The organism is Streptomyces sp. NPDC005402, assembly GCF_040606575.1.
Taxonomy (GTDB): domain Bacteria; phylum Actinomycetota; class Actinomycetes; order Streptomycetales; family Streptomycetaceae; genus Streptomyces.
The window spans coordinates 1-56,765 of sequence record NZ_JBEXFB010000031.1 but is presented as its reverse complement, the minus strand read 5'-3'; the positions used below and the strand labels follow the sequence as shown (position 1 = coordinate 56,765).

Sequence of the window (56,765 nt, the reverse complement as noted above, 5' to 3'; positions counted from 1 at the left end):
AGACAGCCCTCCACGCGCTGGGCACCGGCCAGCACGGCGAGTTCGGCGCAGGCGACGCCGGTGCCGCGGTCGTTGTGCGGGTGGATGGAGAGGATCACCGAGTCGCGGCGGGCCAGGTGGCGGTGGGCGTACTCGATCTGGTCGGCGTAGACGTTCGGGGTGGCGATCTCGACGGTGGCGGGCAGGTTGTGGGTGACCGGGCGGTCCGGGCTCGCGTCCCACAGCTCCGTCAGTCCGTCGCACAGCTCCAGGACGAAGTCGGGCTCGGTGAGGTTGAAGGTCTCGGGGGAGAACTGGAAGCGGACGGCCGTGCCCTGGAGGGTGTCGGCCCGCCGTGCCATGTGCTCGGCCGCCTCCCGCACGGTCCGCCACACCTGCTTCCGGTCCCGGCCCAGGACCACGTCACGCCACACCGGTGAGGTCGCGATGTACAGGTGGACGACGGCACGCGGCAGGCCGGCGATCGCGTCGAAGGTTCGGTCGATCAGGTCGGTGCGGGCCGGGGTGAAGACGACGGGAGTGACGTCCTCGGGGACGGCGCCGCTCGTCACCAGGTGCCGTACGAAGTCGAAGTCGGTGCGGCTCGCGGAGGGATAGCCGACCTCGATCTCCTTGAAGCCGGTGCGCAGCAGCAGGTCGAAGAAGCGGCTCTTGCGCGCGGTGTCCATGGGCTCGGCGAGGGCCTGGTTGCCGTCGCGCAGGTCGACGGGGACCCAGAGGGGGGCGCGCTCGATGCGGGCGGAGGGCCAGGCGCGGTCGGCGGCGGGGACGTGGACGCGGTCCTGGAAGGGGCGATAGCGGTGGAACGGCATGGGGCTCGGACGCTGGGGGTTCCAGACGGAGGTCACGGTGTGTGCGGTCCTTCGGCTCGGTCTGCGGACGGAGACCGGCAGCACGGCGTCCCGCGGCGGGGTGCCGGTCGCGTCAGGCCCCGCCGCGGCAGCCGAGAAGAAAGAGACCGCGGAAGATCACGGACGATAGGCTAGTCACTCCTCAGCTCCTCAGACAAGTGAGAATCGGCTGAGTGTCCTTTGTCCTCGCACGAGTTGGTGAACCGCAGATGCCTCTGGGCCCCGTCCGCCCCAGCCCGCTGGTCGAACAGGCAGCCGAGCGGCTGCGTGAGCAGATCACCGCCGGGCATTGGCCCGTCGGCACGAAACTGCCTGGTGAGACCACGCTCGCGAAGGAACTCGGCGTCGGCCGCTCCACGGTCCGTGAGGCGCTGCGGGCGCTGGCCGGGGCGGGGCTGGTGCAGCCGCGACAGGGCGCGGGGGTCTTCGTCACCGCGACGGAGACGGTGGAGGACTGGCCCACGCGTCTGCGCCGGGCCGCGGTCACGGACGTCTACGAAGTCCGCATGGCGGTGGAGGTCCATGCGACCCGCCTCGCCGCGCGCCGCCGTACCCCCGAGGACGTGGCGGCGATGGAACGCGCCCTGGAGGGCCGCCGGGCCGCCTCCACATCCTCCGACGCGACCTTCGTCGACGCGGACATCACCTTCCACGCGGCGGTGGTCGCGGCCGCGCACAACCCCGTACTCGCCGACCTGTTCAGGGAGTTCACCCCGGTCCTGCGCGAGGGCCTGGTCGAGCTGCTGGCCCTGACCGGCCTGCGCGACGACGACCCCGACATCGCGGACGAGGCCCACGCGGCACTGGTCCGCGCGGTGGCGGACGGGGACGCGGAGCGGGCCGCGGAGATTCTGCGGGCGGAACTGGAGGATCCGTTCCGCGGCTGAGCGCCGGGGCGCTTCACCGACCCCGCGGTCACACGATGTCGAGCGGCCGGTGCGGTCCGACCGGCGGCTCGACCACGACCGTGTCCCCGGGGCGCACCACACCTCCCGCCACGACGACACTCATGATCCCGGACCTGAACCGGGCGCCCCCGTCCGGACTCCGCCCGACGACCTCCTTGAGCAGGCCCTTTTGGAAGCCGTCGATCTGCGCACACGGATTCCGCAGTCCGGTCACCTCGACGACGGCCTCGTCGCCCAGGTGCAGCAGGGTTCCCACCGACAGCCCGAGCAGGTCGACCCCGCGCGTCGTCACGTTCTCCCCGAGCTCCCCGGCGCGCACCTCGAACCCGGCCGCACGAAGCTCCTCGAACAGCTCGGCGTGCATCAGGTGCACCTGCCGGAGATTCGGCTGCGAGGGGTCCTTCTTCATCCGGAAACGGTGCTTGACCGTTGACCCGCCATGGACATCCCCCTCCACCCCGAACCCGGCGACCAAGGTGATGCTCTCCCGGTTCGGCTTCGTGAAGGAGTACGTCCCGTTGCTGCTGACCGCAGTGATCTTCCCGCCCATGGGGCAAGCCTAATGAGCAGGGTCGGGGGTCACGCGTCGGCGGCCCATTCGCGCAGGGCCGCCTTGCTCGCGAAGTCGGCGACGTTCTTGTCCACGGGGTCGTCGGTGTACTGGTGGAAGCGCCACTTCGCCTTGATGCGGGGCTTGCCTGCCGTGACGTAGTCGGCGATCCAGAGTCCGTCGCCGGCGTACGACGTGGTGTCGACGTTCAACCAGTAGTGCCTGTTCGTGTAGAGAACGACCCGGTTGTTCGGGCGGAGTTGCCGCACCTTGCGGATGAAGGCGTCCTTCTCGGCATTGCTCGCGTGGGTGCCGTCGCCCGTGGTCTCCCAGTCGACCGCGAGGATGTCGCCCCCCTTCTCGGGGGCGTGTTTGACGAAGTACTCGGCCTGGGCGGTGAGGTTGCCGGGCCAGAGGAAATGGTAGAAGCCGACGACCAGCCCGGCGTCCCGGGCGTGCTTGGTCTGCGCCGAGAGCTTCGGGTTGGTGTAGGAGCGGCCCTCCGTCGCCTTGATGAAGACGAAGGACAGACCCTCCGTGCTGTAGCTGGAGGACTGGTAGGCGCTGACATCGATGCCGCGGAGCATGTGGGGGCTCCTTGAAGTGAGAGTGAAATGAGTGTGGGGGGACGGGAGTTGATGATGCCCCACAGACCCGCTGCGGGAACCCCGACCGCGCCCGTGTATCGCCGCGGGCGACCCGGCGGTCTGCGCCGACCTCCACCTCCGCGTGAGTGGCGACCGGGAAAGCGGTGGACACGCCGTACAGGTCAGCCATGCCCGAAGTGCAGAGAATTGTCGGCACGCCGAACGGGGGCGACCGGGACCTGCTGGCTCAGCGCTCTTGAGCAAGGGCGGGGTCGCGACCACGACGCTGACCGACACACTCGGCCGCACCACCGAGACCCGGCAGTACGACAACGGCACCCCGACCGGCTCCTACACCTCCATCAAGTACCACTACGACGCGAAGAGCCGGCTCAAGGAGGTCGTCGACGACGACGGCACCACCTGGTCCTACGGCTACGACCTGATGGGCCGCAAGATCACGTCGACGGACCCCGACACGGGGACGACGAAGACGACGTACACGGACCTGGACCAGGTCGCCACGACCACCACGGCGCTCGGCACGGCCGACGAGAAGACACTCAGCTACACGTACGACATTCTCGGCCGCAAGACCGACATGTACGACGGCACGACGAAGGGCGCGGCGCACGAACTGGCCAAACGGACCTACGACTCGGTGGCCAAGGGCCAGCCGACGTCGGCGATCCGGTACGTCGGCGGCTCGTCCGGCAGCGCGTACATCAGCCAGACGGCCAAGCCCAAGAGCGTGCCCACGCCTTCGAAGCGCGGAACCGCGACGCTCCGGTGGGATCCTGACATGGGCTCCACGGGCCACGCCACCATCCGCGTGAACGCGCCCGGCCAGCCGCCGCTGGAGACGGAACAGGTGATCAACGGCGTCCCCGACATCAACGGTTCCTTCAGCGGTCAGCCCACCACCGCGGACATCGCCGAGGAACTCGGCCCCAACACCATCGAGCGCACCTTCGACCTCCCGGACGCCGCCGCCGCGCGGCAGGCGCAGGAGGACTCCATCGACGCGGAACTGGGTCCGTACGATGGAATCACCAACAGCTGCGTGACCTACTGTGTCGACATTCTGCGGGCCGGTGGTGTCGATATTCCGGCGGGTGGCAGAGGAATGGTCAGGTTGCAGCGAATGCTGGACGAATAGTCGGAGCATCCCGAAATTGACGTCGAAAATGAATGCTGGAGTGAATTCTGGTGCCCGAAGAAGACGAAAACCCGAATCGGATCCTCGCGGACATCATCGTCAGTAAGAAGGTCGGCGGTCTGCACCTTCGTCGGGTGGGCGAGATTCTGATCGCACGCGAGGAGATGAATCACTGGTTGTATGCGACCGGGCATCGAGAGCTCTCCGCGGACGAGCTCAGCGAGATCGTCGAACAGGTTTCGGAGCTTGAGGAGGCCTACATCCGGGCGTGGCGTGAAGGCGAGAACGCGGAGCGGCAGTGGTGGCTCTCCACGGGTTTGCCCAGGCTGGACACCGCGCTGCGAGAGGCGGCCGAATACTTCTCTGAGATCGGACGAAGGCAGAAGAACTGATGGGGCAGAAAACAACCGCGGCACGGCGTTCCGCGGGTACGCAGACCGTGCTGGACGTGCTTTTGCGCTGGACATGGATCAGACGCCGCACGCCCGCGCAGGACATCGAGGACTACGAGAACGGCCAGACGCTGCGGGTCGTGGGTTTCACGAAGAACATCGGCGGCGTGGACACGCGCTCCGTCGGCAAGGGCAAGAGCATCGCCCGACTGCGGCAGGGGTACCTACGGCTCGCCCCCGCGGAGGCTCCGGTCTGGAGCGACCGGCGCGGCGACCGCACCGCGACCCTGCACCCGCCGTTCCAGCTGAGGCTCACGGCCGAAAAGGTGCCGTTGGCGCACAAGTTCGACCGCTACGAACTCGTGGCCGCCGACGGGACGTACGACCTGGTGGTGCCGAAGATGGACGGGAAGCTGATACGGCACGTGTTGCTCTCGGCAGAGGGCGGCTGACACCGAGGGGCCATGTGCCGACGGTCCTGGTGGTGCCCCTCAGCACTCGATGATGTTCACCGCCAGCCCGCCCCGCGCCGTCTCCTTGTACTTCACGCTCATGTCCGCCCCGGTGTCCTTCATCGTCTTGATGACCTTGTCGAGGGACACCATGTGCGAGCCGTCCCCCCGCAGTGCCATCTTCGCCGCCGTGACCGCCTTCACCGCGGCCATGCCGTTGCGCTCGATGCAGGGGATCTGGACCAGGCCGCCGACCGGGTCGCAGGTGAGGCCCAGGTTGTGCTCCATGCCGATCTCGGCGGCGTTCTCGACCTGTTCGGGGGAGCCGCCGAGGACCTCGGCGAGGGCGCCCGCGGCCATCGAGCAGGCCGAGCCGACCTCGCCCTGGCAGCCGACCTCGGCACCCGAGATGGACGCGTTCTCCTTGAAGAGCATGCCGATGGCGCCCGCGGCGAGCAGGAAGCGGACCACGCCGTCCTCGTCCGCGCCGGGAACGAAGTTCATGTAGTAGTGCAGGACCGCGGGGATGATGCCGGCCGCGCCGTTCGTCGGGGCCGTCACCACGCGGCCGCCGGCCGCGTTCTCCTCGTTGACCGCCATCGCGTACAGCGTGATCCACTCCATGGAATGGGCCAACGCGTCGCCCTCCGCCCGCAGTTGACGGGCCGTCATGGCGGCGCGTCGGCGCACCCGCAGACCGCCGGGCAGGATGCCCTCCTGGGACATGCCCCGGGACACACAGGACCGCATCACGCGCCAGATCTCCAGCAGCCCGGCCCGGATCTCTTCCTCCGTGCGCCAGGCGCGCTCGTTCTCCAGCATCAGGGAGGAGATCGACAGACCGGTCTCCTTGGTCAGGCGCAGCAGCTCGTCACCCGTGCGGAAGGGGTACTTCAGCACCGTGTCGTCGAGCTTGATGCGGTCCTCGCCGACCGCGTCCTCGTCCACGACGAAGCCGCCGCCGACCGAGTAGTAGGTCTTGGACAGCAGTTCCGCGCCCGAGGCGTCGTACGCCCACACCGTCATGCCGTTCGCGTGGTACGGGAGGGCTTTACGGCGGTGCAGGACCAGGTCGTCGTCGAAGGAGAACGGGATCTCGCGCTCACCGAGCAGCTTCAGGACCCCCGTGGCCTTGATGCCCGCCACCCGGTCGTCCGCGCTCTCCACGTCCACCGTGCGCGGGGACGCCCCCTCCAGGCCGAGCAGCACCGCCTTCGGGGTGCCGTGGCCGTGGCCGGTCGCGCCCAGGGAGCCGTAGAGCTCGCAGCGGACCGAGGCGACGGCCGGCAGCAGGCTTTCCTTGCGCAGGCGGCGGGCGAACATGCGGGCCGCGCGCATCGGGCCGACCGTGTGGGAGCTCGACGGGCCGATGCCGATCGAGAACAGGTCGAAGACCGAGATGGCCACGGGAACTCCTTCACAAAGGGTGGGGGCACACGTCGTCGGGTGCCCCCACCGCGGAACTACTTGTTCAGGCCGGCGTACAGCGGGTGCTTGTCGGCGAGGGCCTTGACCCTGGCCTTCAGCGCCTCCACGTCGTACGACGGCTTCAGTGCCGAAGCGATCACGTCCGCCACCTCGGCGAAGTCCTCGGCCGTGAAGCCGCGGGTGGCCAGGGCGGGCGTGCCGATCCTGAGGCCCGACGTCACCATCGGCGGGCGCGGGTCGTTCGGGACGGCGTTGCGGTTGACCGTGATGCCGACCTCGTGGAGACGGTCCTCGGCCTGCTTCCCGTCCAGCTCGGACTCGCGCAGGTCGACGAGGATGAGGTGCACGTCGGTGCCGCCGGAGAGCACGTTGACCCCGGCCTCCCGGGCGTCGTCGGCCGTCAGACGCTCGGCGAGGATGCGCGCACCGTCCACCGTACGCCGCTGGCGCTCCTTGAACTCCTCCGAGGCCGCGACCTTGAAGGACACGGCCTTCGCCGCGATCACGTGCTCCAGGGGACCGCCCTGGAAGCCCGGGAAGACGGAGGAGTTCAGCTTCTTCGCGAACTCCTGCTTGGCGAGGATGATCCCGCCGCGCGGTCCGCCCAGCGTCTTGTGGGTGGTGGAGGTGACCACGTCCGCGTGCTCGACGGGGTTCGGGTGCAGCCCCGCGGCCACCAGGCCGGCGAAGTGCGCCATGTCGACCCACAGATACGCCTCGACCTCGTCGGCGATCCGGCGGAACTCCGCGAAGTCCAGCTGCCGCGGGTAGGCGGACCAGCCGGCGATGATCACCTTGGGCCGGTGCTCCTTGGCGAGCTTCTCCAGCTCGGCCATGTCGACCAGACCGGTCGCCGGGTCCACGTGGTACGCGACCACGTTGAACTGCTTGCCGGAGAAGTTCAGCCGCATCCCGTGGGTCAGGTGACCGCCGTGGGCGAGGTCGAGCCCGAGGATGGTGTCGCCGGGCTGGGCCAGCGCGAACAGGGCGGCCTGGTTCGCGGAGGCACCGGAGTGGGGCTGCACGTTGGCGTACTCGGCGCCGAACAGCTCCTTGACCCGGTCGATGGCGATCTGCTCGGCCACGTCGACGTGCTCGCAGCCGCCGTAGTAGCGGCGGCCCGGGTAGCCCTCGGCGTACTTGTTGGTGAGGACCGAGCCCTGGGCCTCCATGACCGCGAGCGGAGCGAAGTTCTCCGACGCGATCATCTCGAGGGTGGACTGCTGACGGTCCAGCTCGGAGTCGACCGCGGCGGCGATCTCCGGGTCGAGTTCGTGCAGGGGGGTGTTCAGTGCGGACATCGGGTGCGGACTCCTCAGCCGGCGGAAAAGGCGGTGTACTCGTCGGCGGAGAGCAGGTCGGCCGGCTCCTCCGTGACGCGTACCTTGAACAGCCAGCCGCCCTCGAACGGGGCGGAGTTGACCAGCGCCGGGTCGCTCACGACGTCCTCGTTGACCTCGGTGACCTCACCGGAGACGGGGGAGTACAGGTCGCTGACCGACTTGGTCGACTCCAGCTCGCCGCAGGTCTCGCCCGCGGTCACCGTGTCACCGACCTCCGGGAGCTGGACGAAGACGACATCGCCGAGCGCGTTGGCCGCGTGCTCCGTGATGCCGACCGTCGAGACGCCGTCCTCGGCGCCCGACAGCCACTCGTGCTCCTTGCTGTAACGCAGCTGCTGGGGGTTGCTCATGGCCTGAATTCTCCTGTACGCGAGGGAGTGCTGGGTGAAGGGGGACTGCGAAAGGCGTGCGTGAGCAGCGGCTCTGTGCTCAGCATCACTTACGGCGGCTACTTCTGGCGCTTGTAGAACGGCAGCGCCACGACCTCGTACGGCTCGTGGCTGCCCCGGATGTCCACGGCGACACCCGTCGTGCCCGGCGCGGCGTACATGGCGTCGACGTACGCCATCGCGATCGGCTTGCCCAGCGTGGGCGAGGGGGCGCCGGAGGTGACCTCGCCGACCACCTTGCCCTCGGCGACGACGGCGTACCCGGCGCGGGGGACCCGGCGGCCCTCGGCGATCAGGCCGACCAGGACGGGCGGCTCGTGGTTCGCGTGCTCCGCGGCCTCACGCAGGGCCGCGCGGCCCACGAAGTCACCCTCCTTGTCGAACTTCACGACCCGCCCGAGCCCGGCGTCGAAGGGGGTCAGCTCGCGGGACAGCTCATGCCCGTAGAGCGGCATGCCCGCCTCCAGCCGCAGCGTGTCCCGGCAGGACAGCCCGCAGGGGACGAGTCCGACGCCCTCGCCCGCCTTGCTCAGCGCCTGCCACAGCTCGACCGCGTGCTCCGGCTTCACGAACAGCTCGAAGCCGTCCTCCCCGGTGTACCCGGTGCGCGCGATCAGCGCGGGGACCCCGGCGACCGTGCCCGGCAGGTCGGCGTAGTACTTGAGGCCGTCGAGGTCGGCGTCGGTCAGGGACGCGAGGATCCCGGGGGACTCCGGACCCTGTACGGCGATCAGCGCGTACGCGTCCCGGTCGTCCCGCACCTCGGCGTCGAAGCCGGCCGCGCGCTCGGTCAGCGCGTCGAGGACGACCTGGGCGTTGGAGGCGTTGGCGACGACCATGTACTCGGTCTCGCCCAGCCGGTAGACGATCAGGTCGTCCAGGATGCCGCCGTCGGCCCGGCAGATCATGGTGTAGCGGGCCCGGCCGACGCCCACGGAGGCGATGTTGCCGACGAGGGCGTAGTTCAGCAGCTGGGCGGCCTGCGGTCCGGTCACGGTGATCTCGCCCATGTGGGAGAGATCGAACAGTCCGGCCTTCGTGCGCACCGCGTTGTGCTCGTCGCGCTCGGAGCCGTAGCGCAGGGGCATGTCCCAGCCGGCGAAGTCGGTCATCGTGGCGCCGAGGGAGCGGTGCAGGGCGTCGAGCGCGGTGTGCCGGGGTGCAGAACTGGTCATCGGACGGTCGTCTCCAGAATCCAAGGCATGACAGGCGAGGGCGTTCCTCCCCATCTGTCATCGGAACCTGAGAGGTTCGCCCTGATCACGAAGTGACCTCGGGCTTGCACCGTGGGTGGGGCCACCGACGTCGGTGGCCCGCTTTTCAGATGTGCCTCGCCCGCGCGGTAACGGGGCCTGAGAGATTCAAGGGAGGGACTTGCTCCTTCGGCGCCCGGGTACACGTACCCGGGACTCTCCCGCGCGGATTCAAGCGGCCGGTATGCAGTTGGCGCGGCCATCATTGCATGCCCCGGACGCCGAGGGCAGGGCCGCATCCGGCTCCTCCCTTTGTAACTGCCTTGTGGCGGTACGCATACAGAAACGCGAGAGATCATCCATTACCTTCTCTTTACGCTCGGTGGGGAGGGGAACCCCGATCCCGGAGGAGGACGATGACGGTGAACAGGACCACGGCGTACGCGACGACCTCGGCCATCGCGCTGCCCGAGCAGCCCGCGGTCCCGGCCGTCGAGGCCCGCCCGGTCGTCCGTGACCTGCGCGACCGCGCGGGCCGCAGTCCACACGCCCTGCTCTTCGGCCCGGGGGACCTCGTCGTCATCACCGGCCTGCCCGGCAGCGGCAAGTCCACGCTGATGAAGCGTGCGGTCCAGGGCGTCCGGATCGACTCCCAGGACACCCGTGACCGCTGGGACGGCCGGCTGTCCCGCTTACTGCCCTACGCCGTCTACCGCCCCCTGGTCCGGCTCGCGCACTACGCCGGGCTGCGCCGCGCCCTGCGCTCCGGCGAGGGAGTCGTCGTGCACGACTGCGGGACGCAGGCCTGGGTGCGGGGCTGGCTGGCCCGCGCGGCCCGGCGCCGGGGCGGCACCCTGCATCTGCTGCTGCTCGACGTCACGGCGGACACCGCGCTGGAGGGCCAGCGCGAGCGCGGCCGGGGCGTCTCGCGGTACGCCTTCCTGCGGCACCGGGGGGCCGCCGCCCGGCTCATCCGCTCCGTGGAGCGCGGTGACCTGCCCCAGGGCTGCGGTTCGGCGGTGCTGATCGACCGGGACGCGGCGGCCGTGCTGCGGCGGATCGGGTTCACGGGCTGAGGCGGGCGGGTTTCCCGGGCTGAGCCACCTTTGCGTCGCACCCGCTAGCCTTCAGCCACATCAGTAGCGGTTCACAGCAGGCGGTCAGACAGATGGACTTCCCGGCGGATCTTCCCGCGGACTTTCCAGGGCAGGCGCACCCACACCCCCATCCGCACGGCGGATGGCCCGGCAACGAGCTGGAGGAGGTGCTCTCGGCCTCCCTCGGCATGCCCTCGGCGGGCGGCCGGATCATCGAGGTGCTCGGCCGCAGCTTCGTCTGGATCCCCCTGCCGAACGGCGGCGGTCCGCACAGCGGCCCCCTCGACCTGCCGACCCTGGAGATCGGGGGCCAGGCGTTCGTCCCGGTCTTCAGCTCCGAGGAGCAGTTCCGCCAGGTCGTCGGCAGCCATCTCTCGTACACCATCGCCCCGGCGGTCGAGTTCGCCCGGGGTCTGCCCCCGCACGTGGGCATCGCGGTGAACCCCGACGGCGTGGTCGGCGTCCCCCTCCCGCCCGCCGCCGTCGCCGACCTGTGCCGGGTGGGCCGCACTCCGCTGGACGGGCCGAACACCGGTGGCCGGGTCAAGCTCTACGAGCCGGACTGGCAGGACGACCCGGTCGACTTCCTGGCGGCCGCGTCCGCCGAGTTCGCGGCCACCGGAGTGGTCCTCACGGCCCGCCGCTGCCTGGCCGCCATCGAAACGGCCGAGCCGGTCATGTTCGTGGGCGTGGAACTCTCCCAGTGGGAGGGCGACCTGCGCACCCTGCCGATGGACGCCCTCGGCCGGGCCCTCGGGCACACCCCGGTGCGGTGGCCGGTCAACCTGGTCCTGCTGGACGTGGCGGACGACCCGGTGGGCCACTGGATGCGCGAGCAGGTCCGGCCCTTCTACCTGCACGGTCACTAGACCTGCTGTCAGGGGCGCCACACGCGCCCCGCACCGCCGACGGTCAACAAGCCCCGACCCGGTAGGCGCTTAAGCTGTTCCCATACCTGGGGCAACCTTCAAGAAGGGGCGGCACAACGTGAGCGGCGCCAGCGGAACCGGCACCACGACCGGCCAGGTCGAGCACATGCTGCGCCAGGTGACGCCCGGGCGCTACGACGCCTACGAGGCCTTGCTCAAGGCACTCGCCAGCCCCGGCTCCGGCCAGATCTGGATGCTCCTGTGGCACGGCCAGTCCGGCTCCCCGGACGCCCAGTACGGAAACATGGAGGTCGGCGGCTACGGCTACGCCCCCTGTGTGACCTCGGCCCAGGAGCTGAGCGCCAGTGGCTGGAACCGTTCGTACGAAGTGGTCGACGGCATCGACGTGGCCCGCACGCTCTATCCCGACCACTACGGTCTCTGGCTCAACCCGCACGCCCCCGGCGGCGGCGTCGGCATCCCCTGGCTCGACCTGCGCCGCATCGCCACCGGCCTGGAGCGCCAGCCCGCGGGGCCGCTCCGGCTCTCCGAACCCGGCATCGAGATCCCCCAGTTCTACGCCCTGCTGGTGCAGAACGCCCACCGCACCCCGGCGGTCCGTTCGCTGCGCCGCGCCTGGGTGCAGCCGGCGCTCGGGGCGCCGTATCTGGCCATCGGCCTGGACGTGTACGACACCAGCCCCTCGGCCGTGGACTCGGTGCGCGCGATGATGCAGCAGTCGATCGGCGCCGTCCCGGACGGGCTGCCGGTGTCGACCGTGGCGATGTCCGACGAGTACGACCCGGTGGCGCTGTGGATGCGCGCCGGCGCCCGTCCGTTCTACGACCGCGAGGCCCACGGATCGCCCGCCCAGTCGCCGGCAGCCGGGTACGGCTACCCACCGGCCCGCGGCGGCTACTGAGAGCAATGACAAGCGTTCGGCTCGTTTACATAACGGCCACATTTCTTCGCGCGTAGATAGCGGCGGATCGTCGCGAAGATCTCTTATTGTGCTGTTTTGTCCCAACTGGCATGCGTCCGGGGTGTGTTACCCGCTGTTCGGATAACGGAATCCCTCGTACTGCATCACGGTTACGCATACTTTCCTCGCCAGGCCTGGCGGGTGATCGCAGCGAAGCTGAAGACTCCCCAGGCAGACGCAGGATCAGACGTTCCTGCGAGCTGAGCAAGTCGACAAAGCCGTAATCCACGGCAGGTGTAGGCCGGTCACCACCGGCGAGAGGGGTCGGGTCACTGTGACCGCACCGATCGAGACCACCGGGGCGCAGGCCGAGGCGCAGCCGGAGGCTGTCCTCGTCGGCGTCGACAAGGGGCAGATCGAGGGCCGTTCCCTGGGGCAGATCGCCTGGTCCCGGTTCAAGAAGGACAAGGTGGCGGTCGCCGGTGGCGTGATCGTCATCCTGCTGATCCTGCTCGCGGTGCTCTCCCGGCCCATCCAGGCCATGTTCGGGCTGGACCCGAACGCCCTGCACCAGGATCTGATCGACCCGAACACCTCGCTGCCCAAGGGCGACTTCGGCGGCATGAGCTGGTCGCACCCGCTCGGTGTGGAGCCGAAGTTCGGCCGCGACATCGCGACCCGCATCCTCGAGGGCTCCTGGGTGTCGCTGGTCGTCGCCTTCGGCGCCACGATCCTGTCCAACACGATCGGCGCCGTGCTCGGCGTGGTCGCCGGCTACTACGGCGGACGGGTCGACACGATCATCAGCCGGCTGATGGACACCTTCCTGGCGTTCCCCCTCCTGCTGTTCGCCATCGCCATCTCGGCCACGCTCCAGGGCGGCGCCTTCGGCCTTGAGGGTCTGCCGCTGCACATCAGCGTGCTGATCTTCGTCATCGGCTTCTTCAACTGGCCCTACCTGGGCCGCATCGTGCGAGGCCAGACCCTGGCCCTGCGCGAGCGGGAGTTCGTCGACGCCTCGCGCGGGATGGGGGCCAGGGGGCCGTACATCCTCTTCCGGGAGCTGCTGCCGAACCTCGTCGGCCCGATCATCGTCTACTCGACGCTGCTCATCCCGACCAACATCCTCTTCGAGGCGTCGCTGAGCTTCCTCGGCGTCGGCATCCAGCCTCCCCAGGCCTCCTGGGGCGGCATGCTCAACCAGGCCGTCGACTTCTACCAGGTCGACCCGCAGTTCATGATCGTGCCTGGTCTGGCCATCTTCGTGACCGTCCTGGCGTTCAACCTGCTCGGCGACGGTCTCCGCGACGCTCTCGACCCGCGCAGCCGCTGACCCGCGACCGCGGTGAGAGTTCACAAGATTTCCGACAATTGAAGGGGAAGCAGACCATCATGCGAAGGTCAGCGCTGGCCGCAGTGGCGGCCATCGGCAGTGCGAGCCTGTTGCTCTCGGCTTGCAGCAAGGCCGATGACAACGGTGGAGACGGGAACAAGTCGGCTGGGGCCAACGCAGCGACCAAGGGTGTCGTCAACGCCTCCACCCAGAAGGGTGGGACGGTCACGTACGAGTACTCCGACGTCCCGGACTCCTTCGACCCCGGCAACACGTACTACGCCTACATGTACAACCTCAGCCGGCTGTACGCCCGCCCGCTGATGACCTTCAAGCCCGGTCCGGGCGAGGAGGGCAACACCCTGGTCCCGGACCTCGCCGAGAAGGCGGGCCAGCCGAGCGACGGCGGCAAGACCTGGACGTACAAGATCCGCTCCGGCCTGAAGTACCAGGACGGCACCGCGATCACCTCGAAGGACGTCAAGTACGCCGTCGAGCGCTCCAACTTCGCGCGTGACGTGCTCTCCCTCGGCCCGAACTACTTCCAGCAGTTCATGGAGGGTGGCAAGGCCTACAAGGGCCCGTACAAGGACAAGAGCGCCGAGGGCCTGAAGTCCATCGAGACGCCGGACGACACCACGATCGTCTTCAAGCTCAACCGTCCCTTCCAGGAGTTCGACTACCTGGTCGCGACGCCGCAGACGGCTCCGGTGCCGAAGGCCAAGGACACCGGCATCGACTACGTCAAGAGCATCGTGTCCTCGGGCTCGTACAAGTTCCAGAGCTACGACGAGGGCAAGCAGGCCGTCCTCGTCAAGAACGAGAACTGGGACCCGAAGACCGACCCGCTGCGCAAGCAGTACCCGGACAAGATCGTCGTCAAGCTCAAGGTCAACGCCGAGACGATCGACCAGGACGTCCAGGCCGGTGACGCGATCGACCTCGGCGGTACCGGTGTCCAGGCCGCGACCCAGGCGAAGGTCGTCAACGACGCCAACCTGAAGTCCAACACGGACAACACCTACGGTGGCCGTCTGGTCTACATGGCGATCAACAACCAGGTCGCGCCGTTCAACAAGGTCGAGTGCCGCAAGGCCGTCGAGTACGCCGTCGACAAGGTCTCCGTGCAGACCGCCGAGGGCGGCCCGATCCGCGGTGACATCGCCACCACCGTCCTGCCGCCCGACATCACCGGCTACGCGAAGGCCGACGTCTACGCGACCACCGGCAACAAGGGTGACGTCGCCAAGGCCAAGGAGCAGCTGAAGGCCTGCGGCAAGACGTCGATCAACACCAACATCTCGGCGCGCAGCGACCGCCCGCAGGAGATCGACGCGGCCACCGCGATCATCGCCTCGCTGAAGAAGGTCGGCATCAACGCCAGCCTGAAGCAGTACCCGTCGGGCAAGTACTTCACCGACTACGCGGGTGTGCCGACGTTCGACAAGAAGCAGAACATCGGCCTGCACATGATGCAGTGGGGTGCCGACTGGAACTCCGGTTACGGCTTCCTCCAGCAGATCCTGCACGGTGACGCGATCGGCGCGTCCGGCAACACCAACCTCTCGTATCTGAACGACAAGCAGATCAACGAGATGCTGGAGAAGGCCATCGCCACCGAGGACGACACCGCGCGCAACGCCCTGTACGGGCAGATCGACAAGCGTGCGATGGACCTCGCGGCGCTGGTCCCGCTGACCTACTTCAAGGTCCTGCTGTACCGTCCGGCGGGCTTCACCAACCTGGTGTCCACGGCGGCCTTCAGCGGTCAGTACGACTACCTCAACATCGGCACGACCAAGAAGTAGCCCCGGAAGGCAGGTGAAGGCATTGGTGCCCGTGGGCCTCGCGGCCCGCGGGCACCAGCGCCGGTCCCCGTGATCTCGTACATCCTCCGTCGGACGTTCGCGGCAGTGATCCTGCTGCTGGTCGTCACCGCGGTCACCTTCGCGATCTTCTTCCTGCTGCCGCGGATGGCCGGCCAGACCGCCGACCAGCTCGCGCAGCAGTACATCGGAAAGAGTCCGACGAAGGCCGACATCGCCGCGGTCAAGCAGAACCTCGGTCTGGACGAGCCCCTGTATGCCCAGTACTGGCACTTCATCAAGGGGATCGTGTCCGGCGCCACCTACAACCTGGGCCCCACGACGGCGCACTGTGACGCGCCGTGCTTCGGCTACTCCTTCAAGAACCACGTGGCGGTCTGGCCGCAGCTCACCTCACGCCTTCCGGTGACCGTCTCGCTGGCCGCCGGTGCGGCCGTGCTGTGGCTGGTCTCCGGTGTGGTGATCGGCGTGATCTCCGCCCTCAAGCCCCGCAGCTTCTTCGACCGCACCTTCATGGGTGTCGCGCTCGCCGGTGTCTCGCTGCCCATGTTCTTCACGGGCAACCTGGCACTGCTGCTCTTCACCTACCAGTGGCCGATCTTCGGGCGGACCTATGTGCCGTTCACCGAGAACCCGGCCCAGTGGGCCAACACGCTCTTCCCGGCCTGGTGCTCGCTCGCCCTGCTGTACTCCGCCATCTACGCGCGGCTGACCCGCTCGGGGATGATGGAGACGATGAACGAGGACTTCATCCGCACGGCCCGCGCCAAGGGCCTGCGGGAGCGCAACGTCGTGACCCGGCACGGGCTGCGGGCCGCGCTGACCCCGATCATCACCGTCTTCGGCATGGACCTCGGTCTGCTGCTCGGCGGCGCCGTGATCACCGAGACGGTGTTCTCGCTGCCCGGCATCGGCCAGTACGCGGTGCAGGGCATCACCGACAACGACCTGCCCCCGATCCTCGGCGTCACCCTGCTCGCCGCCTTCTTCGTCGTGATCGCAAATCTCCTGGTGGACCTGTTGTACGCCGCCGCCGACCCGCGGGTGAGGCTCTCGTGACCGAACTCTCCAAGACCGGTGCCGCCCTGGGCGAGCCGGCTCCGGGGAACGCCCCCGACGCCTTCCTCGCGGTCCGCGACCTCAAGGTGCACTTCCCGACCGACGACGGACTGGTCAAGTCCGTGGACGGGCTCAGCTTCCAGGTGGAGAAGGGCAAGACCCTCTGCATCGTGGGCGAGTCGGGCTCCGGCAAGTCGGTGACCTCGCTGGCCATCATGGGCCTGCACCGGCTCGGCGCGCGCGGCAAGAACGTCCAGATGTCCGGCGAGATCTGGCTGGACGGCAAGGAACTGGTCTCCGCCGACCCGGACGAGGTGCGCCGGCTGCGCGGCCGCGAGATGGCGATGATCTTCCAGGACCCGCTGTCCGCGATGCACCCGTACTACACGATCGGCAGCCAGATCGTGGAGGCGTACCGGGTCCACAACGACGTCAGTAAGAAGGTCGCGCGCAAGCGGGCCGTCGAGATGCTCGACCGGGTCGGTATCCCCGAGCCGGACAAGCGCGTCGACGGCTACCCGCACGAGTTCTCCGGCGGTATGCGCCAGCGCGCGATGATCGCCATGGCGCTGGTCAACAACCCCGAGCTGCTCATCGCGGACGAGCCGACGACCGCCCTCGACGTCACCGTCCAGGCGCAGATCCTCGACCTGATCCGGGATCTGCAGAAGGAGTTCGGCTCCGCGGTCGTCCTCATCACCCACGACCTGGGTGTGGTCGCCGAGATCGCCGACGACGTCCTGGTGATGTACGGCGGCCGGTGCGTGGAGCGCGGCAGCGTCGACGACGTCTTCGAGCGCCCGCAGCACCCGTACACCTGGGGCCTGCTGGGCTCGATGCCGCGCATCGACCGGGAGACCTCCGAGCGGCTCATCCCCGTCAAGGGCCAGCCGCCGAGCCTCATCAACGTCCCCTCGGGCTGCGCCTTCCACCCCCGCTGCCCGTACGCGGACATCCCCAAGGGCGATGTCACCCGTACCGTGCGCCCGGAGCTCCAGCAGGTCGGCGGCGGGCACTTCTCCGCCTGCCACCTCTCGCCGGAGGACCGCACGCGGATCTGGACCGAAGAGATTGCGCCGAAGCTGTGAGTGAGACGAAGAAGACGGATGCGGACGTGACGACCGCCCCCGCCGAGCGCGAGGTGCTGCTCAGGGTCGAGGGCCTCCAGAAGCACTTCCCGATCCGCAAGGGCGTCCTCCAGCGCCAGGTCGGCGCCGTCAAGGCGGTCGACGGCATCGACTTCGAGGTGCGCAAGGGCGAGACCCTCGGCGTGGTCGGTGAGTCGGGCTGCGGCAAGTCGACCATGGGCCGGGTCATCACCCGTCTCCAGGAACCGACCGGCGGCTCGATCCACTTCGAGGGCCAGGACATCACACGGCTGAACGCGGCCGGGATGCGCCCGCTGCGGCGGGACATCCAGATGATCTTCCAGGACCCGTACGGCTCTCTGAACCCCCGGCACACCATCGGCGGCATCGTCTCGGCGCCGTTCCGTCTCCAGGGCGTGGAGCCCGAGGGCGGGGTGAAGCGGGAGGTCCAGCGCCTGCTGGAGCTGGTGGGCCTCAGCCCCGAGCACTACAACCGCTACCCGCACGAGTTCTCGGGAGGCCAGCGCCAGCGCATCGGCATCGCGCGCGCACTGGCCCTGAAGCCGAAGCTGGTGGTCGCGGACGAGCCGGTCTCGGCCCTCGACGTGTCGATCCAGGCCCAGGTCGTGAACCTGATGGACGACCTCCAGGAGGAGCTCGGCCTCACGTACGTGATCATCGCGCACGACCTGTCCGTCGTACGGCACGTCTCGGACCGCATCGCGGTGATGTACCTCGGCAAGATCGTCGAACTCGCCGACCGCACCTCGCTGTACGAGGCGCCGATGCACCCGTACACCAAGGCCCTGATGTCGGCGGTCCCGGTGCCGGACCCCAAGCGCCGGGGCGCCAAGTCCGAGCGCATATTGCTGCGCGGCGACGTCCCGTCCCCGATCTCCCCGCCCTCCGGCTGCCGCTTCCACACGCGGTGCTGGAAGGCGACGGAGATCTGCAGGACGACGGAGCCGCAGCTCGTCGAGCTGCGTCCCGGTCAGCGCGTGGCCTGCCACCACCCCGAGAACTTCGCGGACCAGGCCCCGCAGGACACCGTGCTCCTGTCGGTCGCCAAGGAGGCGGCCGAACTGGTCGCCGAGGAGGTCCTGGCCGAGTCGGCGGAGACGTCGGCGGCGGTGGCGGCTCAGGTGGGGTCCGCGCAGGTGACCGATGCCGAGGCTGCCGCGGAAACGGCGGAGCAGCCGGAGCCGGAGGCCGCGGCGGACGTGGAGGCCACGGCTGCGAAGACGGGCCCGGGCGCCAGGACCGCTCCCACGGCACCGTTGAAGACCGGCGAGGCGACCACGGAACCGGAAGCCGACCGTCAGGAGTCAACCGACAAGTAACGCATGACGAGTTGGCAAAGTCATGCACATGCCCGAACGGGAGAGTGAAGAGTCGTCCGTGTCCGACTGATCGGCACACGCTCGAAAGGGACGGCTCATGAAACTCTCCCGTTCGGCACGCTTAGGAGCCACCGTCACCGCGGTGGCTTCCTTCTTTGTCATCGCGGCCGCCCCGGGCCCGAAACCCGGCGCCCCCGGCATCGGCGACCCCTACTTCCCGAATCTCGGCAACGGCGGCTTCGACGCCCGCCACTACACGCTCGACGTGGCGTACAACCCGGACACCGACCGTCTGGACGGCCGTACGACACTCACCGCCCGGGCCACCCAGAACCTCTCGTCCTTCGACCTGGACCTCCAGAAGTTGCAGGTCACCAGAGTCGAAGTGAACGGCAGACGCGCCCAGTTCACCCGCGACGGCGACGAGATACGCATCACCCCGCGCCAATCCCTGCGCAAGGGCCACGACTTCACGGTCGCCGTCACCTACGGCGGTGTCCCCGAACCCCTCAGCGGCCCCATCGTCTTCGGCTCCGACTACGGCTGGATGAAGACCCCCGACGGCGTCTTCGTCGCCTGTGAACCCAACGCCGCCTCCACCTGGTTCCCGTCCAGCGACCACCCTGCCGACAAGGCCACCTACGACATCCGCATCAGGACGCCGAAGGGCCTGACCGCGGTCTCCAACGGCCGGCTCGTGTCGACGTACGACAAGGGTGGCTCGACGTACACGCACTGGCGTGAGAAGAAGCCGATGGCGACCTACCTCGCGACCGCCACCATCGGGAAGTTCGACGTCCGCACCGGGAAGACCCCCGGCGGCATCCCCATCTACACGGCCATCGACCCCGTGCTGGAGAACAGCAACAACGTCGACGTGTACGGCGTGACGGCCGAGGCCACCGACTACTGGTCGCAGGTCTTCGGGCCGTACCCCTTCGAGGAGACCGGCGCGATCGTCGACGACATGCCGCAGGCGGGGTTCTCGCTGGAGGTGCAGTCGAAGCCCGTGTACTCGGCGGTGCGCAACGAGACGACGATCGTGCACGAGCTGGCCCACCAGTGGTTCGGGGACAGCGTCTCCGTCGCGCACTGGAAGGACATCTGGCTCAACGAGGGCTTCGCCACCTACGCCCAGTGGCTGTGGGCCGAGCACAAGGGCACCCGCAGCGCCCACGACTCGTTCCTCGCCGGCTACGACTCCCGCCCCGCCGACAACCCCTTCTGGCAGATCACCGTCGGTGACCCGCAGCGCGACACGATGTTCGCGTCCGCGGTCTACCAGCGCGGCGCGATGACCCTCCAGATGCTGCGCGAACGGATCGGCGACAAGGCGTTCTTCGAGCTGCTGCCGGCCTGGACGAAACTCCACCGCTACGGCAACGCCGACACCGCCGACTTCATCCGCCTCGCGGAGAAGGTCAGCGGACAGCAGCTGGACGACCTGTTCCGCACCTGGCTGTTCACGACGGGCAAACCCGCCCGGTAGCTGCCCCTGCGCAAGAATGCGGTGTGCTCCAGCAACTGTTCAGTCCCTCCGTCCAGCACACGCTCGACCTCGTCGGCATCTTCGTGTTCGCCATCTCCGGCGCGCTGCTGGCCGTCCGCAAGAACTTCGACGTCTTCGGCATAGCCGTCCTCGCCGAGGTCACCGCGCTGGGCGGAGGGCTGTTCCGGGACCTGATCATCGGCGCGGTACCGCCCGCCGCCTTCACGGACCTCGGCTACTTCATCACCCCGCTGCTCGCCGCCCTCCTGGTCTTCTTCCTGCATCCGCACGTGGAGCGCATCCAGGTCGGCGTGAACGTCTTCGACGCGGCAGGCCTCGGCCTGTTCTGCGTCGCCGGGACGACGAAGGCGTACGAGTACGGGCTCGGCCTCACCCAGTCCGCGACCCTGGGCCTGGCCACCGCCGTCGGCGGCGGCGTCCTCAGGGACGTGCTCGCCAACGAGGTGCCCTCGCTGCTGCGCTGGGACCGCGACCTGTACGCGGTCCCGGCGATCGTCGGCGCCACCATGGCCGCCCTGTGCATCCGCTACGACGTCCTCAGCCCGGTCACGAGCGGGCTGGCGGCTCTCACGGCTTTCGTACTGCGCCTGCTCGCGATGCGGTTCCACTGGCGAGCTCCGCGGGCGTGGAACCGACGGTCGACCGTGCGTGAGGAGTAGCGCCCGCCCGGCCGTGCAGCAGCCCCATCTCCTCGGTCAGCCAGCGGAACGCCGGGACCACCTGCGGCATCCACAGCTTCATGTTGTGGCCGCCGGCGCTCTTCGGGATGTAGACGACGTGCACGGTGGTCGGCGCCTTCGCGATCTGTCGGAGGCCCACGGCCGCCTCGTAGCCGTCACCGGGCTGACCGGACTCGTAGAGCGCGATCGCGGGCGGGGTGCGGGCCTCGCGCAGCAGCAGATAGGGATTGTTGGCGCGGCGCAGGGCGGGGGTCTCGGCGGCCAGTGAAGTGCGTTCGCCGATCGGGTCGTTGTAGCCGGACATGCTGACCGCGGCCCGGTAGCGGTCGGGGTGGGCGACGGCGAGCTTCGTCGCGCAGTGCCCGCCCGCCGAGTACCCGGCGGCGGCCCAGCCCGCCGGCCCGGACAGCGCGCGGAAGTTGTCCGTGACCATCTTCGGCACGTCGACGCTGAGCCAGGTGTCGGCGTTGACCGTGCCGGTGATGTTGGCGCACCCGGTGTCGACCCCGGCCAGCAGGTTCATGCGCGGGGCGACCAGGATGAACGGCGCCACGCTGCCGTCCCGCATCAGCGGCCGGAGCTGGTCGACCGCGTGCAGCGACCCGAACCAGGCCTTCGCCGAGCCCGGATAGCCCGACAGCAGCTCCACCACCGGGAACTTGTGGTGCCGGTAGGCGGGTTCGCCGTACTGCGGCGGCAGCCAGACGTAGACCTCGGCGTTCACTCCCGAGACCCGGCCCTCGAGCTGGGTGATCCGCACGCCCTTCATGCCCGGTCCGGAGACGCTGGTGAAGTGCTGCTTCACCTTGGGCAACCGTTTCAGCGAGATGCCGCCGGTGCCGTCGGCGCCCAGGTTCGCGGCCTGCTGGACGTGGTTGCCGGTGCCGAGCAGGTCGGCCCAGTTGTCGTACAGGTTGTTCTGGTTGTTGACCAGCACGAAGACGAGGCCGACGGCCGTGCCCTGGGCGAACAGCACCATGAGTACGCGGGCGACGGCGCGTGCCATCCGAGGGCCCCGCAGCCGCGACCACAGGGCGAGCGGCAGGACGAGGGCGACGACGGACAGCACGATCAGCGTGTAGAGGAACGCGGTCCCGGTGAGGCTCATGTCCCAGTAGAGGGGGATGCCGGGACATCGGTTTATGGACGAGTACGGACCCTTACCGAGAACTAGGGCGGGTCTCACCTGAGGTGACACGGCCGGGAGGCGAGGAAAAAGCTACCGCTTAGTAGTTGGTTGTTGTACCGTTCAGGCATGCCAGAAGCAGCCTCCGCCACGCGCGCCACGATCGGGGACAGCGAGTTCGACCGGGACACCGCGGTCACCCGCCGTGCGCCCGGCGTCTACGACATCGACCTCTCCGCGGGCTGGACGATCATCAGCGCCGTCAACGGCGGCTACCTCCTGGCCGTCCTGGGCCGCGCCCTCGCGGACGCCCTGCCGCACGCCGACCCGTTCACGATCTCCGCGCACTACCTGACAGCGTCCCGGCCCGGACCGGCGGTGATCCGCACGGACGTGGTCCGCGCCGGCCGCACCCTCTCCACCGGCCAGGCCTCGCTCTTCCAGTACGACGACGAGGGCAGGGAGGTCGAGCGCATCCGCGTCCTCGCCTCCTACGGAGACCTCGATGCCCTCCCCGACGACGTCCGTACGACGGCCGAGCCGCCCGTCTTCCCGCCGATGGACCAGTGCTTCGGCCCCCAGGACGGCCCCGCCCCCGTCGAGGGCAGCTCCGCCCTCACCGACCGGCTGATGCTCAAGCTGGACCCGTCCACCCTCGGCTGGGCCGTCGGCGCGCCCTCCGGCAGGGGTGAGATGCGGTCCTGGTTCGGGCTCGCCGACGGCCGGGACGCCGACCCCCTCTCGCTGCTCCTCGCGGTGGACGCGCTGCCGCCCACGGCCTTCGAGATCGGCCTCAAGGGCTGGGTGCCGACGGTCGAGCTGACCGTCCATGTCCGCTGCCGCCCGGCCCCCGGCCCCCTCCGCGTCTCCATCACCACCCGCAACCTCGCCGGGGGCTTCCTGGAGGAGGACGCCGAGGTCTGGGACAGCGAGGACCGACTGGTCGCACAGTCGCGGCAGTTGGCGCGGGTCCGGCTGGGCTGAGCGTCCGCCCCCTCGCTGTCGCGCTGACGGGCGGCGAGGCCCGCCAACTCCTGCAGTTCTCCGACCGGGTGGAGGTCCTCTCGCCGCCCGAGGTGCGCGAGGAGGTGGCCCGCGTGGCCGCTTCCGTCACGGACCTGTACCAGCGAGCAGATCAGCGATCCGTGCGGAACCCCGGCTCGGAGCGGCTGTTTTAGCCGCGCTTTGCCTGGCGCACAGGCAGGGGACAGGCCCAACTCAACGCAGCCTCAGGGGCCGTTGCGAGAGTTCGCGGCCTCAGGACTTCCTCATCCTCCCTGGAGCTGTCTCTCATGAAGCGTGTGCGTCTCCTCCCCGCCGTGGCCCTGCTGGCGCTCTCGCCCCTCGCCCTGGTGGCCTGCGGCTCGGGCGACTCGTCGTCCACCTCGAACAGCGGCACCTCGGGGCAGCAGAACTGTCAGGCCCCCACCGGAAGGGCCTCCGGGATGCCGAGCGGTGCCCCCTCGGGCGCGCCCACCGGCAACCCGAGCGCGCGGCCGTCCGGCGCCCCCAGCGGCAACCCCTCCGGCATGCCGAGCGGCGGCCCCGGCGGCGGGGGTGGTCAGGGCGGCCCCGGCGGCGGCATGGGCGGCTGCGGTGGACCCGGCGGTGCGGGCGGCGCGGCCCCGAGCGGTGCTCCGAGCGGCGCCCCGACCGCGGTGGCGAGCGCGTCGGCGACGAAGAGCTGACATGGCGTAGGACGCCGTACGGCAGGGGCGGCACTCCCGGTGAACGGGGGTGCCGCCCCTGTGTGTCGCCCTTGCCTCGACGGCCTCTTGCCTCGACGGGGCCTAATCCAGCCAGTGTTCGCGGCCGATGCTGATCAGTCGCAGCTGGCGCTCCGCCACCTGGCAGACGCGCTCCCGTTCCTCCGAGGGCGCCTCCAGGGCCTCCAGGAACAGTGAGGCCGTGATCAGCATCTGGTCGACGTAGAGGTTGGCCAGCATCAGCAGGTCGTCGTCGCTCCACCCCCGCGCCACCGGGTCCTTGGCCAGTTCGTCCTTCACCTCCTGCCCGAACCGGGCCAGTTGGTCCCGGATGGCCTCCCGGACCGGCTGCACACCGCCATGTCGCTCGCGGGCGATGAAACGGACGTGAGCGGGGTACGCGTCAACATGGTCGGCGATCAACTCGATGGCGCGCTTGATGCGTTGGCCGTGGTCGTCGGCCGTGGACACCGTCGTCCGGATCATCGGGTGCAGGCTGCCCAACGCCTCCTCGACCAGAGCCACACCCAGGTCCGCGGTGGAGCGGAAGTGCCGGTAGAAGGCGGTCGGCGCGACGCCGACGGCACGCGTGACCTCGCGCAGGCCGAGGCTGCTCAGGCTCTGCTCCTCCAGCAGGGCCAACGCCGCGTCCAGGAGCGCCTGTCGGGTCTTCTGCTTCTGTGCCTGCCGGATGCCGAGGGTGTGACTCATGTCATCCAGTTAACAACTGTTCTCCGTAATTGGAAAGCCGTACGACGCGCTAGACTCCGGGAGTCAGTGAACAACTGTAACCACAACTGTTCACCCAAACGTAACGACAGCCGAATCGGAGGGGGATCCGTCCCATGCTGTTCCTCGTCGCCGCACTCATGCTGCTCGGCGTCGTCCTGGGCACCGTCGCCCACGCGCCGTTCACCTTCACCGCCGTCGCCGCCGTCGTGATCGCCGTCTGGCTGGGCGTCTTCGCGCTCCGCGAGCGTCACGCCCGCCGCCGCACCCCGTCCCACTGACCGCCGCCCACCGACCCCAGGAGCACTGATCACCATGCAGCTCACCGCGCAGGCCACCCCCCGTACCGGTGCGCGCGACGCCGACGGCATGGCCGTGGCGTCCTTCATCCTCGGCCTCGTCGGCCTTCTCGTCCTCAACGTCTTCCTCGGCCCCATCGCCATCGTCCTGGCCTCGGTCGCCCTGTGGCGCGGCACCGCCCGCCGCGGCCGCGCCTACCTGGGCCTCGGTCTCGGAGTGGCCGACCTCCTGGTCCTGGTGGCCTTCATGCAGCTGGACAACACGCCGTCCTGGAGCTTCTGAGTCCGCCGGCAGCGGCCGGTCCTGGCCTGAGGGTGCTGACCCGCGACCCGTAGAATCGGCGTCACCATGGCATACCTCGACCACGCCGCGACCACCCCGATGCTCCCCGAGGCGGTCGAGGCACTCACCGCGCACCTCGGCGCCACCGGCAACGCCTCTTCCCTCCACGCCTCCGGCCGCAAGGCCCGCCGCACGGTCGAGGAATCCCGCGAGACGCTCGCGGAGGCGCTCGGCGCCCGGCCCAGCGAGATCGTCCTCACCTCCGGCGGCACGGAGGCGGACAACCTCGCCGTGAAGGGCCTGTACTGGTCCCGGCGCGACGCGGACCCCGCAAGGACGCGGGTCCTCGCCAGCCCCGTCGAACACCACGCCGTCCTCGACGCCGTCCACTGGCTCGGCGAACACGAGGGCGCCACCGTCGAGTACCTCCCCGTCGACAAGCACGGCCGGGTCCACCCCGACGCCCTGCGCGAGGCCATCGTCCAGAACCCCGACGACGTCGCCCTGGCCACCGTCATGTGGGCCAACAATGAGATCGGCACCCTCATGCCGGTCCGCGAACTCGCCGACGTCGCCGCCGAGTTCGGCGTCCCGCTGCACGCCGACGCGGTGCAGGCCTTCGGTCAGGTCCCCGTCGACTTCACCGCCTCCGGCCTCGCCGCGATGACGGTGTCGGGCCACAAGATCGGCGGCCCCTACGGCATCGGCGCGCTCGTCCTCGGCCGTGAGTGGACCCCCGTCCCCGTCCTGCACGGCGGCGGCCAGGAGCGCCACGTCCGCTCCGGCACCCTCGACGTCCCCGCCATCGCCTCCTTCGCGGTGGCCGGCCGCCTCGCCGCCGAACAGCGCGAGTGGTTCGAGATCGAGATCGGCGCCCTGCGCGACGCCCTGGTCGAGGCGGTCCGTACGGCGGTCCCGGAAGCGATCCTCGGCGGCGACCCGGCACCGGGAGGCCGACTTCCGGCCAACGCCCACTTCACCTTCCCCGGCTGCGAGGGCGACTCCCTGCTCCTGCTCCTGGACGCCCAGGGCATCGAGTGCTCCACCGGCTCCGCCTGCACCGCGGGCGTCGCCCAGCCCAGCCACGTCCTGCTGGCCACCGGCACCGACCCCGACCTGGCCCGCGGCACCCTGCGCTTCTCCCTCGGCCACACCTCCACCGAGGCGGACGTCGAGGCGGTCGCCAAGGCCATCGGCCCGGCGGTGGAACGCGCCCGCGCGGCGGGGCTGACGTAACGCCCCCGGCGAGGCCGTTGATGATGTCCAGCAGCACGGTGTCGCCCTTGGTCCACTTCGGCGTGGGGCCGAGGAACGACTGGTCGCAGCCCGCGGTGGTGCTGGTGACGCCGCTGAGCACCTCGGCGGTGCCGGTCCGCGCCGCCGGCGTGAAGGTGGTCGTGCCGCCGGAAGGTGGTAGCTAGGCGGAGGCACTCCGCGCCCTGCGCACCAGCTTCATGTACCGGTCCCAGTCCCAGTGTTCGCCCGGGTCGGTGTGGTCCGTCCCCGGCACCTCCACATGGCCGATGACGTGCTCCCGGTCGACGGGTATGGCGTACCGCGCGCATATACGGGCCGTGAGCCGCGCCGAGGCCGCGTACATCGCGTCCGTGAAGTCCTCGGGCCGGTCGACGAAACCCTCGTGCTCGATGCCCACACTGCGTTCGTTGTAGGCCCGGTTGCCGGCGTGGTAGGCCACGTCCAGCTCGCGGATCATCTGTGTGATGTGCCCGTCCTTGCGCACGATGTAGTGCGCGGCCGCCCCGTGCCCCGGGTCCTGGAAGACCTTCACCGCGCTGTCGAAACCGCCCTGGGTGACATGGATGATCACCATGTCTATGCCGTAGTCGTCGGGCCGGTCCGCACGCCGCCAGTTCGCGTCGGAGGCCGCCACCCACTGGGCGCCGCCGAAGTCGACCGCGCCCTCGACCCGCGGCTTCTCCACGCCCGGCGCCCGCCACCACAGCCGCGCCAGCTCGTCTCGGGCCAGCACCGCCGAGCCCACGGCGGCCGCCGTCCCGCCGATGAGCAGGGCTCGGCGACCGATGCGTCGATCGCCGTCCTCGGATGCTGGTTTCGCCCGCATGTGATCGTCAACGGATACTCGTGGGCTTCGGTTCCCGCGCCCCCGTACCCTGGAGGGGTTATGACTGACACCACGCAGCGCCCCCTTCGCGTTCTCGCCGCCATGTCCGGAGGAGTGGACTCCGCCGTCGCCGCCGCCCGGGCCGCCGAAGCCGGCCATGACGTGACCGGCGTCCACCTCGCACTCTCCGCGAACCCTCAATCGTTCCGCACGGGCGCGCGTGGCTGTTGCACCATCGAGGACTCACGCGACGCCCGCCGCGCCGCCGACGTCATCGGCATCCCGTTCTACGTCTGGGACCTGGCCGACCGCTTCCGCGAGGACGTCGTCGAGGACTTCGTCGCCGAGTACGAGGCCGGCCGCACCCCCAACCCCTGCCTGCGCTGCAACGAGAAGATCAAGTTCGCCGCGCTCCTCGACAAGGCCCTCGCGCTGGGCTTCGACGCGGTGTGCACGGGCCACTACGCGAAGGTTCTGGTGGGCGAGGACGGCTCCCGCGAACTGCACCGCGCCTCCGACATGGCGAAGGACCAGTCGTACGTCCTCGGCGTGCTGGACGAGAAGCAGCTGGCGCACGCCCTGTTCCCGCTCGGCGACACGGTCACCACCAAGGACGAGATCCGCGCCGAGGCCGAACGTCGGGGCCTCGCGGTCGCCAAGAAGCCCGACTCGCACGACATCTGCTTCATCGCCGACGGCGACACCCAGGGCTTCCTCGCCTCGCGCCTGGGCCGGGCGGAGGGCGACATCGTCGACGAGTCGGGCGCGAAGGTCGGCACCCACGAGGGCGCGTACGGCTTCACCATCGGTCAGCGCAAGGGGCTGCGCATCGGCACCCCGGCCGCCGACGGCAAGCCGCGCTATGTCCTCGACATCTCGCCGGTGAACAACACGGTGACGGTCGGCCCGGCCGCAGCCCTGGACGTGACCGCACTGAGCGCGATCAAGCCCCGCTGGTGCGGCGCGGCCCCGGTCGGCCCCGGTACCTACACCGCCCAGCTCCGCGCGCACGGCGGCGAGACCGAGGTGACGGCGGAGCTGGTCGACGGCTCCCTGGAGGTCCGCTTCACGGAGCCGGTCCGCGGGGTGGCCCCCGGCCAGGCGATCGTCCTGTACGACGGCACGCGCGTGGTGGGCTCGGCGACGATCGCGTCCACGGTGCGGGTGACGGCGGGCGTGGCCTGACAGTCGGGGCCGGGTGGGCGTTGACTGCCGGAGGCGCGGCACAGGCGTGCTGACGGCGGAGCGTCCCCCTGGGCGAGTGAAGTCCCGCACGTGTGCCCTGCCTGACGCCACCACGCGCGCGTACGGCGCGTCCCCGCGCGTGCCCGTCGGTGTCGACGTGTGCGCCACGCGTGTCCGCCCCCGAGTCCAGGCCCCGGCACGCGCGCACGCCCAAGCCCCGGTGTGCGCGCGTGCCGGGACAAGTCAGTCCGCGAAGAACTCCGTCAGGACCGGTGCGAGGGTGCCCGGGTCGACCATGTGGGTCTGGCCCTCCAGGACGCGGTACGACCCCTTCGGCGCCGCCTCCGCGACCGCCCTGGTTCCCTCGCGCATCCACTCGGGGCTCGCGCCGCCCGCGACGGCCAGCACCGGGACCGTGACCGAGGCCAGCCGGTCCCGGGGGACCAGACCGCCGGCCATGACCGCGTTGTCGTAGGCGAGCGTCGGGGCGACCGCCTCCATACCGGCCCACATGGGGGACTGGCGGGCGCCCTGGATCATCTCCTCGCCCATGCCGGTGAGCCGCAGGAACAGTTCCACCGCGTCCCCGCGCCGCCCCTCGGCGAGCGCCGCGTCGAGGTTCTCGGTGTACTCGGCGTTCCGCTCGGCACCGCCGTCGAGGAAGTCGGCGAACGGCGTCTCGTACACGGCGACCCGGCGCACCGGGAGTCCGCTCGCCGCGGCCTCCAGGACCAGCGCGCCGCCGGACGAGATGCCGCACAGGCACGCCTCGCCGCCCGCCGCCTCGATGAGCGCGGCGAGGTCCTCGACCTCACGGGCCACCGCGTAGGGGGCCGTGTCGCCGCTCCCACCGCGACCGCGGCGGTCGTACACGAGGACGTCGAAACGCTCGGACAGCGGCACGGCCAGGGGCGCGACCGTGCCGCCCGTGGACATCGCGCCGCTGACGAGGATGACGGCCGGGCCCTGCCCGGTGCGTTCGTACGCGATCGGTGTGCCGTCGCGCGAAAGGGTCTTCTTGTCCATGCCTGTGGAGACTGCCGTACGGCGGCGAAGTCATCGGTCAGGACACGTCGACCTCGTAGAAACAGAGGTGGTCCTTGATCTCGGCGACGGCGGGCTTGGGCTCGGGATAGGACCACACCAGGTCGGGCGCGTCCGGCAGCGACCAGTAGGACGCGGTGCCCTTGAACGGGCAGTAGGTGTGGGTGTCGGAGGGGGTCAGCAGGTCCAGTCGTACGTCCTCGGCGGGGAGGTAGTACCGCGGGGGACAGCCCGTCTCGCGCAGCACGAGGGGGCGTTCGCTCTCCGCGAGGACCTGGTCGCCGTGCACCACGCGCACGTGCCGGTCGACTTGCTCGATGGTGATCGTGTGTCCTTCGGCCATACCGGAGAAGCACTCGCGGGCCGCCGGTTCTTCCCGCGTACGGTGACCTCATGCGAATCTGCGTCTTCCTCTCCGCCGCCGACCTCGACGACCGTTACACGCGACCCGCGCGAGAGTTCGCGAAGCTGCTGGGCAAGGGCGGGCACACCCTCGTGTGGGGCGGTTCGGACGTCGGTCTGATGAAGGTGGTCGCGGACGGAGTGCAGGAGGCGGGCGGACGGCTCGTCGGTGTCTCCGTGCGGTTCCTGGCCGCCAAGGTCCGTCCGGGCGTCGACGAGATGGTGATCGCGAAGGACCTCGCCGAACGCAAGAGGCTGCTCCTGGAGAAGGCCGACGCCGTGGTGATCATGGTGGGCGGCACGGGCACCCTCGACGAGGCGACCGAGATCCTGGAGCTGAAGAAGCACGGGCACACCGAGAAGCCGGTCGTGCTGCTCAACACCGCGGGCTTCTACGACGGACTGAAGGAACAGTTCCGGCGCATGGAGGACGAGGGTTTCCTGCCCCGCCCGCTCACCGACCTGGTGTTCTTCGCGGAGGAGCCGGTGGGGGCGCTGGCGTACCTGGAGGAGTCGCTCGGTACCCGGTGACGCCGTGATGCGAGCATGGCGGCATGGCTACACATGTGATCACCGGAGCGGGCTCCGGCATCGGCGCGGCGGTGGCCCGGCGTCTGCACGCGCGCGGGGACGAGCTCGTGCTGCACGCGCGTGACGCGGGCCGTGCGAAGGAGCTGGCGGCGGAGTTCCCCGGGGCGCGGACCCTGGTCGGGGATCTGGCCGACCCCGACAAGCTGAGCTGGGCCTTCTCGCACCAGTCGCTGCCGGACCGGGTGGACTCGCTGTTGCACATCGCGGGCGTGGTCGACCTCGGTCCGGTCGGCGACCTGACCCCGAAGTCCTGGCGTCACCAGCTGAACGTCAACCTGATCGCCCCGGCCGAGCTGACCCGCCACTTCCTGCCCCAACTCCGGGCGGCCCGGGGCCATGTGGTGTTCGTGAACTCGGGCGCGGGTCTGAACGCGCACGCCGACTGGTCCGCGTACGCCGCCTCCAAGCACGGCCTGAAGGCCCTGGCGGACTCCCTGCGCCACGAGGAGCACGGCAACGGCGTCCGGGTCACGTCGGTCTACCCCGGCCGCACGGCGAGTCCCATGCAGGCCAAGGTCCACCAGCAGGAGGGCAAGGAGTACGACGCCTCGCAATGGATCGACCCGGAGTCGGTGGCGACGGCGATCCTCACGGCGCTCGATCTCCCGAGGGACGCGGAGATCAACGACCTGACGGTGCGTCCGGGCCGCTGACGAGATTCTCTTCGCCCTCGCCGCCCCTACCCGTCCCAAACGCCGGACGGGCTGAAACAGCCTCTCCGGCGTTCGAGGAGCGGGGGTCCGGGGGCGGGCCCCCGGGATGGGACGGGTAGGGGCGGCGGGGGCGAAAAACCGACCCGGTCACCTACGTAGGCTTCACACGTGACCGCAGACATCCGCTTCGCCCCCGCCACCGGCATCGGCTCCCTCCCCGGCGGCGACGCCCGTGAGGCCGCCAGGACCGCCACCGGCTCCTTCGAGGACTTCCCGTTCCTGCCCGAACTGCCCGCCCGCGGCCCCGGCGCCGACATGATCGGCCGTACCGCCGGAATGCTCGTCGAGCTGTACGCCCGCGTGGAGCCCAGCGGGTGGCGGCTCGGGGACCGGCCGGGCCGGGACACCAAGCGGGCCCGGTCCTGGCTGGGGGAGGACCTCGACGCGCTGGAGGAGTTCACCCAGGGGTACGAGGGACAGCTGAAGGTGCAGGCCGTCGGGCCGTGGACGCTCGCCGCCGCGCTGGAACTGAGGAACGGCGAGGTCGCCCTCTCCGACCCCGGCGCGTGCCGTGACCTCGCCGCCTCGCTCGCCGAAGGGCTGAGGCTGCACCTGGAGGACGTCCGCAACAGAGTCCCCGGCGCGCAGATCGTGCTCCAGCTGGACGAGCCCTCCCTCATCGCCGTCCTGAGGGGGCAGGTGAGGTCCGCCAGCGGATACCGGACCCACCGGGCCGTGGACCGGCAGGTCGTCGAGGCCGGCCTGCGCGACGTCGTCGGGGTTCACGCGGGCGGCCCGGTCGTGGTCCACTCGTGCGCACCCGACGTCCCCTTCGCCCTGTTGCGAAGGGCGGGCGCGGCAGCGGTCTCCTTCGACTTCTCGCTCCTCACCGAGCGTGACGACGACGCGATCGGCGAGGCGGTGGAAGGAGGGACGAGGCTCTTCGCCGGTGTCGTGCCGGGCACGGACACGGCATTGTCAGACCCTGCCGGTAGCGTCATGGGTGTCAGGACGTTGTGGCGCAGGCTGGGGCTGCATCCGGGACTTCTCGCGGAGGCCGTCACGGTGACTCCGTCGTGCGGACTCGCGGGGGCCTCCCCCGACTATGCGCGCAGGGCTCTCGCCCACTGCGTCCAGGCGGCGAGATCCCTCGCGGACAACCCAGAGTAACGGGAGGACAACACGGTGGCCGGCGACAAGCAAGCGGAGACGACGGTGCCCTCGGAGGCACGGGAGAAGCACGCGCAGCTCGCTGAGCAGATCGAGGAGCACCGCTTCCGGTACTACGTGAACGACGCGCCGGTCATCAGCGACGCCGACTTCGACAAGCTCCTGCGCTCCCTGGAAGCCCTCGAAGAGGAGTACCCCGAGCTGCGCACCCCCGACTCGCCGACCCAGAAGGTCGCGGGGGCGTACGAGACCGAGTTCACGTCCGTCCAGCACCGCTCCCGCATGCTCTCCCTGGACAACGCGTTCAGTGACGAGGAGCTGGCGGCCTGGGCGGAGCGGGTGGCCAAGGACGTCGGCACCACCGACTACCACCTGCTGTGCGAGCTCAAGGTCGACGGCCTCGCCGTCAACCTCACCTACGAGCACGGCCGCCTCACCCGCGCGGCGACCCGCGGCGACGGCCGCACCGGCGAGGACATCACGCCCAACGTCCGCACGATCGCCGAGATCCCGGACCGTCTCACCGGCGACAAGGTCCCCGACCTCGTGGAGATCCGCGGCGAGGTCTACTTCCCGATGGAGAAGTTCGAGGAGCTCAACGCCCGTCTGGTCGAGGCCGGCGACAAGCCCTTCGCCAACCCGCGCAACGCGGCGGCCGGTTCGCTGCGCCAGAAGGACCCGCGCGTCACCGCCACCCGCCCCCTGCACATGGTCGTGCACGGCATCGGCGCCCTGGAGGGCTTCGACGGCATGACCCGCCTCTCCCAGGGTTACGACCTTCTCAAGTCCTGGGGCCTGCCCACCGCGAAGTACAACAAGGTGGTCGACGGTCTCGACGGCGTGAGGGAGTTCATCGCCTACTTCGGCGAGAACCGGCACTCCGTGGAGCACGAGATCGACGGGGCCGTCGTCAAGCTCGACGAGATCCCCCTCCAGGGGCGTCTCGGCTCCACCTCCCGCGCCCCGCGCTGGGCGATCGCGTACAAGTACGCGCCCGAGGAGGTCAACACCAAGCTCATCAACATCCGTGTGGGCGTGGGCCGTACGGGCCGGGTCACGCCGTACGCCCAGGTCGAGCCGGTGACGGTGGCCGGCTCCGAGGTCGAGTTCGCCACCCTGCACAACCAGGACGTCGTCAAGCTGAAGGGCGTCCTCATCGGCGACACCGTGGTGCTGCGCAAGGCCGGTGACGTGATCCCCGAGATCCTCGGCCCGGTGGTCGACCTGCGCGACGGCAGCGAGCGCGAGTTCGTGATGCCGGCCGAGTGCCCCGAGTGCGGCACCGCGCTGCGGCCCATGAAGGAGGGCGACGTCGACCTGCGCTGCCCCAACGCCCGCACCTGCCCCGCCCAGCTTCGCGAACGCCTGTTCTACCTCGCGGGCCGCAAGTCGCTGGACATCGAGCACTTCGGGTACGTCGCCGCGGCCGCGCTCACCAAGCCGCTGGAGCCCTCGGACCCGCCGCTGACCGACGAGGGCGACCTGTTCGACCTCACCATCGAGCAACTGCTGCCCATCAAGGCGTACGTCCTCGACCAGGACAGCGGTCTGCCCAAGCGTGACCCGAAGACCGGCGAGGAGAAGGTCGCCACGGTCTTCGCCAACCAGCAGGGCGAGCCCAAGAAGAACGCCGTCGCCATGCTGGAGAACATCGCGGCCGCCAAGGAGCGCCCTCTGGCCCGCGTCCTGACCGGTCTGTCGATCCGCCATGTCGGCCCGGTCGCCGCCGAGGCGCTGGCCCGCAACTTCCGCTCGATCGACCGCATCCAGCAGGCGAGCGAGGAGGAGCTGGCGAACACCGACGGTGTCGGCCCGATCATCGCGAAGTCCCTCAAGGAGTGGTTCGCGGAGGACTGGCACCAGGAGATCCTGCGCAAGTGGAAGGCCGCGGGTGTGCGCACGGAGGAGGAGGGTTCGGGTGAGGACGAGGGCCCGCGTCCCCTCGAAGGGCTCACCGTCGTCGTCACCGGCACCCTGGAGCGCTTCACCCGCGACGGAGCCAAAGAGGCGCTGCAGACCAGAGGGGCGAAAGTGACCGGTTCGGTTTCGAAGAAGACGTCTTTCGTCGTCGTGGGTGACAATCCAGGGTCAAAGTACGACAAGGCGATGCAACTCAAGGTGCCTGTTCTGAACGAGGACGGCTTCGACGTCCTGCTGGAACAGGGCCCCGAAGCGGCCACCGATGTGGCGCTTCCCACGGAGGAGTAGCGAGGAGCGGCGGTTGAAGGCCACCCGATCGGCGCATACCAGATGCATACGGGTGGCCGGGGCGCATTCGGGCAACCGTCGACGACCGCTGCCCGTGGAAGCCTTCTGCGGCCTACTGTTGAGATGTGCGCCTGCCGTGCCCAGCTGCGGCCGGGGCATTCCCTTGCTCCTGATGAGCAGGGCGAAGGGTTTCCAACGCGGCGCCGTCGAGGGTTTTGTCGGGCGAACGAGCCGCGTGGCGTGGGCACCGCCGGCTGTGAGAGGGACGGGAATGGAACCGACCGAGAGCGCCGCCCCGGACTCACGGCTGCGCCGGCTCACCGGCGCGTGGCGGGCGAGCCGGTGGGCTGGGCGGCCGTCGGAGCATCCGGGCGCGGAGGGGCGTGCCGCCGCACAGCTCACCGCCGAACGCGCCCCCGGTATGCCGGACCACGAACCCGACCGGCAGCTGTCCTGGCCCGCGCTGCCCACGGCGACCGTCGCGGCGGCCGGATTCGTGCTGGGCGCGGGCTTCTACCGGGCCTTCACCGGCGGCCACGCGCTCTTCCCGTCGGGCACCGTCGGCTGGTCGCTGGCCGTGCTGACCGGTGTCATCGTCGGCCATCTGGTCGCCCTCGGCCGGGCCCGCTGGTGGGGCGGCACCGGCTCGGGCGCCGCCCTGACCCTCGCCGTCCTGCTGCTGTACGGCTGGGTGCCGGCCGGCATGGTCAGCCTCACCGTCGTGCTGCTGGTCGGCATAGCCCGGCGCCACCGCTGGCGGCAGGGCATCTCGCACGGCGCGGTGGACATCCTCGGCATAGCCGCCGGCGCGCTGGTCCTCGCCGTGTTCGGCCAGTCGCCGTCCGTCGAGACCCCCTGGAACCCCGACACCTGGACCTTCTACACCGGCCCCGAGGTGGTCCTGGTCGCCGTGGCCTATCTCGCGGTCACCCGGGTCCTGGGCTGGTATCTGCACTCCTCCCGACACGCCGGTCTGCCCACCGTGGCCCGCACCGCCCTGGTCAGACAGGGCCTGGTCGCGGTCGCCCTGCTCGGCATCGCCCCGCTGGTCTGCGTGGTCGCCGCCGCCAAGCCGGTGCTGCTCCCGCTGTTCGCGATCCCCCTCATCGCCCTCGACTCCACGCTGTGGATGGCCCGGGCCCGCGCCGAGGAGCAACTGCGCGACCCGCTGACCGGACTGCCCAACCGGCAGTGGCTCCTGGAGCGGATCTGGTCCGCCCTGGACGACGCCGAGCGCATCGGCGCCCGGTCCGCCCTGATGCTCATCGACCTCGACCGTTTCCGTTCGGTCAACGACACCCTGGGCCACCTCGCCGGTGACCGGCTGCTCCTCCAGATCGCCGACCGGCTGCGGATCGCCCTGCCGCGCGGGGCGGAGGCGGCGCGGCTCGGTGGCGACGAGTTCGCCGTCTTACTGCCGGTCGCCGACTCCACGACCTCCGCGACCCGGGTCGCCCGCAATCTGGTCGCGGCCCTCAGCTCCCCGCTCGACCTCGACGGGCTCACTCTCGTCCTGGAGGCCAGCGCCGGGGTCGCCGTCTTCCCCGACCACGCCGTGGACGCCGAGGGGCTGCTGCGGCGGGCGGACGTGGCGATGTACCAGGCCAAGCGGGACCGTACGGGCGTAGAGGTCTACGAGTCCAAGCGGGACTCCAACACCCCCGACCGGCTGGGGCTGCTGGGCGATCTGCGCCGGGCCCTGGACGCCCACGATGTACAGCTCCACTACCAGCCCAAGGTCCGCTTCGACGGACAGGTCGCCGGTCTGGAGGCCCTGGTGCGCTGGGTGCACCCGGAGCGCGGGAAGGTGCCGCCGGACGAGTTCATCGCGATCGCCGAGTCGTCCGGGCTGATGCCATACCTCACCGAGTACGTCCTCGACACGGCTCTCGGCCAGGTCGCCGAATGGCGGGCGCAGGGTCTGTTCGTCCCGGTCGCGGTCAACGTCTCCCCGCGTGACGTCCACACCCCGGGCTTCGCCGGCTCGGTGGCCGCGCGCCTGGCCCGGCACGGCGTCCCCGCGGGAGCGCTCCAACTGGAGATCACCGAACACGTCCTCCTGGAGGACCCCTCGCGGGCCGCGGACACCCTCGCCGCGCTGACCGGGCACGGCGTGAAGATGTCGCTGGACGACTTCGGCACGGGCTACTCCTCCCTGGTCCATCTGCGCCGCCTCCCCGTCAGCGAACTGAAGATCGACCGTTCCTTCGTGGCCAAGCTGGCCGTCGACACCGAGGACGCGGAGATCGTCCGCTGCACGGTCGACCTCGCGCACTCCCTGGGCCTCCTGGTCGTGGCGGAGGGCGTGGAGGACGACGAGACCTGGGAGCGGCTGCGCGACATGGGCTGCGACGCCGTACAGGGCTGGCTGGTGGCGGCGGCGATGCCGCCGGAGGAGACGACGGCGTGGCTGCTGGCCAGGGGATCGAGGGGCTGGCAGCGGCCGCGGGCGGCCTTGCCGGCGGCGGAGTGACGATCGGCCGACCTGGGCCGTAGCGCCCTCCAGGGGTGCGGGGCAGCATCGACATGCGGCTCCGCCGCGGGCGCGGCCGGCCACGACGGACCGCAGACGGCGGGCGGCCGATCCGGATGCGAGGGAATCCGTTTAACGGCCGGAGGCCCCCGCCCCATAGGATTGGCCCCACATCACACGCACTCACCCCAGAGGATCGCTGCATGCCTGGCATCACGCGCGAGGAGGTCGCTCACCTCGCACGGCTGGCGCGTCTGGAGCTGAAGCCCGAAGAGCTCGAGCACTTCGCGGGACAGCTGGACGACATCATCGGCGCGGTCGCACGCGTCAGTGAGGTCGCCGACCAAGACGTACCGCCGACCTCGCACCCGCTCCCGCTGACGAACGTCATGCGGGCGGACGAGGTCCGTCCGTCGCTCACCCCCGAGCAGGCGCTCTCCGGCGCCCCGGCCCAGGAGCAGCAGCGTTTCAAGGTGCCGCAGATCCTGGGGGAGGACTAACCGCCATGACGGACATCATCAAGCTGACCGCCGCCGAGACCGCCGCGAAGATCGCTTCCGGTGAACTCACGGCCGTGCAGGTCACCGAGGCCCACCTGGCCCGTATCGAGGCCGTCGACGAGAAGGTGCACGCCTTCCTGCACGTCGACCGCGAGGGCGCGCTCGCGCAGGCCCGCGCCGTCGACGAGAAGCGGGCGAAGGGCGAGAAGCTCGGCCCGCTGGCCGGCGTCCCGCTCGCGCTGAAGGACATCTTCACCACCGAGGGCATCCCGACGACCGTCGGCTCGAAGATCCTCGAGGGCTGGATCCCGCCGTACGACGCGACCCTCACCAAGCGGCTGAAGGCCGCCGACGTCGTCATCCTCGGCAAGACCAACATGGACGAGTTCGCCATGGGGTCCTCCACCGAGAACAGCGCCTACGGCCCGACCGGCAACCCCTGGGACCTCACCCGGATCCCCGGCGGCTCCGGCGGCGGCTCCTCCGCCGCGCTGGCCGCGCACATGGCCCCCCTCGCCATCGGCACCGACACCGGCGGCTCCATCCGCCAGCCGGCCGCCGTCACCGGCACGGTCGGCGTGAAGCCGACGTACGGGGCGGTCTCCCGCTACGGCATGGTGGCGTTCTCCAGCTCCCTCGACCAGGGCGGCCCCTGCGCCCGTACGGTCCTGGACGCGGCGCTCCTCCACGAGGTCATCGCCGGACACGACCCGCTGGACTCCACCTCCATCGACGCGCCGGTTCCGCCGGTCGTCGAGGCCGCCCGCAACGGCAGCGTCGCCGGCATGCGCGTCGGTGTCGTGAAGCAGTTCCGCGGCGAGGGCTACCAGGCCGGCGTCATCCAGCGCTTCGACGAGTCCGTGGCTCTGTTGAAGGACCTGGGCGCCGAGATCGTCGAACTGGACTGCCCGTCCTTCGACCTGGCGCTCTCCGCGTACTACCTGATCGCGCCCTCCGAGTGCTCCTCCAACCTCGCCCGCTTCGACGGCCTGCGCTACGGCCGGCGGACCGGCGACGACGGCAGCCACTCGGCGGAGGAGGTCACCTCCCTCACCCGGGAGGCGGGCTTCGGCCCCGAGGTCAAGCGCCGGATCATGCTCGGTACGTACGCCCTCTCCAGCGGGTACTACGACGCCTACTACGGCTCCGCGCAGAAGGTCCGCACGCTCATCACGCGCGACTTCGAGAAGGCGTTCGAGCAGGTCGACGTGATCGTCTCCCCGACGACCCCGACCACCGCCTTCCCGATCGGCGAGCGCGCCGACGACCCGATGGCGATGTACCTGGCCGACCTGTGCACCATCCCGACCAACCTGGCGGGCAACGCGGCCATGTCGCTGCCGTGCGGTCTCGCCCCGGAGGACAACCTCCCGGTCGGTCTGCAGATCATCGCCCCGGCCCTGAAGGACGACCGTCTTTACAAGGTCGGCGCCGCCGTCGAGGCCGCCTTCGTGGAAAGGTGGGGGCACCCGCTCCTGGAGGAGGCACCGTCGCTGTGAGCAAGCTGACCAAGGCGAAGGACTTCAAGAAGTCCAAGTCCGGCACGTACCTGTCCATCGCCACCACGGCGTTCGGCGCCATCGGTGTCGCCAAGCGGCTCAAGAAGGCGCGCGCCGAGAACGACACGCTGGTTCTGATCGACGCCGCCGTGTCCGCCGTCGCCGTCGTCACCGGCCTCGCCATCCTGTACCGCGAGCTGAAGCGGCTGGGCGACGACGACGTCCTGCTGGGCTGAGAGGGAAGTTACACCGTGACCACCACGACCGACCTGGTGTCGTACGAGGACGCTCTCGCGTCCTACGACCCCGTCATGGGCCTCGAGGTCCATGTCGAACTCGGCACCAAGACCAAGATGTTCTGCGGCTGTTCGACCGAGCTCGGTCAGGACGCCAACACGCAGACCTGCCCCACCTGCCTCGGCCTGCCCGGCGCGCTCCCGGTCGTCAACGCGATCGGCATCGAGTCGGCCATCAAGATCGGTCTCGCGCTGAACTGCGAGATCGCCGAGTGGTGCCGCTTCGCCCGGAAGAACTACTTCTATCCGGACATGCCGAAGAACTTCCAGACCTCCCAGTACGACGAGCCGATCGCCTTCAACGGCTACCTCGACGTGCAGCTGGAGGACGGCGAGACCTTCCGCGTGGAGATCGAGCGCGCCCACATGGAGGAGGACACCGGCAAGTCGACCCACGTGGGCGGCGCGACGGGCCGAATCCACGGCGCCTCGCACTCGCTGCTCGACTACAACCGCGCCGGCATCCCGCTCATCGAGATCGTCACCAAGCCGATCGAGGGTGCGGGCGAGCGGGCTCCCGAGGTCGCGCGGGCGTACGTCCGTGAGCTGCGCGAGGTCATCAAGGCGCTCGGTGTGTCGGAAGCCCGCATGGAGATGGGGCAGATGCGCTGCGACGTGAACCTGTCGCTGCGCCCGCACGGCCGCGAGAAGTTCGGCACCCGCTCGGAGACGAAGAACGTCAACTCGCTGCGGTCCGTGGAACGCGCGGCCCGCTACGAGATCCAGCGGCACGCGGCCGTACTGAACGGCGGCGGGACGATCATCCAGGAGACCCGGCACTTCCACGAGGACACGGGGTCCACGACCTCGGGCCGCGTGAAGGAGGAGGCCGAGGACTACCGGTACTTCCCCGAGCCGGACCTCGTTCCGGTGGCCCCCGCACGCGAGTGGGTCGAGGAGATCCGGGCGGCGCTGCCCGAACTGCCGCTGGTGCGGCGCAACCGGCTCGTCGCGGAGTGGGGCATCACGGCCCTCGACATGCAGGCGATCCTCAACGCCGGTGCCCTGGACCTGATCGTCGCCACCATCGACGCCGGTGCCGACGCCGCCTCCGCCCGCAAGTGGTGGATGGGCGAGCTCGCCCGCAGCGCCAACGAGTCCGGCAAGGCGCTCGACGAACTGGCCATCACCCCGGCGCAGGTCGCCCGGGTCACCGAGCTGGTCTCCAAGGGCGACCTGAACGACAAGCTGGCCCGCCAGGTCATCGAAGGCGTCCTCGCGGGGGAGGGCACCCCGGACGAGGTCGTCGACAAGCGCGGTCTGAAGGTCGTCTCCGACGAGGGCGCACTGGGTACCGCCGTCGACGAGGCCATCGCCGGCAACCCGGGGATCGCCGACAAGATCCGCTCCGGAAAGGTCGCCGCTGCCGGTGCCCTGGTCGGAGCGGTCATGAAGGCGACCCGCGGTCAGGCCGACGCGGCCCGCGTCAAGGAGCTGATCCTGGAGAAGCTGGGCGTCGGCGAAGGCTGAGCCGAAGCACGCGGTACGGCCCCGGAGGACATGTCCCCCGGGGCCGTACGGTTATTTACGGCGTCCTACGAGCCGTACGAAGCCCAGCGAGCGGCCCTCGTCGGCCCGCACCATCTCGCCGACCTCGCGCGCCATGGTGCGATGGAACTCCTCGGGGCTCTCCTCGGCGATCACCTCGCACCACAGCAGCCAGTCGCGCCAGCCGTCCGGCTGCCAGTCGGCCGTCTCGACCTCGACGGCCCCGCCGCGGGTCCAGTGGCGCCGCCACCAGTCGGCGGTGTGGAAGCACCAGAAGTCGGGCTGCCACCACTGCTTGAGATGCTCCGGCGGTTCGGTGCCTTCCGGCTCCTCCCGCAGCGCGGGCACCACGACCCCGATCCGCCCGCCCGGCTTCAACAGCCTGGTCAGCGTGGGCAGATAGAGATCGTTGGTGCCGAAGTACTGGTACGCGTCGATGCTCACGATCGCGTCGAAACTGCCCTCGGCGAACGGCAGGTCGTGCGCCTCGGTGTGCACCGGCAGCACCCGGTCGGCGAAACCGGCCTCGGCGATGCGCTGCGCGTTCTCGTCCGGTTTGACCCACAGGTCGGCCGCGGTGACCTGGACGTCGTACTCCCTGGCCAGGAAGACCGAGGTCATGGCCCGGCCGCAGCCCAGGTCGAGCACGCGGGCGCAGGGCCGCAGAGTGTCCAGGCCGAGCGCCGGCGCGAGCCACTCCAGCAGCCACAGCGCGTTCGGGCCCATCTGGTTCTCGATGACCCAGCGGACGTCGTAGGTGTTGCTGCGGGGGTAGCGGGCCTGGGTCAGGCGCCGGGTGAGGTCCTCACTCGAGATCCTCGCGGTGATGTCGTCTGGCATCGGTGAACGGGCTCCTTGAGTCCTGAAAGACGGAAAGGGATACGGCGGAGCTCGGTCGGACGCTCAAACAACGCACCTGCTTCGGTCGAGGGCCGGAGGAGGCCCGGGTCACTCAGCGGAACACGCTACGCTCGCCCGCCATGAACGGTCCTGCGAATTTCGAGCCATCCGACATACAGGAGGAGTACGACGGCCAGGTGCTGGACGCCCGGCGGGCCCGCTGGACGGCCTCCGGCACCGGCGCCCTGCTGGCCCTCGCCGGTCTGGCCGCGGCGGTGCTCCGCGTGGCCGGCTCCGCCCCCGCGCTCGTGCCGGCGGCCTACGCCTTCGGCGCCGCGGTGTGTGCGCTCGCGGCGGTCCTGGGCTCCCGAGGGCGCACCCGCAGAGCGCTGTGGCTGCTGATCGTCGGCGTCATGGTGATGGCGCTGGGTGACCAGTTCGACTGACGTGACAGAGTGGCCGTTACTGTCCTGTGATCTGCCTCCCACTCCTGTGAATAAGCGCACGACGGCGATAAACGATCTCTTTTGCCTGCAAGAGTGGTCCACGCATTGCTCACGCGTTCTTTGCGGGCCGTTCACACAGGAACGACTGTTCCCGGTCAAAGATCCACAATTCACCACCCTGGGAGCACGTTCGTGGCAGCCCTTGCACGCTGGTGTGTCCGACGACGCCTCGTCGTCGTTCTCCTGTGGCTCCTCGCCCTCGGCGGTGTGAGCGCGGGCGCCGCCGTCGCCGGGTCCGCGTACTCGAACGACTACGAGGTCCCCGGCACCGAGTCGGGTCGCGCCACCCAGCTGCTCCAGGACGGCTTCCCGCACCTCGGAGGCGACAGCGACACCGTCGTCTGGCGCGTCACGTCGGGCTCGGTCCGCGACGCCGACGTCGAGCAGACGATGACCGCCACCTTGGACAAGATCGCGGCCCTGCCCGGCGTGGCCGCCGTCGTCAGCCCGTACGACGACGCGGGCTCCGGCCGGGTCAGCGCCGACGAGCACACCGCGTACGCCACCGTCACCTTCGCCGACTCGGCCGAGGACATCGACCCCTCCGAGGCGAAGTCCGTCGTGAGCACCGCCAAGGACGCCGAGGCCGACGGCCTCCAGGTGGAGCTGGGCGGCAGCGCCGTCGCCCTCACCGAGTCCTCGGGCGGGCATGTCGCCGAGGTCGTCGGCGTGCTCGTCGCCGCGGTGGTGCTGTTCCTGGCCTTCGGCTCGCTCGCCGCCTCGCTGCTGCCCATCGCCACGGCCCTGGTCGGGGTCGGCACCGCCTACGCCGGGATCGTGCTGCTCGGGCACGCCATGACCGTCGCCGATTTCGCGCCCATGCTGGGCATGCTGATCGGGCTCGGCGTCGGCATCGACTACGCGCTCTTCATCGTCACCAGACACCGGCGCGGCCTGAAACGCGGGCTGAGCGTCACCGAGTCCGTCGAGAACGCCGTCACCACCACCGGGCGCGCGGTCGTCTTCGCGGGTGCCACGGTGTGCATCGCCCTGCTGGGGATGCTGATCCTCCGGCTCGGCTTCCTCAACGGCGTCGCGATCGCGGCCTCCCTGACCGTGGTCCTCACGGTCGCCGCGTCCGTGACCCTGCTGCCCGCCCTGCTCTCCCTCATCGGCATGCGCGCCCTGAGCCGGCGCGAGCGGCGCCGCCTCGCCGAGCACGGGCCCGAGCCCGAACTGCCGACCGGGTTCGCCCACCGCTGGTCCGCGTTCGTGGAACGGCACCCCAAGCTGCTCGGCGCCATCGCCCTGGTGGTCATCACCGTCCTCGCCCTGCCCACCCTGGGCCTGCGGCTCGGCACCTCCGACCAGGGCAACGACCCGCAGTCCACGACCACCCGGCAGGCCTACGACCTCCTGGCCGACGGGTTCGGTCCCGGCGTCAACGGCCCGCTGACGCTGGTGACCCCTGTCGACGGCGCCGAGGACAAGCTGCTCCTCGACAACCTCGACGCCACCCTGCGCACCACCGAGGGCATCGCGTCCACCACGCCGGTGACCTACGACACCGGCGGCGACCTCGCCTACTTCACGATCGTCCCCGAGTCGGCGCCGCAGTCCCAGCAGACCAGCGACCTGGTGGACCGGCTGCGCACCGAGGTGCTGCCGCGCGCCGAGACCGGCACCTCCCTCGACATCCACGTGGGCGGGATGACCGCCTCGTACGACGACTTCGCGGACGTCATCGTCGGCAAGCTGCCCCTGTTCGTCGGCGTCGTCATCGGCCTGGGCTGTCTGCTGCTCCTGCTCGCCTTCCGCTCCGTCGGCATCCCGCTGAAGGCCGCCGCGATGAACGTCGCCGCCGTCGCCGCCGCCTTCGGAGTGGTCGTGGCGATCTTCCAGTGGGGCTGGGGGAGCGAACTGCTGGGACTGGGGCGCGCGGGCCCGATCGAGCCCTTCCTGCCCGTGATCATGGTCTCGGTCCTCTTCGGGCTCTCCATGGACTACCAGGTCTTCCTGGTCAGCCGGATGTACGAGGAGTGGCTGGAGACCGGCGACAACCGGCGGGCCGTCCGCGTCGGCCTCGCCGAGACCAGCCGGGTGATCAACTCCGCCGCGGTCATCATGATCTCCGTCTTCCTCGCCTTCGTCCTCAGCGGTGACCGCGTGATCGCCATGTTCGGCATCGCGCTCGCCGCCGCCGTGGCCCTCGACGCCTTCGTCCTGCGCACCCTCCTGGTCCCGGCCCTCATGCACCTGCTCGGCGGCGCCAACTGGTGGCTGCCGGGCTGGCTGGAGAGCCGGATGCCCCGCATCAGCATCGAGCCCCCCGAGTGCCGTGCCGCGCATGAAAGGCTGGACGAGGTCGTGGCGGAGCTGGAGAGGGAGCGGGACGAGGATGTACGCGATATCGCTGGGTGACGACGGGGCGGAACTGCGGCCCCTGGAGCCGTGGCACGCGGAGAAGTTCCTGGCCAACCTGGAGCGGGGCCGCGAGTTCATCGGGCAGTTCATCCCCTTCGGCTCCCAGGCCGTCGACGTGGCCTCCGCGCGCGAGACGCTCCAGCGGTACGCCCGGATGCGTGCCGACGACACCGGCGGCTATCACGGCATCTGGCTGGACGGAAAGCTCGTCGGCGGAGTGCTCACCCTGAACCTCGACGCCGAGCACGGCAACTGCGAGGTCGGCTGCTGGCTGGAGCCCGCCGCGACCGGCCGCGGACTGATCACTCGCGCCATGCGGGTGCTGATCGACTGGGTGGTCGAAGAACGCGGCATCCACCGGATCGAATGGGTCGCCGCATCCGGGAACACGGCCAGCATCAACGTCGCCCGGCGCCTGGGAATGACCCGCGACGGAGTCCGCCGTCAGGCCCACCCCTATCGTGGCGTACGGCACGACCTCGAGGTGTGGTCGATTCTCGCCCCCGAGTGGCGTGAGACACGCGCCCGTGCAGCCCAGAACGATCATTAAGACCCCTCTCAGACAGGATCCGTACGGTGCCCGACATGGGAACGAAGACAGCTGACGAGACCGGCGCCGAGACGGGCGCCGAGGCCACGACCGACGAGCAGAAGGTGAGCGTCGCCAAGACCGAGGAGGTGACGGAGGCCGAGGACACCACGGCCGACGACGAGATCACCGCCGAAGACGAGGACGAGCTGCCCCAGGCAGCCCAGGAGCAGGGCCCCACCGGCGTCGGCCAGGGCGCGGGCGCCGTCGTCTCCGCCGCGCTCGGCCTGGTCTCGCTCACCGGCAGCTGGATCGGCACCGTGGCCGCCGCCCGCGAGACCCTCGTCGGCCAGCTGGAGACCTCGTCCACCGCGACCGTCGCCAAGCAGGTCAAGGAGGTCTACGGCGACGCCTGGCAGACCACCGCAGTGTGGGGCGGCATCTTCGCGCTGATCGCCCTGGTCGTCGGTGTCGCCGTGCTGGCCCGGCCCGCCTTCGGCGCCCCCGGCAAGCCGCAGGCCGTGTGGATCAAGTCCGTCGCCTGGGGCGGTGTCGCGCTCGGGCTCATCGGCCTGCTCCTGGCCGTCCTCAAGTACACCGGCCTCCTGCTGGACCTGCCCTCCACGAGCTGAACAACCGCAGGTCACGAGGGGTCTTAGGGCATCCGTAGGTACCTTACGGAGCCCCTGAGGCCCCTCCTGCGCATCTAAGGCCCCCGCAGCGCCCGAAGATGCGGAACTCTCCCGATGTGGCGGACCCGCCTCGGAGACGAAGGTGGAGGCATCGCAGAAAGCGAAGCCCGAAACCGACTCCGCGAAGGACGCCGCCATGTATCCCGAGTACGAGATCTCCCAGTACCGCTCCGCCGAACTCATCCGCCAGGCCGAGCACGAGCGGCTCGTCCGCGAGACCCTGCGCGGCCGCCGCGCCGCCCGTCGCGAAGCCGCCGAACGCACCGCGGAGGCCGATTCGCATATCGGCCGCCCCCGGCGGCACCGGTTCCTCCGCACGGTGTGAGCGCCGGGGGGAGGGAGGACGGCCGCACGGTCCTGCCCGTCCCCGCGGCCACCACCGCGGCCGTCCTCCCGGCGATCGGGGCCACTGGGGAAACCGCGGCCGCCCCGAAAACCGGTGACGTGGCGTCGGACCCGCGTGTCATGCTCGGGCCCGTGGAGACCAGGTCCGTCAGTCCCGTGTTCGTCGGCCGCGCCGAAGAGCTGAACAGCCTGAACGAAGCGCTCGCCCGCGCCGAAGCGGGCGAGCCGCAGGCGTTGTTGCTCGGTGGCGAGGCCGGCGTCGGCAAGACCCGGCTCGTCGAGGAGTTCGCCACCGCCGCCTGCCGGCAGGGCGCGGTCGTCGCCCTCGGCGGCTGCGTGGAGATCGGCGCCGACGGACTGCCCTTCGCGCCCTTCTCCACCGCCCTGCGCGCCCTGCGCCGGGCCCTTCCCGACGAACTGGCCGCCGCTGCCGCGGGTCAGGAGGAGGAACTGGCCAGGCTGCTGCCCGAGGTCGGCGAGGCCATCCCCGCCCGGGGCACCGGCCGGCACGACGAGGAGAGCCTGGCCCGCCTCTTCGAGCTCACCGCCCGCCTCCTGGAACGCGTCGCCGCCGAGCGCACCGTCGTCGTCGCCCTGGAGGACCTGCACTGGGCCGACGCCTCCACCCGCCACCTTCTGGCCTACCTCTTCCGCACCCTGCGCACCGGCCGCCTGGTCGTCCTCGCCACCTACCGCGCCGACGACATCCACCGCCGCCACCCGCTGCGCCCCCTGCTCGCCGAACTCGACCGCCTGCGCACGGTCCGGCGCATCGAACTCGGCCGCTTCAACCGGGACGAGGTGAGCCGCCAGATAGCCGGGATCCTCGCCGCCGAACCGAACCCCGCCCAGGTCGACGAGATCTTCGAACGCTCCGACGGCAACGCGTTCTTCGTCGAGGAACTCGCCGTCTGCGCCACCGAGGGCTGCGGCACCGGCCTCACCGACTCGCTCCGAGACCTGCTCCTGGTCCGCGTCGAGGGGCTGCCCGAGAGCACCCAGCGGGTCGCCCGGGTCGCCGCCGAGGGCGGCTCCACCGTGGAGTACCGGCTGCTCGCCGCCGTCACCCGGCTCGCCGAGGACGACCTCATCGAGGCCCTGCGGGTCGCCGTGAACGCCAACATCCTCATCCCGGCACCCGACGGCGACGGCTACCGCTTCCGGCACTCCCTGGTCCGCGAGGCCGTCGCCGACGACCTGCTGCCCGGCGAACGCTCCCGTCTCAACCGCCGGTACGCCGAAGCCCTGGAGGCCGACCCCACGCTCGTCCCCGCCGACGAGCGGGTCATGCGCCTGGCCAGCTACTGGTACCACGCCCACGACGCCGCCAAGGCGCTGCCCGCCGTCCTGGACGCCTCCGTCACCGCCCGCCGCCGGCATGCCTACTCCGAACAACTCCGGCTCCTGGAACGCGCGATGGAGCTGTGGGACACCGCCCCCGAGGACGTCCGGGCCGCCCTGCGCCCCGTCGACTACACCGAGGTCTACCCTCCCTGCGGCTGCGCCCCGGCCACCGCTCCGCTGCGCTACCTCGACCTGATGGCCGAGGCCGCCGTCGCCGGCCGCCTGGGCGGCGAACGCGAACGCGCCCTGAAGATCACCAAGCGGGCGCTGCACCTCCTGGGGGACGACGGCGACCCGCTGCGCGCGGCCTGGTTCTGGGTCCAGCGCTCCCATCTCGTCCAGGGGCTGACCCGCGGCGACGGCTGGGCCGAACTGGCCACCGCCGAGGACCTGGTCCGCGGCCTGCCGCCGTCCGAGGTCCACGCCGAGGTCCTCGCCGACGTCGCCCACTGGTCCATGGTCCACATCCCCGGCGCCGAGGCCATCTCGGCCGCCGAGCGCGCCGTGGAGTACGCCCGCATGGTGGGCGCCCGCGAGATCGAGATGAACGCCCGCCTCACCCACGCGGGCCTCATCGTCGAGTCCGGCGGTGTCGAGACCGGGCTGGCCGAGATGTTCGAAATCCTGCGGCAGACTCTCCAGGACGGCATCTCCGCCGTCGCCAGCCGTGTCTACGTGAACCTGCCGAGCGCCCTCGAAGCCATCGGGCGTTCCCGGGAAGCCGTGCCCGTCCTGGAAGAAGGCATCGGCTACGCCCGGAAGTTCGGCCTGTCCGACAAGGAGGCCTGGATCTGGGGCAACCTCGCCGAGTCCCTCCACTCCCTGGGCCGCTGGGACCGGGCCGCGGAAGCCGCCACCAAGGCCGAACTTGTCGGCCAGAGCGCCAAGCCCCGCGGTTTCCATGCCAGCACCCGCTCCGGACTGGCCCTCGCCCGCGGCGAGCTGTCCGAAGCCGCCCGCCAACTGTCGGCCGCCCGCGGCTACTTCGGCACCCACGACAAGGCTCCGCAACACGAGATACCCCTCTGCGAACTGGCCATCGGAATCGCCGCCGGCGAAGGCCGCATCCTGGACGCCCGCGCCGAACTCGAACGCGTCCTGGACTCCGGCTTCCCGCCCGGCACCCAGCGCTACGCCTGGCCCCTGCTGCTCACCGCCGCCACCATGGAAGCCGACAGCCTCGGCCTGCCCGTCGCCGAACAGGGCCGTACGAAGATCCTGGACCGCATCCGGGAGGCCGCCAGGCCCCTCGCCACCAACGCGCCCGTGTGGCTGGCCCACGAACGCTGGCTGCGCGCCGAACTGCTGCGCGCCGAACGAGCCGACACCCCGGACCACTGGTGCGAGGCCCTCACCGCCTTCGAGCCCCTGGAACGCCCCTACGACCTCGCCCGCGTCCGCCACCGGCTCGCCCAGTCACTTCTGTCCGCACCCGGTGGCGCCGAGCAGCCCGAACGCGACCGGGCCACCGAACTCCTGCGTCTCGCCCGCGCCACCGCCGACCACCTCGGCGCCCGGCCCCTCGCCGACGCGGTCACACTCCTCGCCCAGCGCGCCCGCCTTGCCCTCACCGCGGCCCCGGCGCCCGACCGGGCCGACCCGGTCCGCTCCCTCGGCCTCACCGGCCGCGAACGCGACGTCCTGCGCCTGGTCGCCCTCGGCCGCACCAACCGCCAGATCGCCGAGGAACTCTTCATCTCCCCGAAGACGGCCAGCGTCCACGTGTCCAACATCCTCGCCAAGCTCGGCGTCTCCGGACGGGGAGAGGCGGCGGCGGTCGCGCACCGGCTGGGGCTGTTCCCGGCGCACGCTCTCCACGCGCCGTCCACGGAGTGAGGCGTACGGTGTAGGAGACCGGCAGGGAGGCCGCATGTTCAACATGTTCGAGGAGCTGTTCGCACCCGGCCGCAAGCACACCCGCGACGAGCAGAAGCGGCTGGAGCTGACCCGCGAGGACATCGGAGACGGCGACCCCGGGCGCGGACCGATAGATCTCACGTCCGGGAAGGTCGTCGTCCGCCGGCCTGAGCCGGACGAGGACGCGGGCGAGGACAGGGACTTGGACGAGCGTCCGGCTAGCTGACCTGTATCTCCAGGATCTTGTCGTCCCCCGCCTTGGGGCTGCCGCGGCCGTCGGTGTTGCTGGTGACCAGCCACAACTTGTTCCCGCCCGCCGAGACGACCGTGCGCAGCCGGCCGTACTCACCCTTCAGGAACGCCTGCGGGTCGGCAGAGGCCGCGGTGCCCTTCAAAGGGATGCGCCACAGGCGCTGGCCCTTCAGACCGGCCATCCAGATGGAGCCCTCCGCATAGGCGATACCGCTGGGGGAGGCGTCGTCGGTGTGCCACTGGGTGATCGGGTCGTGGAACTTCTTGTCGTCGGACTTGCCCTCGGCCGTGGGCCAGCCGTAGTTGTCGCCCGGCTTGATCGCGTTCAGCTCGTCCCAGGTGTCCTGACCGAACTCCGAGGCGAACATCCGCTGCTTGGAGTCCCACGCCAGACCCTGCACATTGCGGTGGCCGTACGAATACACGGGGGAGTCCGGGAAGGGGTTGCCCGGGGCCGGGTCGCCCTCCGGGGTCAGGCGCAGGATCTTGCCGCCCAGGGACTTGCGGTCCTGGGACAGGCCGGTGTTGCCGCCCTCACCCGTGCCCGCGTACAGCATGCCGTCCGGGCCGAACGCGATCCGGCCGCCGTTGTGGATGAAGCCCTTCGGGATGCCCTTGAAGACGGTGTCGGGGGCGCCGAGCTGCTCGCCGGACGCCTTCTGCTCGTCGTAGACCATCCTGACGAGGCGGTTGTCCGAGTCGGAGGTGAAGTAGGCGTAGACCATGTGGTCCGAGGCGTAGTCCGGGGACAGGGCGATGCCCAGCAGGCCCCCCTCGCCGGCTGCGGAGACCCCGGAGACCTGGCCCAGCTCCGTCTTCTTGCCCGACTGTCCGTCGACCCGGGTGATGGTGCCCTCGTCCCGTGAGGAGACGAGCAGGTCGCCGTCCGGGAGCGGGGCGAGGCCCCATGGGGTCTTGAGGCCCTCGGTGACCGTGCGCACCACTTTCACCGAGCCCTTCGCCGGTGGGGTCGCCTCCGCGGCCTGCTGGGTGGGCGAGGACCCAGAGGCCGCACTGCTCGACGAGGCGGTGTCCCCGCCGTCCGGCGAGCCGCCGCCCCCTCCTCCGCCGTCGGAGGAGCAGCCGGCCGTGAGCAGGAGCGTGGTCGCGGCCAGCACGGCCGTCACAGCTCGACGATGCACGATCATGGTCCCTTCGAAGCGGCGAGTCCTACCTGTCATACACCGCTCGCGCCCCACAGGTTCCCGATCTCCCGGACCCGATGCGCGCACCCGCTCGCAGTCGGCAGGCCTGCGGGTCCGCCCGCCGCGTGAGCCGGGGTGGGTTTGCCGGCCCACGACCCTCGCCCACCGCAGGCTGATGGTCCGCGGCCCCCGCGCGGTCGGCAGGCTCGCCGGTCGCCGGTCGCCGGTCGCCGGTCGCCGGTCGCCGGTCGCCGGTCGCCGGTCGCCGGTCCCCGGCCCTGGCTCAGTCGGCGGATCCGCTAGTCCCACGACCCCTGCGCAGGCGGCAGTTCCGCCACCTCCGTGAGGTCCTGCGCGGTCAGCCGCAGTCCGGGCGCGGCCGCGTTCTCCGTCACCCAGCGTTCCTGCTTGGTCCCCGGCACCGGGACCACGTGGCCGCCCTGTGCCAGTACCCACGCCAGCGCCACCTGGGCCGGGGTCACCCCCTCGCCGTGCCGGGCCGCGACGCGGCGCAGGCCGGAGACGATCGGCTGGTTCGCGGCCATCATCTCGGCGGTGAAGCGGGGGTGGCGGGCGCGGACGTCGTCCGGTTCGAAGCCCTGACCCGGGGTCAGGGTCCCGGTCAGGAAGCCGTTGCCGAGGGGCATCGCCGCGAGGAAGCCGATACCGCGCTCCGCGCACCACGGCACCAGCGCCTCCAGAGCCTCCGGCGACCACACCGACAGCTCCGCCTCCACCGCGCTCACCGGGAAGACCTGCTGGACCCGCCGCAACTGCCGGATCGTCGCGTCGTACAACCGCGTTCCGGAGCGGCGCCCGCCCCGCGCCCCCATCGCGCACAGCCCCAACGACCGTACTTTTCCGGCCTGTACGAGCTCCGCCATCGCGCCCCAGGTCTCCTCGACCGGGACCTCGGGATCCTCGCGGTGCAGTTGGTAGAGGTCGATCACATCGGTCTGGAGCCGCCGCAGCGACGCGTCACAGGCTCTTCTCACATAGCCGGGGCGGCCGTTGGCCACGATGTGCTGCTCGCCCACCAGCAGGCCGACCTTGGTCGACACGAACGCGTCCTCGCGCCGCTCCTTCAACACCCGCCCCAACAGCAGCTCGTTGGTGAACGGGCCGTACATGTCGGCCGTGTCCAGCAGTGTCGAGCCCAGATCGAGCGCCCGGTGCACGGCCCTGACCGACTCGTCGCCCCGCTGCCGCGAGCCGCTGTAGGCCCAGCTCATCGGCATGCATCCGAGTCCGACGGCTCCCACCGCGAGCGCCGCCGCGCCGATCGTCCTGCGCTCCACCTGCTCGTGACCCTCCCTGTTCCGGCCCCCAACCTAACCTCTGGGCTCCCGGGCGCCTGACATAGCCTCCGGAGCATGAGTGCTGACGTGTGGCTTCCCATCCCGCCCGACGACATCGAGGGGCTCCCCGAGGGCCCCGCCTACCGCTTCTGGAACGGCCAGGAGGACTTCCCGGCGGACCCGGCCGACTGCGCGTACTACGTCGTCCCCTACATGAAGCCCCTGGACGTCGTCCTGCGGCCGATGCCCCACCTGAGTTCCGTCGAGGTCGTACAGACGCTGTCGGCGGGCGTCGACAACGTGACACCGGGCCTCAAGCACCTGCGTCCCGGGGTGCGGTTGTGCAACGCACGCGGTGTGCACGAGGCGAGCACCGCCGAACTCACGCTCACCCTGGTCCTCGCCTCGCTGCGCGGGATCCCCGACTTCGTGCGGGCCCAGGACAAGGGGGAGTGGCGTGGCGGGTTCCACCCCGCCCTCGCCGACAAGAACGTCCTCATCGTCGGCTACGGCTCGATCGGCTCCGCCATCGAGGACCGGCTCGTACCGTTCGAGGTCGCGCGGGTGGCGCGCGTCGCGCGCTCCGCGCGCACCACGGAGCGCGGCCCCGTGCACCCACTCGCCGAACTGCCCGCCCTGCTCCCCGAGGCGGACGTCGTGATCCTGTCCACGCCCCTCGACGAGACCACGCGTCACCTGGCCGACGCCGAATTCCTTGCCCGTATGAAGGACGGCGCGCTCCTCGTGAACGTCGCCCGCGGCCCCGTCGTCGACACCAAGGCGCTGCTCGCCGAGCTGGAGACCGGCCGCATCACCGCCGCCCTCGACGTGACCGATCCCGAGCCGCTGCCCCAGGGACACCCCTTGTGGCAGGCGCCGGGCGTACTCATCAGTCCCCATGTGGGAGGGCCCACGTCCGCGTTCCTGCCGCGCGCCAAGCGCCTGCTGGTGGATCAGTTGGACCGTTATGTGAACCAGGAGCCCCTGCGCAACGTGATCCTTACGACGGGACCGGACGGCGCGTGACGCGTACGAAGCGCGCCGTCGGGCGCGGGCGCGCAACAGGCGTGTAATCCGTTTCCGGTACCCTCCGCAATCTTTTGGACGCGGTCCGTGCCCGCATCGCCGCTGGTCGTCACGGAGCGTAGAGGAACTATGTCCCTGAGTGACGAGACTGGTGTATCGTCCCGACAGGGGCTGCGCCGCGCATCATTCGGCGCCGGGGATGGACTTTGCAGACTGTGAGGGGGGCGACGGGCGATGCACGGCCTATGGACCAACGATCCGACGCGGCGGGGCAGCCGGCTCCGACCCTGGCACACGGCCGCGCGCAGACGCGGCCACCACGCCGGTCACGGAAGTCACCACAGCCATCATCACCGCAGGCACAGCAGCCGCAGGAGGCATGCGCACCCGGCGCACCCGGACCCCCGGGACCCCGGAGCGGCGCGGACCGGGAGGACCCGGTGAGCTCGCCCCCGTCTCCCATGACCACCCTCGACGGAGCGCTGCGGGCCCGGCCCGCAAGGGGGGCGCTGCTGCCCTCCCGACCGCCGGCTTCCCGTGGCGGGTCGACGTTGGCCCACCAACTCCTTCTCGCCGTGGTGTGCGCGGGGTACGCCATCGGTGCCGCGCTCGGCTGGGGCTCGCGCGAAGTGGCCCTGGTCATGGGCGACTTCGGGCTGAGCGCCGCGGCGGGCACCGCCGCCGTGTCCTGCTTCGTCTACGCCCGCAACCGTCGGGTCCGCTTTCGACCCGCCTGGCTGCTCTTCGGGCTCTCCTCGACCATGGCGTCCCTCGGCAACCTGATCTGGGGCTGGTACGAGGTCGTCCTGGGCCGGGAGGTACCGAACCCCAGCTGCGCCGACCTGTTCTTCCTCTGCTTCGCGCCACCCGCCATCGTGGGTCTGCTGGTCCTCGCCAAGCGGCCGGTGACGAAGGCGGGCTGGGTCTGCCTCGGTCTCGACGCCTGGCTGATCGGCGGTTCGCTGCTCACGCTCTCGTGGAGCCTGGCCCTCGCCCAGGCGGCGAAGTCCGAGGGGCCGAGTGTGGCGCACACCGCGCTGTCCCTGGCATATCCGCTGCTGGACATCGCCCTCGTCAGCATGGTCCTCGCACTGCACTTCCGGCGCTCGTCGGTCAACCGCACCGCGGTGAACACCGCGATCGGCGCGCTCGCCCTGACCGTGATGTGCGATGCCCTGTTCACCTCACCGCTGCTGCACAACGACTACCGCTCCGGCCAGTTGCTGGACGCCGGCTGGTTCGCCGGCTCCCTGCTCCTGGCCTACGCCCCCTGGGCCGCGCCAAGGCACGTGAACGGCGACCGGCAGCGGCCGGCCGGGCACACGCGTGTGGTGCGCGAACACCTGCCCAGGCAGCGGTTCGGGATCCAGCACCACCCGTCCGCGCAGGGAGCGCAGGGCGGCGACCACGGCCGTTATCCGGTCACCCGGCCCATCACCGGGTCGCTGGCCGCCCTCACGCCGTATCTCGCCGCCGCGGTCTGCACGCTGGGGATTCTCTACAACGTCCTCAACGGCCGCAGCGTGGACCGCGTGGTGCTGCTCACCGGCGGCACCGTCGTGCTCGCCCTCGTGGTGCGCCAGGGGATCATGCTGCTCGACAACATCACCCTCACCCAGGAGCTCGCGCAGAAGGAGAACCACTTCCGCTCCCTGGTGCAGGGCTCCAGCGACGTCATCATGATCGCCGCGCCCAACGGCATCCTCCGGTACGTCTCCCCGGCCGCCGCCGGTGTCTACGGACGCCCCGCCGAGGAACTCGTGGGCACGGAACTGGCGGGCCTCATCCACCCGGAGGATCTGGGCTGCGTGGTGCACGAGGTGCGGCGCTTCCTCGCCGCCAACCCCCTCGAAGAACCCACCACCCGTATCGAGTGCCGCTTCCGGTCGGGCGACGGCGGCTGGCTCAACGTCGAGTCCACCGTCAACCGCCACCACGGCGGCCTCATCTTCAACAGCCGGGACGTGACCGAAAGAGTGCGCCTGCAGGCGCAGCTCCAGCACAACGCCGAGCACGACCCGCTGACCGACCTGCCCAACCGCGCCCTGTTCACCCGGCGCGTCCAGCAGGCCCTGTCGGGCCGCCGTTCCTCCGATCGCGGCACGGCCGTCCTCTTCATCGACCTGGACGGCTTCAAGGCCGTCAACGACACGATCGGGCACCAGGCCGGGGACGAACTGCTCGTCCAGGCCGCCCGCAGACTGCAGGACTCCGTCCGGTACGGGGACACCGCCGCCCGGCTCGGCGGGGACGAGTTCGCCGCGCTGATCGTCGGGGACGGCACCCGCGACCGCACCGCCCGCGAAGGCAACATCCTGGAGCTCGCCGACCGCCTCAGGGTCACGCTCTCGCAGCCGTACCTCATCGACGGCAACGATGTCCGGGTCGCCGCCTCCATCGGTGTCGCCTTCGCCGAACCCGGCCTCGGAGCGGGCGAGCTCCTGCGCAACGCGGACCTGGCGATGTACCGCGCCAAGGCGGGCGGCAAGGGCCGCGTCGAGCTGTACGCGCCCCAGATGCAGCAGGACGTCGTACGGAAGGCGGAGCTGGCCACGCGCCTGCGTGCCGCGCTGCACGACGGCGAGTTCGCCCTGTTGCACCAGCCCGTCGTCTGTCTGGAGGACGGCCGGATCACGTCGGTCTCCGCTCAGGCGCGCTGGCGCTCCTCCCAGGGAGTGCTGTTCACGCCCGCCGAGTTCCTGCGGGTGGCCGAGGACAGCGACCGGACGCAGGAGCTGGGCCGCTGGATCCTGGAGGAGGCCGTGGAACAGGCCGCCGAGCGGGCCGCGTCCGGACTCACCGTGCCCGTGGCGGTCCGGATGAGCGCCCCGCGGCTGCTGGACCGCTCGCTGCCCCTGAGCTCCGTCGAGGCACTGCTGACCCGGCACGGGCTGCCGTCCGGTTCGCTGGTCATCGAGCTCTCCGACACCGACCCGCGGGTCTCGCTGGACGAGCTGGAGCGCCGGCTGACCGCGATCCGGCGCCTCGGCGTCCGCATCGCCCTGGACGGCTTCGGCAGCGGCTACGCGGCGATCACCGCACTGCGCAGACTCCCGGTGGATGTGCTGAAGCTCGACCGCAGCCTGGTCGAGGGCGTCGTGGAGTCCGCCAGACTGCACAAGATCACCAGCGGGCTGCTCAGAATCGCCGGAGACCTCGGGCTGCAGTCGGTCGCCGACGGGGTGGACCTTCCCGAACAGGTGGTCGCCCTGCGCGCGATGGGCTGCACGCACGGGCAGGGCATGGCGTTCTCGGGGCCGCTGGACGAGTACCGGCTGCGCAGGGCGCTTGCCACGGGGCACTATCCGGTGCCGCACGGCCCCGCGGAGCCAGCGTTCGCGGGAACCATGGAAAGGGGCGGCCCGGGGGTGTACACCAGTGGTGTGCAGGCGGTCTTCGGAAGCGCGACAGCAGGTGCGACGGCCCTCCGCTCACATAATGAGACTCCCGTCCCACCCACTTGACACCGGGTGCGTGCCGGGGGGAGGGTCAGTGCCATGCGCACCCGAATTCTCGTACTTGGAAAGCGCGTCGGCTGACGCTGAGCCCTCGATCGCTCAGCGACCCCACCCGGCGCGCTCCCCTCGCTTGCCTTATGGCACGAGGGGTTTTTTGTTGCACAGGCACCAGTTGTACACCGCTCAAACCTCGCAAAAACCCTCAGCATCGAGAAGAGAATGACGATGACCGAGCAGGCCACCGGGGCCCATCCGCAGCCGCGGCCCCGATCCGGAGGACAGCAGTCCGCCCCCGAGCACGTCACGGGCGCGCAGTCCCTCATCCGCTCTCTCGAGGAGGTCGGCGCCGAGACGGTATTCGGCATTCCCGGTGGTGCCATCCTTCCGGCGTACGACCC

The 56,765-nt window shown here is 70.4% G+C and carries 53 protein-coding genes, 2 pseudogenes and 1 riboswitch (1 of these 56 running past the window's edge); of the genes and pseudogenes, 39 read left to right on the top strand and 16 right to left on the bottom strand.

What is annotated here, in order from left to right:
- A protein-coding gene (locus tag ABZT02_RS39885; protein WP_356026957.1) for a 2-isopropylmalate synthase crosses the window boundary here: on the bottom strand, positions 1-812 show its beginning. It extends 814 nt beyond the left edge of the window; only the first 812 of its 1,626 coding nucleotides appear in the window; the start codon lies at positions 810-812; its stop codon lies beyond the left edge, outside the window.
- A 248-nt stretch (positions 813-1,060) separates the two neighbouring features.
- Here ABZT02_RS39885 and ABZT02_RS39880 point away from each other — a divergent pair, with 248 nt between their 5' ends.
- Positions 1,061-1,738, top strand: a complete 678-nt coding sequence (locus ABZT02_RS39880) for an FCD domain-containing protein (protein ID WP_356026890.1) — start codon at positions 1,061-1,063, stop codon at positions 1,736-1,738.
- A gap of 28 nt (positions 1,739-1,766) precedes the next feature.
- On the opposite strand, the gene ABZT02_RS39875 is transcribed toward ABZT02_RS39880, so the two are convergent.
- Together ABZT02_RS39875 and ABZT02_RS39870 are read right to left on the bottom strand one after the other, a co-directional pair.
- A complete protein-coding gene (locus tag ABZT02_RS39875; protein ID WP_356026887.1) occupies positions 1,767-2,309 on the bottom strand; it encodes an MOSC domain-containing protein in 543 nt (180 codons plus the stop codon).
- Between the two features lie 29 nt (positions 2,310-2,338).
- Positions 2,339-2,896, bottom strand: coding sequence for a glycoside hydrolase family 25 protein (locus ABZT02_RS39870; RefSeq protein WP_356026885.1), 558 nt, complete (start codon positions 2,894-2,896; stop codon positions 2,339-2,341).
- A 256-nt stretch (positions 2,897-3,152) separates the two neighbouring features.
- Here ABZT02_RS39870 and ABZT02_RS39865 point away from each other — a divergent pair, with 256 nt between their 5' ends.
- Genes ABZT02_RS39865 through ABZT02_RS39855 form a run of 3 tightly spaced genes read left to right on the top strand, consistent with a single transcriptional unit; the run spans position 3,153 to position 4,899 of the window.
- Positions 3,153-4,055 (top strand): RHS repeat domain-containing protein, encoded by a 903-nt coding sequence (locus ABZT02_RS39865; RefSeq protein WP_356026882.1) that lies wholly within the window; start codon positions 3,153-3,155, stop codon positions 4,053-4,055.
- 50 nt (positions 4,056-4,105) lie between these two features.
- Entirely contained in the window at positions 4,106-4,447 is a 342-nt protein-coding gene (locus ABZT02_RS39860) for a hypothetical protein (protein ID WP_356026880.1), read from the top strand.
- Positions 4,447-4,899 (top strand): hypothetical protein, encoded by a 453-nt coding sequence (locus ABZT02_RS39855; RefSeq protein ID WP_356026877.1) that lies wholly within the window; start codon positions 4,447-4,449, stop codon positions 4,897-4,899. The genes ABZT02_RS39860 and ABZT02_RS39855 overlap by 1 nt, the downstream gene beginning before the upstream one ends.
- A gap of 39 nt (positions 4,900-4,938) precedes the next feature.
- Here ABZT02_RS39855 and ABZT02_RS39850 read toward each other — a convergent pair whose 3' ends face one another.
- The 4 genes from ABZT02_RS39850 to gcvT form a co-directional block, all read right to left on the bottom strand.
- On the bottom strand, positions 4,939-6,306 hold the full coding sequence (locus ABZT02_RS39850) for an L-serine ammonia-lyase (protein WP_356026875.1): 1,368 nt from the start codon (positions 6,304-6,306) through the stop codon (positions 4,939-4,941).
- Between the two features lie 56 nt (positions 6,307-6,362).
- Positions 6,363-7,628, bottom strand: a complete 1,266-nt coding sequence (gene glyA, locus ABZT02_RS39845) for a serine hydroxymethyltransferase (protein ID WP_356026872.1) — start codon at positions 7,626-7,628, stop codon at positions 6,363-6,365.
- A 14-nt stretch (positions 7,629-7,642) separates the two neighbouring features.
- Entirely contained in the window at positions 7,643-8,020 is a 378-nt protein-coding gene (gene gcvH / locus ABZT02_RS39840; RefSeq protein WP_053846966.1) for a glycine cleavage system protein GcvH, read from the bottom strand.
- A gap of 98 nt (positions 8,021-8,118) precedes the next feature.
- Entirely contained in the window at positions 8,119-9,234 is a 1,116-nt protein-coding gene (gene gcvT / locus ABZT02_RS39835; protein ID WP_356026869.1) for a glycine cleavage system aminomethyltransferase GcvT, read from the bottom strand.
- A gap of 155 nt (positions 9,235-9,389) precedes the next feature.
- A riboswitch (glycine riboswitch) is annotated at positions 9,390-9,486 on the bottom strand.
- 182 nt (positions 9,487-9,668) lie between these two features.
- Between gcvT and ABZT02_RS39830 the strand changes: the two genes are divergently transcribed.
- From ABZT02_RS39830 to ABZT02_RS39785, 10 genes are all read left to right on the top strand, one after another.
- Entirely contained in the window at positions 9,669-10,328 is a 660-nt protein-coding gene (locus tag ABZT02_RS39830) for an AAA family ATPase (RefSeq protein ID WP_356026866.1), read from the top strand.
- Positions 10,329-10,420: 92 nt separating this feature from the next.
- Entirely contained in the window at positions 10,421-11,218 is a 798-nt protein-coding gene (locus ABZT02_RS39825) for an enhanced serine sensitivity protein SseB (RefSeq protein ID WP_356026864.1), read from the top strand.
- Positions 11,219-11,384: 166 nt separating this feature from the next.
- Positions 11,385-12,140 (top strand): enhanced serine sensitivity protein SseB C-terminal domain-containing protein, encoded by a 756-nt coding sequence (locus ABZT02_RS39820; RefSeq protein ID WP_355741485.1) that lies wholly within the window; start codon positions 11,385-11,387, stop codon positions 12,138-12,140.
- A 334-nt stretch (positions 12,141-12,474) separates the two neighbouring features.
- Positions 12,475-13,473, top strand: a complete 999-nt coding sequence (locus ABZT02_RS39815; RefSeq protein ID WP_069765645.1) for an ABC transporter permease — start codon at positions 12,475-12,477, stop codon at positions 13,471-13,473.
- 59 nt (positions 13,474-13,532) lie between these two features.
- Positions 13,533-15,281 carry an ABC transporter substrate-binding protein gene (locus ABZT02_RS39810; protein WP_356026861.1) on the top strand — a complete coding sequence of 583 codons (1,749 nt, stop codon included), beginning with the start codon at positions 13,533-13,535 and terminating at the stop codon, positions 15,279-15,281.
- Positions 15,282-15,350: 69 nt separating this feature from the next.
- Positions 15,351-16,358: an ABC transporter permease gene (locus tag ABZT02_RS39805; protein ID WP_356026858.1), complete on the top strand. Its 1,008-nt coding sequence runs from the start codon at positions 15,351-15,353 to the stop codon at positions 16,356-16,358.
- Entirely contained in the window at positions 16,355-17,446 is a 1,092-nt protein-coding gene (locus ABZT02_RS39800; RefSeq protein WP_356026855.1) for an ABC transporter ATP-binding protein, read from the top strand. Before ABZT02_RS39805 ends, ABZT02_RS39800 begins: the two co-directional genes overlap by 4 nt.
- A complete protein-coding gene (locus ABZT02_RS39795) occupies positions 17,443-18,786 on the top strand; it encodes a dipeptide ABC transporter ATP-binding protein (RefSeq protein WP_356026852.1) in 1,344 nt (447 codons plus the stop codon). Before ABZT02_RS39800 ends, ABZT02_RS39795 begins: the two co-directional genes overlap by 4 nt.
- A gap of 97 nt (positions 18,787-18,883) precedes the next feature.
- Complete coding sequence (locus ABZT02_RS39790; RefSeq protein ID WP_356026850.1) at positions 18,884-20,275, top strand: M1 family metallopeptidase; 1,392 nt, start codon at positions 18,884-18,886, stop codon at positions 20,273-20,275.
- A 23-nt stretch (positions 20,276-20,298) separates the two neighbouring features.
- Positions 20,299-20,955, top strand: coding sequence for a trimeric intracellular cation channel family protein (locus ABZT02_RS39785; protein WP_356026848.1), 657 nt, complete (start codon positions 20,299-20,301; stop codon positions 20,953-20,955).
- Here ABZT02_RS39785 and ABZT02_RS39780 read toward each other — a convergent pair.
- A complete protein-coding gene (locus tag ABZT02_RS39780; RefSeq protein WP_356026845.1) occupies positions 20,864-22,084 on the bottom strand; it encodes an alpha/beta hydrolase-fold protein in 1,221 nt (406 codons plus the stop codon). The genes ABZT02_RS39785 and ABZT02_RS39780 overlap by 92 nt on opposite strands.
- 147 nt (positions 22,085-22,231) lie before the next feature.
- Here ABZT02_RS39780 and ABZT02_RS39775 point away from each other — a divergent pair, with 147 nt between their 5' ends.
- The 3 genes and pseudogenes from ABZT02_RS39775 to ABZT02_RS39765 all read left to right on the top strand — a co-directional run bounded on the left by ABZT02_RS39775 (position 22,232) and on the right by ABZT02_RS39765 (position 23,790).
- Complete coding sequence (locus ABZT02_RS39775; RefSeq protein WP_356026843.1) at positions 22,232-23,086, top strand: thioesterase family protein; 855 nt, start codon at positions 22,232-22,234, stop codon at positions 23,084-23,086.
- A gap of 32 nt (positions 23,087-23,118) precedes the next feature.
- Positions 23,119-23,280, top strand: a pseudogene (locus ABZT02_RS39770) (DNA-binding transcriptional regulator); the annotation flags it as partial.
- Positions 23,281-23,394: 114 nt separating this feature from the next.
- Positions 23,395-23,790 (top strand): hypothetical protein, encoded by a 396-nt coding sequence (locus tag ABZT02_RS39765; RefSeq protein WP_356026840.1) that lies wholly within the window; start codon positions 23,395-23,397, stop codon positions 23,788-23,790.
- Between the two features lie 102 nt (positions 23,791-23,892).
- Here the strand turns inward: ABZT02_RS39765 and ABZT02_RS39760 are convergent, their stop codons facing one another.
- The gene (locus ABZT02_RS39760; protein WP_356026838.1) at positions 23,893-24,519 is read right to left on the bottom strand and encodes a TetR family transcriptional regulator; all 627 of its coding nucleotides are present in this window, start codon (positions 24,517-24,519) and stop codon (positions 23,893-23,895) included.
- Between the two features lie 134 nt (positions 24,520-24,653).
- Here ABZT02_RS39760 and ABZT02_RS39755 point away from each other — a divergent pair, with 134 nt between their 5' ends.
- From ABZT02_RS39755 to ABZT02_RS39745, 3 genes are all read left to right on the top strand, one after another.
- Entirely contained in the window at positions 24,654-24,818 is a 165-nt protein-coding gene (locus tag ABZT02_RS39755; RefSeq protein WP_356026835.1) for a hypothetical protein, read from the top strand.
- 34 nt (positions 24,819-24,852) lie between these two features.
- Positions 24,853-25,119: a hypothetical protein gene (locus ABZT02_RS39750; RefSeq protein WP_037711477.1), complete on the top strand. Its 267-nt coding sequence runs from the start codon at positions 24,853-24,855 to the stop codon at positions 25,117-25,119.
- 66 nt (positions 25,120-25,185) lie between these two features.
- Positions 25,186-26,355, top strand: coding sequence for a cysteine desulfurase family protein (locus ABZT02_RS39745; protein ID WP_356026831.1), 1,170 nt, complete (start codon positions 25,186-25,188; stop codon positions 26,353-26,355).
- Between the two features lie 10 nt (positions 26,356-26,365).
- Here the strand turns inward: ABZT02_RS39745 and ABZT02_RS39740 are convergent.
- Positions 26,366-26,527, bottom strand: a pseudogene (locus tag ABZT02_RS39740) (multicopper oxidase domain-containing protein); the annotation flags it as partial.
- A 9-nt stretch (positions 26,528-26,536) separates the two neighbouring features.
- On the bottom strand, positions 26,537-27,202 hold the full coding sequence (locus ABZT02_RS39735; protein WP_356026829.1) for an N-acetylmuramoyl-L-alanine amidase: 666 nt from the start codon (positions 27,200-27,202) through the stop codon (positions 26,537-26,539).
- Positions 27,203-27,262: 60 nt separating this feature from the next.
- Here ABZT02_RS39735 and mnmA point away from each other — a divergent pair, with 60 nt between their 5' ends.
- Positions 27,263-28,387, top strand: coding sequence for a tRNA 2-thiouridine(34) synthase MnmA (mnmA, locus tag ABZT02_RS39730; RefSeq protein WP_356026827.1), 1,125 nt, complete (start codon positions 27,263-27,265; stop codon positions 28,385-28,387).
- Positions 28,388-28,630: 243 nt separating this feature from the next.
- Here the strand turns inward: mnmA and ABZT02_RS39725 are convergent, their stop codons facing one another.
- Entirely contained in the window at positions 28,631-29,413 is a 783-nt protein-coding gene (locus ABZT02_RS39725; protein WP_356026825.1) for an alpha/beta hydrolase, read from the bottom strand.
- Positions 29,414-29,450: 37 nt separating this feature from the next.
- Positions 29,451-29,774: a DUF427 domain-containing protein gene (locus tag ABZT02_RS39720; protein ID WP_356026823.1), complete on the bottom strand. Its 324-nt coding sequence runs from the start codon at positions 29,772-29,774 to the stop codon at positions 29,451-29,453.
- Between the two features lie 50 nt (positions 29,775-29,824).
- Here ABZT02_RS39720 and ABZT02_RS39715 point away from each other — a divergent pair, with 50 nt between their 5' ends.
- From ABZT02_RS39715 to gatB, 9 genes are all read left to right on the top strand, one after another.
- Positions 29,825-30,364: a TIGR00730 family Rossman fold protein gene (locus ABZT02_RS39715; RefSeq protein ID WP_356026821.1), complete on the top strand. Its 540-nt coding sequence runs from the start codon at positions 29,825-29,827 to the stop codon at positions 30,362-30,364.
- A 23-nt stretch (positions 30,365-30,387) separates the two neighbouring features.
- The gene (locus ABZT02_RS39710) at positions 30,388-31,077 is read left to right on the top strand and encodes an SDR family oxidoreductase (RefSeq protein ID WP_356026819.1); all 690 of its coding nucleotides are present in this window, start codon (positions 30,388-30,390) and stop codon (positions 31,075-31,077) included.
- Between the two features lie 168 nt (positions 31,078-31,245).
- Positions 31,246-32,247, top strand: coding sequence for a methionine synthase (locus ABZT02_RS39705; protein ID WP_356026817.1), 1,002 nt, complete (start codon positions 31,246-31,248; stop codon positions 32,245-32,247).
- Positions 32,248-32,262: 15 nt separating this feature from the next.
- A complete protein-coding gene (ligA, locus tag ABZT02_RS39700) occupies positions 32,263-34,455 on the top strand; it encodes an NAD-dependent DNA ligase LigA (RefSeq protein ID WP_356026815.1) in 2,193 nt (730 codons plus the stop codon).
- A gap of 271 nt (positions 34,456-34,726) precedes the next feature.
- Entirely contained in the window at positions 34,727-36,928 is a 2,202-nt protein-coding gene (locus ABZT02_RS39695) for a bifunctional diguanylate cyclase/phosphodiesterase (protein WP_356026813.1), read from the top strand.
- 203 nt (positions 36,929-37,131) lie between these two features.
- The gene (gatC, locus tag ABZT02_RS39690) at positions 37,132-37,428 is read left to right on the top strand and encodes an Asp-tRNA(Asn)/Glu-tRNA(Gln) amidotransferase subunit GatC (RefSeq protein ID WP_007384860.1); all 297 of its coding nucleotides are present in this window, start codon (positions 37,132-37,134) and stop codon (positions 37,426-37,428) included.
- 5 nt (positions 37,429-37,433) lie between these two features.
- Positions 37,434-38,927, top strand: a complete 1,494-nt coding sequence (gene gatA, locus ABZT02_RS39685; protein WP_356026811.1) for an Asp-tRNA(Asn)/Glu-tRNA(Gln) amidotransferase subunit GatA — start codon at positions 37,434-37,436, stop codon at positions 38,925-38,927.
- Positions 38,924-39,163: a hypothetical protein gene (locus tag ABZT02_RS39680; RefSeq protein WP_356026809.1), complete on the top strand. Its 240-nt coding sequence runs from the start codon at positions 38,924-38,926 to the stop codon at positions 39,161-39,163. Before gatA ends, ABZT02_RS39680 begins: the two co-directional genes overlap by 4 nt.
- A gap of 15 nt (positions 39,164-39,178) precedes the next feature.
- Positions 39,179-40,693 carry an Asp-tRNA(Asn)/Glu-tRNA(Gln) amidotransferase subunit GatB gene (gene gatB / locus ABZT02_RS39675; protein WP_356026807.1) on the top strand — a complete coding sequence of 505 codons (1,515 nt, stop codon included), beginning with the start codon at positions 39,179-39,181 and terminating at the stop codon, positions 40,691-40,693.
- A 51-nt stretch (positions 40,694-40,744) separates the two neighbouring features.
- On the opposite strand, the gene ABZT02_RS39670 is transcribed toward gatB, so the two are convergent.
- On the bottom strand, positions 40,745-41,551 hold the full coding sequence (locus tag ABZT02_RS39670; RefSeq protein ID WP_356026805.1) for a methyltransferase domain-containing protein: 807 nt from the start codon (positions 41,549-41,551) through the stop codon (positions 40,745-40,747).
- Between the two features lie 140 nt (positions 41,552-41,691).
- Between ABZT02_RS39670 and ABZT02_RS39665 the strand changes: the two genes are divergently transcribed.
- The 7 genes from ABZT02_RS39665 to ABZT02_RS39635 all read left to right on the top strand — a co-directional run bounded on the left by ABZT02_RS39665 (position 41,692) and on the right by ABZT02_RS39635 (position 49,414).
- Positions 41,692-41,997 carry a hypothetical protein gene (locus ABZT02_RS39665; RefSeq protein ID WP_356026803.1) on the top strand — a complete coding sequence of 102 codons (306 nt, stop codon included), beginning with the start codon at positions 41,692-41,694 and terminating at the stop codon, positions 41,995-41,997.
- A 192-nt stretch (positions 41,998-42,189) separates the two neighbouring features.
- Positions 42,190-44,418: an MMPL family transporter gene (locus ABZT02_RS39660; RefSeq protein ID WP_356026801.1), complete on the top strand. Its 2,229-nt coding sequence runs from the start codon at positions 42,190-42,192 to the stop codon at positions 44,416-44,418.
- Positions 44,396-44,971 (top strand): GNAT family protein, encoded by a 576-nt coding sequence (locus ABZT02_RS39655; protein ID WP_356026799.1) that lies wholly within the window; start codon positions 44,396-44,398, stop codon positions 44,969-44,971. The genes ABZT02_RS39660 and ABZT02_RS39655 overlap by 23 nt, the downstream gene beginning before the upstream one ends.
- 35 nt (positions 44,972-45,006) lie before the next feature.
- Positions 45,007-45,582 (top strand): hypothetical protein, encoded by a 576-nt coding sequence (locus tag ABZT02_RS39650; protein ID WP_356026797.1) that lies wholly within the window; start codon positions 45,007-45,009, stop codon positions 45,580-45,582.
- A gap of 196 nt (positions 45,583-45,778) precedes the next feature.
- Complete coding sequence (locus tag ABZT02_RS39645; RefSeq protein ID WP_356026954.1) at positions 45,779-45,967, top strand: hypothetical protein; 189 nt, start codon at positions 45,779-45,781, stop codon at positions 45,965-45,967.
- 140 nt (positions 45,968-46,107) lie between these two features.
- Positions 46,108-49,167, top strand: coding sequence for an AAA family ATPase (locus tag ABZT02_RS39640; protein WP_356026952.1), 3,060 nt, complete (start codon positions 46,108-46,110; stop codon positions 49,165-49,167).
- 34 nt (positions 49,168-49,201) lie between these two features.
- Positions 49,202-49,414 carry a DUF6191 domain-containing protein gene (locus tag ABZT02_RS39635; protein ID WP_356026795.1) on the top strand — a complete coding sequence of 71 codons (213 nt, stop codon included), beginning with the start codon at positions 49,202-49,204 and terminating at the stop codon, positions 49,412-49,414.
- On the opposite strand, the gene ABZT02_RS39630 is transcribed toward ABZT02_RS39635, so the two are convergent.
- Positions 49,407-50,588: a PQQ-dependent sugar dehydrogenase gene (locus ABZT02_RS39630; RefSeq protein ID WP_356026793.1), complete on the bottom strand. Its 1,182-nt coding sequence runs from the start codon at positions 50,586-50,588 to the stop codon at positions 49,407-49,409. The two genes, ABZT02_RS39635 and ABZT02_RS39630, sit on opposite strands and share 8 nt — an antisense overlap.
- 296 nt (positions 50,589-50,884) lie before the next feature.
- Positions 50,885-51,883, bottom strand: coding sequence for an aldo/keto reductase (locus ABZT02_RS39625; RefSeq protein WP_356026791.1), 999 nt, complete (start codon positions 51,881-51,883; stop codon positions 50,885-50,887).
- A 75-nt stretch (positions 51,884-51,958) separates the two neighbouring features.
- Between ABZT02_RS39625 and ABZT02_RS39620 the strand changes: the two genes are divergently transcribed.
- Positions 51,959-52,909: a 2-hydroxyacid dehydrogenase gene (locus tag ABZT02_RS39620; protein WP_356026789.1), complete on the top strand. Its 951-nt coding sequence runs from the start codon at positions 51,959-51,961 to the stop codon at positions 52,907-52,909.
- 440 nt (positions 52,910-53,349) lie between these two features.
- Complete coding sequence (locus tag ABZT02_RS39615; RefSeq protein ID WP_356026787.1) at positions 53,350-56,373, top strand: EAL domain-containing protein; 3,024 nt, start codon at positions 53,350-53,352, stop codon at positions 56,371-56,373.
- Positions 56,374-56,765: the final 392 nt, after the last annotated feature.

Coding starts and splice junctions, on each gene's coding strand:
- ABZT02_RS39880 (WP_356026890.1), top strand. CDS start 1,061: ATGCCTCTGGGCCCCGTCCGCCCCAGCCCGCTGGTCGAACAGGCAGCC.
- ABZT02_RS39875 (WP_356026887.1), bottom strand. CDS start 2,309: ATGGGCGGGAAGATCACTGCGGTCAGCAGCAACGGGACGTACTCCTTC.
- ABZT02_RS39870 (WP_356026885.1), bottom strand. CDS start 2,896: ATGCTCCGCGGCATCGATGTCAGCGCCTACCAGTCCTCCAGCTACAGC.
- ABZT02_RS39855 (WP_356026877.1), top strand. CDS start 4,447: ATGGGGCAGAAAACAACCGCGGCACGGCGTTCCGCGGGTACGCAGACC.
- glyA (WP_356026872.1), bottom strand. CDS start 7,628: ATGTCCGCACTGAACACCCCCCTGCACGAACTCGACCCGGAGATCGCC.
- gcvH (WP_053846966.1), bottom strand. CDS start 8,020: ATGAGCAACCCCCAGCAGCTGCGTTACAGCAAGGAGCACGAGTGGCTG.
- gcvT (WP_356026869.1), bottom strand. CDS start 9,234: ATGACCAGTTCTGCACCCCGGCACACCGCGCTCGACGCCCTGCACCGC.
- ABZT02_RS39830 (WP_356026866.1), top strand. CDS start 9,669: ATGACGGTGAACAGGACCACGGCGTACGCGACGACCTCGGCCATCGCG.
- ABZT02_RS39825 (WP_356026864.1), top strand. CDS start 10,421: ATGGACTTCCCGGCGGATCTTCCCGCGGACTTTCCAGGGCAGGCGCAC.
- ABZT02_RS39820 (WP_355741485.1), top strand. CDS start 11,385: ATGCTGCGCCAGGTGACGCCCGGGCGCTACGACGCCTACGAGGCCTTG.
- ABZT02_RS39810 (WP_356026861.1), top strand. CDS start 13,533: ATGCGAAGGTCAGCGCTGGCCGCAGTGGCGGCCATCGGCAGTGCGAGC.
- ABZT02_RS39790 (WP_356026850.1), top strand. CDS start 18,884: ATGAAACTCTCCCGTTCGGCACGCTTAGGAGCCACCGTCACCGCGGTG.
- ABZT02_RS39780 (WP_356026845.1), bottom strand. CDS start 22,084: ATGAGCCTCACCGGGACCGCGTTCCTCTACACGCTGATCGTGCTGTCC.
- ABZT02_RS39775 (WP_356026843.1), top strand. CDS start 22,232: ATGCCAGAAGCAGCCTCCGCCACGCGCGCCACGATCGGGGACAGCGAG.
- ABZT02_RS39765 (WP_356026840.1), top strand. CDS start 23,395: ATGAAGCGTGTGCGTCTCCTCCCCGCCGTGGCCCTGCTGGCGCTCTCG.
- ABZT02_RS39760 (WP_356026838.1), bottom strand. CDS start 24,519: ATGAGTCACACCCTCGGCATCCGGCAGGCACAGAAGCAGAAGACCCGA.
- ABZT02_RS39755 (WP_356026835.1), top strand. CDS start 24,654: ATGCTGTTCCTCGTCGCCGCACTCATGCTGCTCGGCGTCGTCCTGGGC.
- ABZT02_RS39750 (WP_037711477.1), top strand. CDS start 24,853: ATGCAGCTCACCGCGCAGGCCACCCCCCGTACCGGTGCGCGCGACGCC.
- ABZT02_RS39745 (WP_356026831.1), top strand. CDS start 25,186: ATGGCATACCTCGACCACGCCGCGACCACCCCGATGCTCCCCGAGGCG.
- ABZT02_RS39735 (WP_356026829.1), bottom strand. CDS start 27,202: ATGCGGGCGAAACCAGCATCCGAGGACGGCGATCGACGCATCGGTCGC.
- mnmA (WP_356026827.1), top strand. CDS start 27,263: ATGACTGACACCACGCAGCGCCCCCTTCGCGTTCTCGCCGCCATGTCC.
- ABZT02_RS39725 (WP_356026825.1), bottom strand. CDS start 29,413: ATGGACAAGAAGACCCTTTCGCGCGACGGCACACCGATCGCGTACGAA.
- ABZT02_RS39720 (WP_356026823.1), bottom strand. CDS start 29,774: ATGGCCGAAGGACACACGATCACCATCGAGCAAGTCGACCGGCACGTG.
- ABZT02_RS39715 (WP_356026821.1), top strand. CDS start 29,825: ATGCGAATCTGCGTCTTCCTCTCCGCCGCCGACCTCGACGACCGTTAC.
- ABZT02_RS39710 (WP_356026819.1), top strand. CDS start 30,388: ATGGCTACACATGTGATCACCGGAGCGGGCTCCGGCATCGGCGCGGCG.
- ABZT02_RS39695 (WP_356026813.1), top strand. CDS start 34,727: ATGGAACCGACCGAGAGCGCCGCCCCGGACTCACGGCTGCGCCGGCTC.
- gatC (WP_007384860.1), top strand. CDS start 37,132: ATGCCTGGCATCACGCGCGAGGAGGTCGCTCACCTCGCACGGCTGGCG.
- gatA (WP_356026811.1), top strand. CDS start 37,434: ATGACGGACATCATCAAGCTGACCGCCGCCGAGACCGCCGCGAAGATC.
- ABZT02_RS39670 (WP_356026805.1), bottom strand. CDS start 41,551: ATGCCAGACGACATCACCGCGAGGATCTCGAGTGAGGACCTCACCCGG.
- ABZT02_RS39665 (WP_356026803.1), top strand. CDS start 41,692: ATGAACGGTCCTGCGAATTTCGAGCCATCCGACATACAGGAGGAGTAC.
- ABZT02_RS39655 (WP_356026799.1), top strand. CDS start 44,396: ATGTACGCGATATCGCTGGGTGACGACGGGGCGGAACTGCGGCCCCTG.
- ABZT02_RS39650 (WP_356026797.1), top strand. CDS start 45,007: ATGGGAACGAAGACAGCTGACGAGACCGGCGCCGAGACGGGCGCCGAG.
- ABZT02_RS39645 (WP_356026954.1), top strand. CDS start 45,779: ATGTATCCCGAGTACGAGATCTCCCAGTACCGCTCCGCCGAACTCATC.
- ABZT02_RS39640 (WP_356026952.1), top strand. CDS start 46,108: ATGCTCGGGCCCGTGGAGACCAGGTCCGTCAGTCCCGTGTTCGTCGGC.
- ABZT02_RS39635 (WP_356026795.1), top strand. CDS start 49,202: ATGTTCAACATGTTCGAGGAGCTGTTCGCACCCGGCCGCAAGCACACC.
- ABZT02_RS39630 (WP_356026793.1), bottom strand. CDS start 50,588: ATGATCGTGCATCGTCGAGCTGTGACGGCCGTGCTGGCCGCGACCACG.
- ABZT02_RS39620 (WP_356026789.1), top strand. CDS start 51,959: ATGAGTGCTGACGTGTGGCTTCCCATCCCGCCCGACGACATCGAGGGG.